Genomic DNA, 57671 nt, shown 5'->3' with positions numbered 1-57671 from the left:
AGTAACAAGTCGGACAAACGGCGCCATGACACTAAGTGATCATCGGATCGCATGTTTATGCCCTTCGACGCAACGGATTCCGAAGCAGTTCCGGCGTTGACGCGATCAATACGCCCAAGGTTCCATTGCGGCCCGGGAGCGACCGGATAAGACCCGAGCAACCAGCCAGCGGAGGCGATACCGCTCCCGTCCCAGGACCGCACAGAGCCGATCGGAATCCAGATGACCGACACGCTTCGCCCGCCACAGAACGTAGCCGCCACGGCGGACGGGGTCGCGCCCCAGCAGCTCAAGCGCTCGATCGGCGTCGTGGGCGGCACGCTGCTCACGCTGTCCTGCGTCACCCCTGCCTCGACGCTCTTCGTGATCGTCCCCCAGCTGTTCTCCAGCATCGGCAGCGCCACCGCCCTGGCCGTCGCCATCGGCTCGGTGCTCTGCATCGCGGTCGCCTTCTGCTACTCCGAGCTCGGCACCCTGATCCCCAGCGCCGGCGGCGAGTACGCGATGGTCGGCACCCTGGCCGGGCGGCTCGCGGGCTGGCTGGTCTTCATCCAGTCGCTCATCGTGGTGATGATCGTCCCCTCGGTCATCGCCCTCGGCACCGCCGACTACCTGGCGCCCGTCCTGCACATCGACAAGCCGATCGCCGGCGCCGCCGTGATGCTGGCCGCCACCCTGGCGGGCCTGCTCGACCTGCGCGCCAACGCCTGGATCACCGGAATCTTCCTGGTCCTGGAGGTCATCGCGGCCGGCGTGGTCTCGGTGCTCGGCTTCGCCCACACCAACGCCCACCACCCGAGCCTGCTGCACGGCCTGGTCTCCACCGACGGCGGCGCCGCCAGCCCGGTCGGCATCGGCGCCATCATCGGCGCGCTGGGCATCGCCCTGTTCGCCACCCAGGGCTTCTCCACGGCCGTCTACCTGTCGGAGGAGCTGGAGAACCCCCGCCGCACCGTGTCCCGCACCGTGCTGTGGACCCTCGGCCTCTCCAGCGCCATCATCCTGATCCCGGTCGCCGCCATCACCATGGGCGCCCCCGACCTGCAGAGCCTGACCTCCGGCGACATCTCCGGCATGGTCACCGCCTGGAGCAACTCCGCGGTCGGCACCTTCATCAGCCTCTGCATCGCGCTGGCCATCATCAACGCCGGCATCGTCATGGTCATCCAGAACTCCCGGGTGCTGTTCGCCTCCGCCCGTGACAAGGCCTGGCCCGAGCCGGTCAACAAGGCCTTCGGCACCCTCGGCCGCTTCGGCTCCCCGTGGATCGCCACCCTGGCCGTCGGCCTGCCCGGCGCCGCGCTCTGCTTCGTCAAGGGCGAGCTGCTCAGCAACATCACCGGCGTCGCCGTCACCGCGATGTACCTGCTGGTCGCCGTCGCCTCGCTGCTCTCCCGCCGCGGCCACCACAAGCACGCCGCCGCCTGGCGGATGCCGCTGTGGCCGGCCGTCCCCGTGCTGCTGATCGTCGTCCTGGTCTACGTCATGACCCAGCTGGACGCCGAACCGCTGCTGTGGACCGGCGGCATCACCGCCCTCGCCACCCTCTACTGGCTGTTCTACCTGCGCCCCCGGCAGGCCACCCGCTGGGTGATCAGCCTCCCCGAGGACCAGCGGGACTGACCCCCGATCCCCCACCCCACCCCCACACGGCGGTGCCCCGGGCCTCCCCCAAGGCCCGGGGCACCGCCACGTCCGTGAGCGCTACTTCTTGAGCTTCCACACCGGGGCGGCCGCGATCGCCTGCATCTGGTCGTCGGTCAGCACCGGCGCCTTGCGGGTCGCCGGGGTCTTCTGGGTGCCGCTGTTGAACGAGCTGATCACCACCCGCAGACCGTCCGGGTGCAGGGTGTCCACGGTCCACATGCCCGGGTTGCCGCCCTCCTTGCGGACCACCACCCTGGTGCCGTCCGGCAGCGTCCGGGCGTCGCCGAACAGCGCCCCCGAGTCCCGCCCGCCGCTCCAGTCCTGCACGTTGAGCTGCACCAGGGACTTGCCCTTGCCGTCGTCGAGCACGAAGTTGGCGTAGCCGGAGCCGTCGCCGCCGGTCTCCGTCTCGGTCAGCCCGCTCGGCAGCAGCCCGGCGGTGGTCTCCAGGATCTCCCGCGCGCTGTACTCCCTGCCGGTGTCCGGCAGCTTCACCGGCCGCGGCTCCGGGATCGCGGCGACGACCTGGTCCCACGACTTGTCGGTGACGATCGCCCTGAGCTGGTCCGGCGACAGCGGCGGGGCCGGCCGGCTGTCCGGCGCGTCCTTCTCGGCCGGGGAGTTCCACTCGGAGAGCTCGATCTGCCGGCCGTCCTTGCCGATCAGCTTGGCGTTCCACCACTTGGTGGAGACGTGCCTGTCCGGGTACTCGTAGCCCTGGAAGACGGTCAGCGAACCGCCGCCCGGCAGGCTGCTCACCGTGCAGGCGTCGTACGGCACCAGCTTCTTGTCCGGGCAGGTGTTCTGCGCCCGGCCGGGGGCGTTCGGCGCCAGGCGGCTGAGCGAGATGCCCATCGCGGCCTTGCCCTGGCCGTCGTCGAAGATCAGGGTGGCACCCGCGTTGCCCCCGCCGCCCGGCTTGCCGGGGGCGGGCTCGGTGCCGGTGCCCTGGCCGTCGGTGACCTGACCCTTGGGCAGCAGGGCCTGGAAGGCGGCCAGCACCTCGGGGCCGGTGACCGCCTTGGCGCTGGGCGTGGCGGCCGAGGCCGGGGTCACGGCCGGGCCGGAGGCCGTCGGGCCGGACGCCGCACCGCCGGAGGCCGCGGCCACCGTGGCCGTGCCGCCGGACGTCGCACCCTTGCCGGTCAGGTACACCGCACCGGTGCCCACCAGGGCCAGCGCGGCGGCACCGCCCACCACCGCGGCGGCCGAGCGGCGGCGCCAGCGGCGGCGGCCGCGCTGGTACCCGCCCGCGACCATCCCGGACCGGTCGGCCTGGTCGGGGCGGAAGCCCTCACCCGTGCGGGTGATGGCGTAGAGAAGATCGTCTTCGAACTTGTCCGGCTCGGACATGGCGGATCACCGTCTCCTTGCGTCGCGGAAGGGCCAGAGGAAGAAGGGCGGGCAGGGCGTTCCCGCCGCGCCGGACGTTTCAGCGGGCGGCGAGTTCGGCCAGCGAGTCGCCGAGCAGGGTGCGCAGCCGGGCCAGCGCCCGGGTGGTCCTGGTCCGGACCGCGCCGGAGGACAGCCGCAGCACCTCGGCGGTCTCCTCGACGCTGCGGTCCTCCCAGTAGCGCAGCACCAGCACCGCCCGGTCCTTCGCCGACATCCGCCCGAGCGCGTCGAGCAGGGTCAGCCGCAGACTGCTGTCCGCGTCGTCCCCCGCCCGCTCCGGCAGGGTCTCGGTCGGGCGCTCGCCGCTGGAACGGCGGCGCTGCTGGGCGATGAAGGTGCGCACCATCACCGTGTGGGTGTAGGCCGCCGGGTTCTCGATCCGGTTCCGGCCGCCGGTGAAGGCGCTGCGCCGCCAGAGCACGTACATCCGGCTGAGGGCCTCCTGCACGAGGTCCTCGGCGTAGTGGGTGTCGCCGCTGGTGAGCAGACAGGCCGAGCGGTAGAGATGGCCGGTGCGGCTGGAGACGAGTTCCAGGAACTCGGCGTCCTTGGCCTCGCGGCCACCCCTCATCCACCCCATCGCCCGCCGCTCCCCCGCGTCCGTGTGCCCCTGACACCTGATGGATGCGATGAACGGGCGCCGGTGTTACAGGCGTTCCGCGGGTTCTTCAGTCGGCGGACTTGCGGCGGTGGTCGCGCAGCACGACGCCCCCGCCGATCAGCAGGGCCACCAGCAGCGCGCCCGCGCCGACCACGTACGTGGCGGTGCGGCCGTCCCGGTCGGCCTGGGTCTCGCCGAGGCCGACCGGCGCCGGCACGATCGGGGCGGAGGCCAGCTGCACCGGGGCGTCCGGGACGGCCTCGGACGGCGGGTTCTCGGGCGCCTTGGTGACGGCCTTGACCGGGTCCACCACGCCCCAGCCGATGAACTCGTTGGGGCCGCGCTCGGTGCGCTGGGCGCTCTGCTCGATCCAGGCCCGCACCTGGGCCGGTGTCCAGCCCGGGTGCGCGCCGACCAGCAGGGCGGCCAGTCCGGAGACGTACGGGGCGGCGAAGCTGGTGCCGTTGTCCACGCACTGGCCGCCGCCGGGCACCGTGGAGAGCATCTCGACGCCGGGCGCGGCGACCTTCACGAAGGAGCCGTACTGGGAGAACGGCGCGCGCTCGTTGTTGCGGTCGGAGGCGCCCACGGACAGCACGGTCGGGAAGGCCCCCGGATAGGTGTCGCCCTCCTTGCCGTCGTTGCCGCTGGAGGCGACCACCACGATCCTGTTCTGCTCGGCCCGCTCGACGGCGGCCTTGAGGTCCGCGTAGCCGCCGAACCGGGCGTCGCCGGCGCCGCGCACGTCCTGCGAGATGTTGATGACCTGGACGTGGTTGTCGATCGCCTCGTTGATGGCCTTGGTGAGGGTGGAGACGTCGCCGTTGCCCTCGCTGTCGTTCTGCCGGATCGCGTAGATCCTGGCGTCCGGGGCCAGTCCGACGAAACCGGTCCGGTCGCTGCGGCTCGCGGCGATGATGCCGGCCACCTTGGTGCCGTGGCCGACCGTGTCGTTCTTGGAGGTGCCCTCGACCGGCTTGTTGTTCTGCTTGTCGAACAGCAGGCTGGTGCCCGCGTCCACCTTGCCGGCCAGCTGCGGGTTGCCGTCGTCCACCCCGGTGTCGATGACCGCGACCCGCACGCCGCTGCCGGTGGTCTTCCCGCCCTGCCACAACTCGTCCACCAGCAGCCGCTGGAGGGACCACGGCACGGTCTGCACATCGGGCGCGGGCCTGGGGCAGTCACCGGCGGAGGCCAGCCCGGGCCCGTCCGCGTACGCCGGGGCGGTCAGCGGGCCGCCCAGCACCACGAGCGCGGCCAGCGCCGCGGCCGTCCTACGGAACCCGCGTCCGGACACCCTGCCACCCCTCATGTTCTCCACCCCGTGCCGCACCACGCGCCGAAGGGCGGGTGCCCGGAAGCCCGGGTACCCGCCCCTGCCGTTCCCGTCCGGGAACGGTTGATCAGCCCTGCCAGAGACCGGCGTTCTTCTTCTCGGTCTGCTGGTAGCTCTGCGCGGCGCTCTCCAGCGAGCCCGAGATCTTGGCGCAGGTGTCCTTCAGGTCCTGGGCGGCGGAGTCCCACTTGGCCTGCTGGGCGTTGTAACCCTGCTGGGCCTGGCCCTGCCAGCCGTGGGAGATCTTGACGACCTCCTTGCGCAGGTCGGACAGCATGCTCTCGATCTTGTTGGCCGAGTTCTGCACGTCCTGCGACGCCTGGTGCAGGGTCTGGAAGTTGACGAGAATGTGGTCGGACACAATGTCTCCTTGACGAGGATGCGGAGCACCCGGCACTCAGCCGCGGGCGCCCCGGCGGGTGGACGGTCGGAACAGAGTGGTGATCAGCTCGACGATCAGCCCTGCGGGCCGAACAGCGCCTTCTGCTCCTCTTCGGCACTCGCGTAGTGCTTGGTGGTCAGCTCGATCGCGTGCTTGATCGCGGTCAGCGACTCCTTCAGCTTCTTGACGTCCTCGTTGACCTGCGTCTGCAGGGACTTGTAGGCGTCGGCCGCCTGGCCCTTCCATCCGCCGGTGATGTTGTCGACCGTCGTCTGGAGCGCCGAGCGCTCCGCCTCGATCTGACCGATCGCCGTCTCGATCTTTCCGGCGAAGTCCATCATCTCCTGTGCGGTCACCGTGAACTGGCCGTCACTCATGCTCCACCATCCCCCATGAGACAAACATTGTGTGTACGGAGAGCCCCCAGGGCCCTGCCGCCACATCACCCGTGTGATGTCGAGCAGCACTGTAGTCGGCACACGCAACTCACCCAACATCGAGCGCTGAGTAGTTACCAGACCATGACACTGGGACCAATTCCTTTGCAGGACCCGGCCGGTCAGGCGTTCTGCGGCTGCGCGGCGCTCTTCGCGGTCAGCGGCGGACCGGCCGGGACCAGGTTCGACCACTCCTTCGGTACCGGCAGCGGCTGGACGTTCTGGTAACCCAATCGTGCCTGGTTGCCGCCGGGTTGGTCGTCCGGGTTCTGGGTCGGCTGGCCTCCGGGGCCGGGGTTCGGGGTGCCCTGCTGCGGGGCCGGCGTCTTCGCGGCGCCGCTCGCACCCGGCGTCGGGCTGGGGCCGTGGCCGCCGTCGCTGTTCGCCGGGACGGAGTAGCGCAGGCCGGTCTCGGTGATCAGGAAGTCGGTGCCGGAGCCGTCGGGCGCAGGGGAGTTGGCACCGGCCCCGTTGGCACCGGGACCGTTGGCACCGGGACCGTTGGCACCGGGCTGGCCGCCGGGCTGGTTGCCGCCGCGCGCGTTGTCCACCGCCCGGTAGAACAGGCCGTGGCCGGGTGTCACGTACGCCGCGCCCGCGCCGTTGTTGTACGCCGCCGGGTAGGACGTCCCGGCCCAGACGCTGCGCTTGGGCGTGCGACCGTCCTCGGCCATGCCGTCGTAGGTGCTGCAGACGACCAGCCGGGGGTCCTGGCGGTCCTGCCAGTTGTTCACCGGCGCACCGGACTTCAGCGGCCAGTCGTCCGGGGTGTCGGGCAGCTTCACGTCGGTGTTGAACCTGGACTGGTCGTCCGGGGTCATGTCGTCGCTGCGCGGCCGCTTGTCCTGGTCGTACTTGTAGAGCACCTGGTAGGCCGGGTTCTGCCGGATCAGCTCCGCCTGGAACGGGGTGATCAGGAAGAGGCTGTCCTTGCCGACCACGTAGTTGCGGTCCTGGTAGTGCACCAGCCGGCCGATCCGGCGGTCCGCCGCGTTGCCCAGGTTCACACCGGAGTTGGCGCCCTGGGTGTCGGTCATCCCCTTGACGTCCGGGAAGGCGATCGGGCTGGCGTTCACCAGGGTGTCCAGCCACTCCCGCTTGACCCGCTGCGGCACCGCGTTGGGCCCGAAGACCGCGGTGATCAGCGCCTTGCGCTCCTTGTCGTCCGACTTCGGGCCGATCACGTGCTTGCGGCCCTGCGCGTCGACCAGGAACACCGGCGCGGCGCCCCCGGCGGACTGGCCCGAGGAGGTCGAGACCTGCTGCTCGTCCGCCTGCTGCACCAGCATCAGCTGGTCCGGGCCGAGCATCCGGTCCTTGGCGGACAGCGCCGCCGCGTCCGGGCCGGCCGCCACGAACACCGCCTGGTTGACGGTCTCCCGCTTGTCGTCCGAGCCCGGCCGGTCGCAGACCGCCCACTTCATCGCCTGGCTGGCGTTGTCCTTGCTCGGCAACTTGTCCGGGGCGTACGGGATGCCGATGGTCGGGCCGTGGTTGGGGTAGCGGTCCAGCACCCCGTCGTCCACCACGACGACCTTGGCGTCCGCCGGCAGCACCAGCCGCGCCGAGGACATGTTGAGCACCTGGTGCAGCCGCTTGGTCTTGCCGTCCGGATCCGTCAGCACCACGTAGCGGGTGGTCGACTGCTTGCCCTGGATGATGTTCTTGCCGTTGTCCCACTGCAGCGGCGCGGCGGGCTTGAACACCCCCCAGAGGCCGAACCCGGCCACCGCCACCGCCCCGACCAGCACGCTCGGCAGCACCGCCTTCACCGGGCGCGGCGCGTCCTCGTCGCTGCCCCCGCCGGAGGGCAGCAGGAAAGCCCCCACCGTGCGTTTGCGCGCGAAGGTGTACGCGTTCAGCTCGTCCCGGCGCGATGCCATCCTCGTCGTCCCCCTCTGTCAGACGTGTGCCAGACGTGGTCGGCCTCCCGTCGGCCCGACCGGCCCCGTGGTCCGCACCCGCCGGGCGGGATCCGGCCCGAACCCTCTACGATGCGGCAGCAGACGGTGAGTACGGTACGGGTACGGTCCGCGAACCAGCCAGCCGGGCCGCGACAACGGATCAGAGAGGGCCACCGGGGGATGCCAAGCCAGACCGCTCCAGAACGCCGCGGCACCGCGGGCGGCGGGAGGTCGCGCCGGTCCGGACGGGCCCGACGCGGCGGCCCGCCCGCCGAGGCCGCGGCCGTCCGCCCACCGACGGCGGGCGGCGCCCGCAGCGCCGGCGGCGCCGTCCAGGTGCGTGTGAACCCCCGACCCGGGCTGCTCGGCGGCCGGTTGAAGCTCCAGCAGATCGTCCTGGTCGAGGTCGCGGCCGCCCTGGTCGCGGTCGGCTGGACGATCAGCCGCCCGGTCGCGGCCGGCTTCGGCGCGGTCTCGCTGCTCCTGCTGGTGCTGGCGCTCGTCCCGCTGCGCGGCCGCACCATCCCGGAGCTGCTGCGGGTGCGATCCGCCCTCAAGTCCCGCCGCAAGCAGGCGAAGACGCTGCTTCCGCCGCCCGGCACCGACCCGGCCCTGGCGCCCGCACTGGAACTCGAACCCGGGCTGCGCACCTGCACCCACGCCACCGAGGCCGACTTCGGCGGCCGCCCCGTCCGCCGGGAGACCGGCATGGTCGGCGACGGCACCTTCCTCAGCTCGGTGCTGCTCGTCCAGGCCAAGGACCAGCCGCTGCGCCCGGTGCGCACCGCGCTGCCGCTGCCGCTGGACGTCATCTGCTCGGCGCTCACCGTGGACGACATCACCCTGGAGTCGGTGCAGCTGGTCCAGCACACCCAGCCCGCCCCGGCCCCGCACCTGCCCGAGCAGTCGCTGGCCGCCCGCGCCTACCGCGAGCTGCCGGACGGCACCTCCACCCCCGGACTGCGGCTGACCTGGGTCGCCCTCAAGCTCGACCCGGAGCGCGCGGCCACCGCCGTCCGGGCCCGCGGCGGCGGCGAGGAGGGCGCCCGCAAGGCGCTCCAGCGGGTCACCGACCAGCTGGCCGGGCGACTCAACAGCGCCGGGTTCAACGCCACCGTGCTGGACGAGCGCGAGCTGATCGCCGCCCTGGCCATCGCCACCTGCGCCAACCCGATCGCGGTGGCCGGGCGCCAGGGCACCGGCAGCGGCGGCGGCACCACCCGCCGCACCCAGGAGGGCAACCGCTTCTGGCGGATCGACGACCGCTGGCACAGCACGTACTGGATCTCCCGCTGGCCGCAGCTCAGCCGCCCCGGCGGCGCCCCCGGCCGGATCGGCGCACCGGACCTGGTCAACCTGATCACCGGCTCCCCCGCGCTGGCCAGCACCTTCAGCCTCACCGCCGGGCACGGCACCGGCGGCTCGGTGACCGTCAGCGGACACCTGCGGGTGACCGGGCGCAGCGAGAGCGAGGTCGGCCAGGTCGGCCGCCAGGTGGAGGCCCGGGCGCAGAGCACCGGCCTCGGCCTGGTCCGGCTCGACCTGGAACAGGCCCCCGGCATGCTCGCGACCCTGCCGCTGGGAGGAGCGTCCTGATGGCGTACCAGACCTATCCGGCCCCCGGCCCGCAGCCCGGCGCCGAGCAGCGGCGGACCAGGCCGCGGATCCTGCCCGGCTTCGGCCTGCGCGGACCGCGCCGGGAGAAGCACGTACTGGAGGCCGCCGACCTCGCCGCGCTGGCCTTCCCGGTCGGTGACGACGGCGTGGTGATCGGCGTCGACCCGCAGGGACTGCCCGCGGTGCTCGGCCTGTTCCGCCCCAGCTCGTACGACCTGGTGCTGGTCGGCGGCATCTGGACGGCGCAGGTCATCGCGCTGCGGGCGGCCGCGATCGGCGCCCGGGTCGCGGTGGAGACCGCCCGCGCGCAGCTCTGGGGCCCGATGGCGCAGGCCGCGGGCGGCGGTCAGCCGTGCGTGACGATCCACCAGGTCGGGCGGCTCGGACCGCAGGGCGCCTCGGTGGCCTCGCCGGTCCTGGTGGTGCGCGACCTCGGCGCCCGCCCACCGCGCAGCCGGCTCTCCGCCGCGCCCTGGCAGACCACCCTGACCCTGCTGCCCTACCTGGGGCCGAACGCCTCCCGGGTGCTCAACGCGGCCGACCTGGTCGGTGTGCAGCGGATCTCCCCGCAGGAGGCGGAGCTGACCGGCCGGGTGCTCTCCCTGCCGCCGGAGGACGTGGCCGCGCTGCCCACCCTCGGCGACGACCTGACCCTGTGGGCCACCCGGATGCGGCGTCAGTACGTCCGGGCGGTGGCCGGACAGGCCGAACAGCAGGTGCTCGGAGGCCCGCGCCGGATGGACTGAGGGGCGCGTCCGGGCCGGTCGATCCCGGTCCGGAACCGAAGCCGCCTTCAACAGGGGCAGCCGAACGGCCTAGTCTTTGTTGCGGCAACGGCACCGCTGAACAAGCGGCGGCGAACACGAGGGAGCCCTAGTGAGCAGCGATCGGGACGGCGTCTACGTCGGCGACAACGCGGCGGAGGACGACGACGACTGGTCCGACGCGCCCGATTACACTCCCCCGTCCTGGTACGTGCAGTCGGATCCGGCGGCGGCGCCGGCGGGCGAGCCGGCGGGTCCGGGGGACGTCCCGGCCGCGGCTCCTGTTCCGGCTCCGGCGGCGGAGCAGGCGCCCGCGCCCGCGGCCCAGCCGCAGGCCGGAGTGCCCGCACAGGGCTCGGCCCAGGTTCCCGCCCCGGCACCGGCTCCGGCTCCGGCTCCGGCTCCGGCGGCCGAGTCGGGCGCGGCGCCCGCACCGGTTCCGCCGGTCCCGCCCGTCCAGGCCGAAGCGCAGCACGTGCCGTTCCCGACGGCGGCCCCTGCCCCGGCTCCTGCCTCCGCCCCGGCCCCTGCTCCGGCCGTGACGCCGGAGCAGCCGCACGCCCCCGCCGCTGCGACCTGGCCGCCGGCCGCGGAGGCCCCGGCGCAGCCCTACCCGGCGCCCGCACCGGCACCCGCGCCGGCGCCGGCCGCCGCACCGCAGCCGGCACAGCCCGTGCCGCCGCAGAACTTCGCCCAGCCGCCGGCCCAGCAGCAGCCCGGCCGGCCGGCGCCGCAGGACCCGCAGCCCGGATGGGACCCGCAGGCCGCCTGGGCCGCCCAGCCGCAGCCGGGCCAGCCCGCGCAGCCCGTCCAGCCGCAGCCCGTCCAGCCGCAGCCCGCGCCGCCGGTGCAGCAGCAGTCCGGCCCGGTGGACCCGCGGCAGGGCGGCTGGCCGCAGCCCGGCGCGTACCCGCCGCCAGCCGCGCCCCAGCCCGGTCAGCCCCTCCAGCCCGGTCAGCCGGGTCAGCCCGTGCAGCCGGTCCAGCCCCAGCCGCCGGGCCCCGCACAGCCCTGGCCGCCGCAGGGCGCCGCCGCGCCGCAGCCCGCCGCGTTCCAGCAGGCCGCCGCCCCGCAGCAGACCGCGCACGGCGCCCCGCTCGGTTACACCGCCGCCGTCGAGCTGTCCTCGGACCGGCTGCTGCGCAGCCAGCCCAAGCAGCAGCGCCAGCAGCCGCGGTTCCAGTTCGGCGGCAAGGCCGCGGCGGCCGAGAAGGCCCGCAAGCTGGAGATCATCCGCACCCCGGTGCTGAGCTGCTACCGGATCGCCGTGATCAGCCTCAAGGGCGGGGTCGGCAAGACCACGACCACCACCGCGCTCGGCGCGACCCTGGCCAGCGAGCGCCAGGACAAGGTGATCGCGATCGACGCCAACCCGGACGCCGGGACCCTGGGCCGCCGGGTCAAGCGCCAGACCGGCGCGACCATCCGCGACCTGGTGACGGCGATCCCGCACCTGCGCAGCTACATGGACATCCGTCAGTTCACCTCGCAGGACCTGAACTCGGGTCTGGAGATCCTGGCGAACGACGTCGACCCGGCGGTCTCGACCACCTTCAACGACTCGGACTACCGCCAGGTCATCGAGGTGCTGGGCCGCCAGTACCCGATCATCCTGACCGACTCCGGCACCGGCCTGCTGTACAGCGCGATGCGCGGGGTGCTGGACCTCGCCGACCAGCTGATCATCGTCTCCACGCCCAGCGTGGACGGTGCCTCCAGCGCCTCGACCACTCTGGACTGGCTCTCCGCGCACGGCTACGCCGACCTGGTGCAGCGCAGCATCACGGTGGTCTCCGGGGTGCGCGAGACCAGCAAGATGATCAAGATCGAGGACATCGTCGCGCACTTCCAGACCCGCTGCCGCGGCGTCGTGGTGGTGCCCTTCGACGAGAGCCTGGCGGCCGGCGCCGAGGTCAACCTGGACATGATGCGGCCCAAGGTCCGCGAGGCGTACTTCGAGCTGGCCACCCTGGTCGGCGAGGACATCGTCCGGGCCCAGCAGGCGGCCGCCCAGCAGGCCGGCTGGCAGCAGCAGGCGCAGGCCGGCTACCAGCAGGGCCAGCCCCAGCCGTACGCCGACCCGCAGCAGCAGGCCCCCCAGCCGGCGCCCGGCGCACCGTGGGGGGCGCAGCCCGGCCAGCCCGCGCCCCCGCCCGGCTACGGCTGGCCGCAGCCGCAGCCCCAGCCGTACGCCGACCCGCAGCAGCAGGCCCCGCAGCCCCCGCCGCCGCCCGGCTACGGCTACCCGCCCCAGCAGACGCCGCCGGGCTACGGTTACCCGCCGCAGCAGCCGCCCCAGCAGTAGGACGACGGAGGGCCCGCCAGGAGTCGGCGGGCCCTCGGCGGTTCTGCGTCGGCCGTCAGCCGGCGTCGGTCAGCTCACGCGCGCGCTTGACGTCGTCGGCCATCCGGTCGAGCAGCGCCTCGATGGAGTCGAACTTCTCCATCCCGCGCAGGTAGGCCAGGAAGTCCACGGCCACGTGCAGGCCGTACAGGTCCAGGCCGACCCGGTCGATGGCGTACGCCTCGACGGTACGGGCGGTGCCGTCGAAGGTCGGGTTGGTGCCGACCGAGATCGCGGCCGGCATCCGCTCGCCCTGGGCGGTCAGCCAGCCCGCGTACACGCCGTCGGCCGGGACGGCGCTGTGCGGCACGGTCTCCACGTTGGCGGTCGGGTAGCCCAGCTCGCGGCCGCGCTGCGCGCCGCGCACCACCACGCCCTCGACCCGGTGCGGGCGGCCGAGCACCTCGTTGGCGCCGGTCATGTCCCCGGTCTCGACCAGGCGGCGGGTCAGGCTGGAGGAGAACGGCTCGCCGTCGCCGGCGGTGCCGCACACCTGCAGGTCCACCACCTCGACCTCGAAGTCGTCCGCCCGGCCCAGCTCGGTGAGCAGCGCGACGTCCCCCGCCGCCCTGTGCCCGAAGCGGAAGTTGGGGCCCTCGATGACGACCCGGGCGCGCAGCGCGTCCACCAGCACCTGCTGGACGAAGGTCTCCGGGGACTCCTTGGAGAACTCGGTGGTGAACGGCAGCACCAGCACCGCGTCCACGCCGAGTTCGGCGATCAGCTCGGCCCGGCGCGGGTGCGGCGCGAGCAGCGGCGGGTGGCTGCCCGGGCGGATCACCTCGCGCGGGTGCGGGTCGAAGGTCACCACGACCGACGGCAGGCCGAGTTCGCGGGCCCGCTCGACCGCCCGTCCGATGATCAACTGGTGCCCGCGGTGCACCCCGTCGAACGAACCGATGGTGACGACGCTGCGTCCCCAGTCAGCGGGGATCTCCTCCAGGCCACGCCAGCGCTGCACCCGACTGCTCCTCGTTCCGTACGGTGCGTACCCTCGGTACGCTCAAACGCTCAAAACCCGAACCCCTATAGCGTGCCATGCGCCTGCCCCGGCTCAGGCACCGGAATGGGGGTTGAGCGCACCGGTGTGCGCGGGGTCCGCGCCGGGGCGCTCCGCTCGGCCTCGGCGGCGGCGTACTGCGGGTCCCGTCCGGCGGTCACCAGGGCCCGCATCCGGGCCAGCCGGGGGCCCTCGGGCGCGGTCGGCGCGGCGTCGCCCGGCCACTGGGCGAGCAACTGGGCGAAGGCCGCGGAGCGTCCGGCGCAGCGCACCAGCAGGTCGTCGGCGTCGGCCAGCCCGGGGGTCGCCCGGGCCAGCACGGCGCGGGCCCGGGCGGGGTTCTCGGCCGCGCAGTGCTCGGCGAGGCCTTCCACGGCGGCGGTGAGCACCGCCCGGTCGGTCTCGGTGGCGAGCAGGGCGTCCAGCAGCTCGCAGCGCAGCGCGTCCGCCGCCGGGTCGGCCACCGGGGCGGACAGCACCTCGGCGAACGGCCGACGGGCCGCCGCCGTCCGGGCGGCCAGCGCGGCGCCCAGCAGCACCCGCAGCTCCAGCCGGGCGCTCGGCCCGTCGATCGCGGCCTGCCGCAGGCGCCGGCCGAGGTAGTCGACGGCGACCGGCCCGGCCAGCTCCGGCTGCTCGCGCAGCAGCCGGGCGGCCAGTTCGGCGCCCCGCCGGGTGGCGACCGGGGCGCGGGCGTCGGCGAGCACCCGCAGGGTCTCGGCGGGGGCCGCGCCGGGGGACGCCAGCCGGTCGGCGAGCGCGGCCAGGACGGGCTCCGGGTCGCTCTCCAGGGCGGGGGCGAGCGCGTACGGGGTGAGGAAGGCGTCGCCGCCCGACCGGTGCAGGGCGAGGGCGGCGTCCAGGTGCCCGGCCCGGGTCGCCGGGTCGGCGACCAGCAGGGCCAGGGCGGCGCCGTGCAGACCCGGTTCGTCCTCGCGGGCGAGCAGGGTCAGCGCGCTGAAGCGCAGCAGTTCGGCCCCGGCCCCGCCGGCGTACGGGGCGGTCCGCAACCCGTGCACGGCGGCCGCGACGTGCCGTTCGGGCCGCCGGTCGTGGCTCCAGCGGTCCACGGCGCGGCAGAGCGCGGACGGCTCCTCGGCGGCGAGCACGGTGAGCAGGGCGTCCGCCCTCGGGTGCGCGGCCTCGGCCAGTGCGTCGGCCAACTCGTCCAGGGCCAGCCACCGGTGGGCGTACAGCAGGTCCTGGGCGAGGTCGGCGACCGTGACGCCCGGGCGGCCGGGCAGTCCGCCCGGGTCGTCGAACCAGGCGCAGAGCAGCGGGAACACCGCGACCGGGTCGGCGCGCAGCCGCTGCGCGACCGCGCCCAGGAAGCGCTGCTCGGGGCCGTCGGCGGCCACCAGACGGCGCAGCAGGGCGAGTTCGGCCTCGACGGGCAGGCCGAGGCCGGTCCAGAACTCCGGACCGAAGCGGCCCGGCCCGTCGGGAGTCGGCCCGTCGAGCGCCGGACCGCCGGCCGCCCGTTCGGCGATCCGGCGGGCCAACTGGTCGAGCAGCGCCCGGTGTTCGACCGGATCGGGGCTGGCCGCGAGTCCGGCGGTGAGCAACCGGGCCGCCCACCAGGCGGGTTCGCTGCCCGGCGGGCGCAGGTCGAGCGCGCGCCAGATCCGGTGCAGCCACGGGTCGAGGGCGGGCGCGCCCCAGGTCTCGGCGACCCGGCGCAGCGCGGCGGCGACCGGGCCGATCCGGTGCCGGGGGACGGCCGGTCCGGAGCCCTCGGGCCCGGGCGGGGTGTCCTCGGCCTCGCCGAGCAGCATCCGCAGCGCCGCGTCCAGGTCCAGGTGCCGGCCCTGCAGCCAGTCGGCGAACTCCCCGTGGGCGAAGCGGAATCCGGGCCCGGCGGGGACGAACAGCCCTTCGGCGAGCACGGCCGTGGCCCAGCCGCCGTCGACCGGGAACAGCTCCTCGAAGGCCGCCCGGCCCAGCGCGCCCGGCTCCTCGCCGAGCATCCGCCGGGCCGCCTCGTGCACCCGCCCGGCCACCGCCGCCGCGAGCCGGCGCACCCGCAGCTGGCGCGCTCCGGCGGGCCGGGCGGTGCCCCGGCGGTGCGCGCCGGGGCGGCGCGGCCGGCCGTCCTCGGCGAGGCGCTGGGCCACCCGCAGGCAGCGCAGGTCCAGGTGGGCGCCGAACAGGTCGCCGCGCCGCGCCGGACCGTCGTGCAGACCCTGGGCCCACAGTTCCCCGGCCAGCCGTACGGCCAGCGGGTGCCGGGCGTCCTCGGCGGCGGCCGGGCGGCCCGGCGGCAGCCCGTAGCGGCGGCGCACCCTTTCGGCCGCCTCGGCGGGCAGCGGGCCCAGCCGCTGCCCGGCCAGGGTCGGTGCGCCGGGGCCCGCGCCGTCCATCCGGACGGTGGGGGCGCTGGCCAGTACGCCGTCCCGTCCCGGTTCCGCCGGGCGGGGGGTTCCAGGAGTGCCGCTGCCCCACGGCTCGGCCGCCAGCCGTTCCCAGGCCTCCTCGCCGCAGGCCGTCAGCAGGCGGGCCCCGCAGCCGGTCAGCCACTGCCCGGCGCCGCGCAGCCAGCGCGGGGCCAGGTCGGCCGGGGCCTCCTCGGGGCCGTCCAAAAGCACCAGCAGCGGCCTTCCGGCCGCCGCGCACAGGACCGCCACCTGTTCCGGCCCGGGCGCCGGGACGTCCAGTTCCGCCGCGGCGGCGGCCAGTGCCCGTTCGACCGGTTCGGCGAGCGAGCGGTCCTCGGCGCGCAGGTCCGCGCCGCGCAGCCACAGGGTGGGCAGCGGCCGGGCGCCACCGGAGCGGCGGACGGCGAGCGCGGCCAGTTCGGTGGAGCGCCCGCTGCCGGGGGCGCCGACCAGGACGGTGACGGTCGCCTCCGGCTCGTCGGTGGCGAGCCCGTCCGGCCGGTCCACCCGGTCGGCTGCCAGCCCGGCCACCCGGTCCGGCCCGGCCCCGGCGGCGGCGAGCTGGGAGGCGGCCAGCCGCAGCACCCCGGCCAGGTTCAGCGCGGGCCCGTACCCGGGCACCGCCGCCGCGTTGCGCGCCAGCAGCCCCGCCAGCGCCTCCGCGACCACCGCCCCGCCCCCGACCGTGGCCGCCGGCAACGCCCCGCCCCCGACAGTGGCCGCCGACAGCGCCCCGCCCCGCAGGGCCGGCGCGGCCAGCGCCACCACGGCCCCGCTGCGGACGTCCAGCACCGGCGAACCGGCCGGCACCACGGCCCCGCCCACCGCCGGGACGTCCAGCACCAGCACCCCGGCGAGCTGGTGCCCGCCGTACGCGGCGCCGCTGACGCCCAGCAGCCCGCAGCGCAGCACGACCGCCCGGCCGTCCTCCCCGGTGAGCGCGGGCAGCAGCACCTCGTGCCCGGCGCCCACCGCCGCGACCGGCAGCGGCGGCACCGGCAGCCCGCCGAGCCCGTCGGTGCGCAGCAGGGCGAGCCCGTGCTCGGGCAGCGGCAGCACCGCGTCCGGGCCGAGCACCCGGGTCTGCCCGCCGGGAGTGTGCAGCACCACCCGGTCCAGGCCCGCCACGGCCTCGTGCGCGGTGAGCACCCCGCCCTGCGGGTCGGCGAGGAACCCTAAGCCGTGCAGCCGCCCGTTGAGGTCGCGGATCCGCAGCAGGTACCGCCCCGGATCGGTCTCCGCAAACCCCGGCATGAACGCCCCCTCGACCTCGCCCGGGCCCGTCGCCCGCTCGCCGCCGGGAGCCTGCCCGCCGGGGCGGCGCCCCCACCGCCCCCGCGCCGCTCACCACGGTCGTTCACCTCGTGCGCTCCCCCGGGAGGGTGATGCCACCCGTTCGGGCGAAGGGCCCGCAAAGGTGAACCCCCGCCGGGTTCCCGACGGGGGTTCACACACGAACGACCGGCTCAGCCGACGAAGACCGCGACCGGCTTCGCCTGCCCGCCCGTCTCCTCGACCAGCGCGAGGAAGCGCCCGTCCGGTCCGAACACCGCGATCGGGCCGTCCACGCCGAGGCCGGGCGCCTTCAACCGGGCGCCGTGGGACAGCTTCTGCGCGGAGTCCTCGTCCAGGTCCCAGCGCGGGAAGGCGGCCGCCGCGGCCTGCGCGATCGGCAGCACCTCCAGCGGCGCGGCGGGCTCGCCGGTCACGGCGGCCTCCAGCTGTTCCAGGGTGCGCGCCGACTCCACCCCGTACGGGCCGACCTTGGTGCGCCGCAGCGCGGTCAGGTGCCCGCCGACGCCCAGCCCGGCGCCCAGGTCACGGGCCAGCGCCCGGATGTAGGTGCCGGAGGAGCACTCGACGGTGACGTCGAGGTCGATCACCGGTGTGCCGTCCTCGGCGACGGCCGCGCGCTGCTCGTGCACCGTGAAGGAGTGGATCGTGGTCGGCCGGGCCGCGAGCTCGAAGTCCTCGCCCTCGCGCACCCGGGCGTACGACCGCTTGCCGTCGATCTTGATCGCGCTGACCTTGGACGGCACCTGCATGATCTCACCGGTGAGCGCGGCGATCCCGGCGTCGATCGCCTCCCGGGTGACGCCCTGCGCCGGGGTCGAGGCGGTGACCTCGCCCTCGCGGTCGTCGGTCACGGTGGTCTGGCCGAGCCGGATGGTCGCCTCGTAGGTCTTGGCGGTCAGCATCAGGTGGCCGAGCAGCCGGGTGGCCCGCTCGACGCCGATCACCAGCACGCCGGTGGCCATCGGGTCCAGCGTGCCGGCGTGCCCGACCTTCCTGGTCCCGGCCAGCCACCGCATCTTGGCGACGACCCCGTGGGAGGTGATGCCCTCGGGCTTGTCGACGATCACCAGGCCGTCCGGGCCGGTGCCTTTGCGCTTCATCGAGTTCTTTCTCTGGGACGTGCGGGAGGTGCTCAGGACAGCATGGTCAATGGAGGGGCCGCAACGCACCCCGGAACCGCTCCACCACCGCGTCGACGTCCTCCCGGGCGCTGAACCCGGCCGCGAACACGTGCCCGCCGCCGCCCAGTTCGGCGCAGGCGGCGGCCACGTCGACCGCGCCCTTGGAACGGGAGGAGCCGCGCAGCGTGCCGTCCGGGTCCTGCTTGAGCACCAGCGCCACCTCGGCCTCGGCCGGCCGGCGCAGGATGTCGATCAGCCCCTCGATCTCCTCGACGGTGACGCTGAACAGCGCCAGGTCCTGGTACGGCACCCAGGTCCACACCAGGCCCAGCCCGCCGGCCGCGTCCGGCTCGTAGACGGCCCGGTCCAGCGCGGCCGCGAGCACCTTGAGGTAGCCGAAGGAGGAGGTGTCCCACAGCTGCCGGGAGATCAGGTCGTGCCGGATGCCGGTGGCCAGCAGCCGTCCGGCGAGTTCGTGGGTCGCGGGCGTGGTGGCCCGGTACTTGAAGGAGCCGGTGTCGGTGGCGACCCCGGTGTACAGGCAGGTGGCCAGGGCCTGGTCGAGCTCGACGCCGAGCCGGCGCAGCAGCTCGTCCACCAGCACCGCGGTGGCCGGCGCCGACGGGTCGATCAGCTGGTGGGTGCCGAAGCCCGGGTTGGAGGCGTGGTGGTCGAACACCACCAGGACGGGCGCGGCGAAGGCCTTGTCGTGCAGCAGGCCGAGCCGGCTCTGCGCGGCGACGTCGAAGCAGAGCACCAGCTCGGGCACGTCCGGCACCTCGGCGGCGGGGACGATCAGCTCCTGACCGGGCAGGAAGGCCAGCGACTCCGGCACGATCTGCGGGTCGTCGCCGAAGGACACCCGCACCTGCTTGCCCAGCGCGCGCAGCGCCAGGGCGGCCGCCAGCGAGGAGCCCAGCGCGTCGCCGTCCGGGCAGATGTGGCAGATCAGGTCGATCGAACGGGCCCGCCCGATCTCCGCCACCACCTGCTGCCAGACCAGCTCGAAGCCGCTCTCCTCGGCGCGCGGCCCCGGGAGCGCCGCGAGGGCACCCTCCACCGTGCTGGTGGAGGACGCCCCCGTGGTCGTTCCGGCTCGCGAGGCGGCCTGCGCCGGCTCACCCGCCATAACTACTCGTCCTCGTCGTCACGCTCGGACGCCGGCACCCGGTACGGGTCCGCGTCGCCGGCGTAGGCCGCCCCCGCGGCCTGGGTGCGCACGGCGGCGTCGGAGGTGCGGGCCCGGTCGAGCAGGTCGTCGATGTTCCGGGCGTTCTCCGGCAGCGCGTCCGCGACGAAGGTCAGCGACGGGGTGAAGCGCACCCCGGTCTGCTTGCCGACCTCGGAGCGGAGCACGCCCTTGGCGCTCTCCAGCGCGGCTGCGGTGGCCTCGCGCTCGGTCTCGTCGCCGAAGACGGTGTAGAAGACGGTGGCCTCGCGCAGGTCGCCGGTCACCCTGGTGTCGGTGATGGTCACGAACCCCAGTCGCGGGTCCTTGATCCGCCGTTCCAGGGTCTGGGCGACGACCACCTGGATGCGGTCGGCGAGCTTGCGCGCCCTTGCGGTGTCGGTCACGTTGCCTCCTCGTGCAGTGGGCCCGGTACCCGGGCGAGCTGCGCACCCGTGGGGCCCACGCCCCAAAGTACCGGCCCGCGCCCGGCCTTGCGGGCGCTCTCGGTCCTGATCTGTGTGAGAACGGCGACTTCCGCCGGCCGGCTCCACAGCCCTCATTCGTCGTCGTCGTTGTGGTAGCGCCTCCTCGCGGAGAGGAGCTGCACCTCGGGGCGGCCGGCGACCAACCGCTCACAGCTGTCCAGGACCTCGGTGACGTACCCGGCTTCGCCGGAGACGACCGCCAGGCCGATCTCGGCCCGGCGGTGGAGGTCCTGGTTCCCGGTCTCGGCAGCGCACACGCTGTACTTGCGCTGCAGTTCGGCCACGATGGGCCGCACGATCGAACGCTTCTCCTTGAGCGAGTGGACGTCGCCCAGCAGCAGGTCGAAGGTGAGTGTTCCCACGAACATGTGTGACAGGTCTCGCCGACCTGGAAGGCCTCGGGGAAGGCGCGGCCCGGACCGGGCCCGCGCCGGGGTGTTCGGAAGGTGACTTCCGAACACCCCGGACCCTACACAGCGAGACCGGGGCCGGTCGACGGAAATACCATCCGTCGACCGGCCCCGGCTGACACCGACTAGGCGCGCGGCTTCTCGCGCATCTCGTAGGTCTCGATGATGTCCTCGACCTTGATGTCGTTGAACGACCCCAGGGTGACACCGGCCTCGAAGCCCTCGCGGACCTCGGTCGCGTCGTCCTTGAAGCGGCGCAGACCCTCGATCGAGAGGTTCTCCGCCACGACCTTGCCGTCGCGCAGCAGGCGGGCCTTGGCGTTGCGGCGGATGACGCCGTCGCGGACCAGGACACCGGCGATGTTGCCGAACTTGGAGGAGCGGAAGACCTCGCGGATCTCCGCGGCGCCGAGGCGCACCTCCTCGTACTCCGGCTTGAGCATGCCCTTGAGGGCGTTCTCGATCTCCTCGATCGCCTGGTAGATGACCGAGTAGTACCGGACGTCCACGCCTTCCTTCTCGGCCGCCGCACGCGCACGGCCTTCGGCGCGCACGTTGAAGCCGATGATGATGGCGTCCGAGCCCATCGCCAGGTCCACGTCGGACTCGGTGATGGCACCCACACCGCGGTGCAGGACCCGGAGCTCGACCTCCTCGCCCACGTCCAGCTTGACGAGGGCGTCCTCAAGGGCCTCGACCGAACCGGAGACGTCACCCTTGATGATGAGGTTGAGCTGCTCGATGGAGCCGGCGGCGATGGCCTTGTCCAGGTCCTCCAGGGACACCCGGACCCGACGCTGCGCGAAGGCGGCGTTGCGGTCGCGGGCCGAGCGCTTCTCGGCGATCTGGCGGGCGGTGCGGTCCTCGTCGACGACGATGAAGCTGTCGCCGGCGCGGGGCACCGAGGTCAGACCGAGCAGCAGGACCGGACGGGACGGGCCGGCCTCGCTGAGGTTGTTGCCGTTCTCGTCCAGCATCGCGCGGACGCGGCCGTAGGCGTCGCCCACGACGATCGAGTCACCGACGCGGAGGGTACCGCGCTGGACCAGGACGGTCGCCATGGCGCCGCGGCCCTTGTCCAGGTGGGCTTCGATCGCAATACCCTGCGCGTCCTGGTCGGGGTTGGCCCGCAGGTCGAGCGAGGCGTCCGCGGTCAGGACCACGGCCTCCAGCAGCTGGTCGATGTGCAGACCCTGGCGCGCGGAGATGTCGACGAACATGGTGTCGCCGCCGTACTCCTCGGCCACCAGGCCGAACTCGGTCAGCTGGCCGCGGACCTTGGTCGGGTCGGCGCCCTCGACGTCGATCTTGTTGACGGCGACCACGATCGGCACACCGGCGGCCTTGGCGTGGTTCAGCGCCTCGACCGTCTGCGGCATGACACCGTCGTTGGCCGCGACCACCAGGATCGCGATGTCGGTGGACTTGGCACCACGGGCACGCATGGCGGAGAACGCCTCGTGACCCGGGGTGTCGAGGAAGGTGATCGGGCGCTGCTCGCCGTTCACCTCGGTGACGACCTGGTAGGCACCGATGTGCTGGGTGATGCCACCGGCCTCGCCGGCCACCACGTTGGACTTGCGGATCGCGTCCAGCAGTCGGGTCTTACCGTGGTCGACGTGACCCATGACGGTGACGACCGGCGGACGCGGGGCCAGCTGGTCCTCGTCGCCCTCGTTGGCACCGAAGTCGATGTCGAACGACTCCAGCAGCTCGCGGTCCTCGTCGTCCCGGCTGACGATCTCCAGCTGGAAGCCCATCTCGTCGGCCAGCAGCTGCAGCGTGGCGTCCGAGACCGACTGGGTCGCGGTGACCATCTCACCGAGGTTGAACATCACGGAGACGAGCGCGGCCGGGTTGGCGTTGATCTTCTCCGCGAAGTCCATCAGCGAGGCGCCGCTCGACAGGCGAACGGTCTGGCCGTTGCCGCGAGGCAGCATCACACCGCCGACGGACGGGGCCTGCATGGCCTCGTACTCCTGGCGCTTCGCCCGCTTCGACTTGCGACCGCGCGCCGGGCGACCGCCCGGGCCACGACCGAAGGCGCCCTGCGTGCCACCACGGGCACCCGGGCCGCCGGGACGACCGCCGAAGCCACCGGGACGCGGGCCGAAGCCGCCACCGCCACCGGGGGCACCGCCACCGGGCCGCGGGCCGCCGAAGCCACCGCCACCGGCCGGGCGCGAGCCCGGACCGGCCGGACGGCCCTGGAAGCCGGGACGGGCACCGCCGGCACCCGGACCACCCGGACGACCGCCGGGGCCACCCGGACCACGGCCACCCGGACCCGGACGCGGGCCGGCCGGACGCTGCGGCATCATGCCCGGGTTCGGACGCGGCATGCCGGACGGGGTCGGCCCGCCGGGACGCGGCGCGGCCGGACGCGGCATGCCGTCGGGACGGGGGGCACCACCGGGACGCGGGGCACCGGCACCCGGCGCACCGGCCGGACGCGGACGGTCGCCACCGGGACGCGCCGCACCGGCACCCGGCGCACCGGCCGGACGCGGACGGTCGCCGCCCGGACGCGCCGCACCGGCACCCGGCGCACCGGCCGGACGCGGACGGTCGCCACCGGGACGCGGACGGTCGCCCTGCGCACCCGGAGCACCCGGACGGGCACCCGGCGCGCCGGGACGGCGGTCGCCGGGGCGCGCCATACCGGTCGCGCTGCCCGAGGTGAACGGGTTGTTGCCCGGACGCGGGCCGGCCGGACGCGGGCCCGGACGGGCGCCGCCACCGGCCTGGCCGGCCGGGCGCGGGGCCTGGGCGGCCGGACGCGGGGCGTCACCGGCCGGAGCCGGCGAGGAGAACTCGGCCGCGGGAGCGGCCGGAGCCGCCGGGGCGGCGGGACGCGCGGCCGGGCGCGGGCCCGGGGTCGGCGCACCCGGACGGGCCGCGGCGGGAGCGGCCGGAGCCGCGGGGGCGGCCGGAGCGGCGGGAGCCGCGGCGGCCGGGGTCGGACGGGGACCAGGGGTCGCGCCAGGGCGCGGACCCGGGGTCGGGGCACCCGGCTTGGGTGCACCCGCGGCACCTGCCGCGGGCTGGGGCGCCGCGGTCTTCCGCGGGCCCGGCTTGGCAGCGCCACCACCGGTGGGGGCCACACCAAGCGCGTCAGTCAGCTTGCGCACGACCGGCGCCTCGATCGTCGAGGACGCCGAACGGACGAACTCACCGAGCTCGGTGAGCTTGGCCATGACGGCCTTGCTCTCCAAGCCAAGCTCCTTGGCGAGTTCATAAACCCGGACCTTAGCCACTTCACTCCTGTCTATGAGTCCGGGGGTCTCGTCCGCCGGACTGTCGCTACTTCATGGGCGTACCCATCGCGTACTCATCGCGTACTCATCGAGTGCTCATCGCAATCTCGACCTACTTCCACATCGCGAGGTACCTGACTGGTGGCACGGCGCGCGGCTGCCCGAGCGCTGTGCTTGTTGCGGTGGTTCTCTCCGCCGCGGTGAGCGGCGGCCGTCACGGGAGGCGGTCCGCCCCAGGGGCTCCGCCGACCCGCCCCTCGATGAACTCGCGGAGCCGCTCCGTGTCGAGCGCCCCCTGGAGCCGGAAGGCCCGGGGGAACGCCCGACGGCGGACCGCGAGGTCGAGGCAGGCCAGGTCGAGGTGCAGGTGAGCACCCCGGCCCGGCAGTGCACCACGGGGATCGGGGACGCAGACGCCCTCGACCGCCGTGACACGCAACAGCTGGTGCTTGGCCGCTCGCTTGCGGCAGCCCACGCAGGTGCGTTCCGGGCGTGCTCGGACATGCGTCCGGCCAGACGAAGGCAAGTCTACCCCTCCGAAGCGACATGGCGCCGCCCCGCTGATCCCGGAGGACCGGCGGGGACCGCCAGGAACAACACTGACTACCGCGCCGAGGCCCCGCCGTCCTCGTGCTGGGGCTCCGCCTGCCCCTCGGTGTCCGGCCGGATGTCGATCCGCCACCCGGTGAGACGTGCGGCCAGACGGGCGTTCTGCCCCTCCTTGCCGATCGCCAGGGACAGCTGGTAGTCCGGCACGATCACCCGCGCGGAGCGCTGGGCGGCGTCCACGATCTCCACACTGGTCACCCGGGCGGGGGACAGCGCGGCGGCGACCATCTCGCGCGGGTCCTCGGACCAGTCGACGATGTCGATCTTCTCGCCGTGCAGCTCGCCCATCACGGCGCGCACCCGCGAGCCCATCGGACCGATGCAGGCGCCCTTGGCGTTCAGCCCGGCCCGGCGCGACCAGACCGCGATCTTGGTGCGGTGGCCGGCCTCGCGGGCGATCGCCGCGATCTCCACGCTGCCGTCCGCGATCTCCGGGACCTCCAGCGCGAACAGCTTCTTCACCAGGCTCGGGTGGGTGCGCGACAACGTCACCGACGGCCCGCGGACACCGCGGCGCACCGCCACGACGTAGCACTTCAGCCGGGTGCCGTGCCGGTAGTCCTCGCCCGGGACCTGCTCCTGCGGCGGCAGGATGGCCTCCAGCTTGCCGATGTCGACCAGCACGTTCTTCGGGTCGTTGCCCTGCTGGACGACACCGGTGACGATGTCGCCCTCCTTGCCCGCGTACTCGCCGAAGGTCTGGTCGTCGGCGGCGTCGCGCAGGCGCTGCATCATCACCTGGATGCCGATGCTGGACGCGATCCGGCCGAAGCCGCTCGGGGTGTCGTCGAACTCCTTCGGCTCGACGCCCTCGTCCAGCTCCGCCGGGTCCTCGGTGGCCCACACGGTCACGTGGCCGCTCTTGCGGTCCAGGTGCACCCGGGCGCGGCGGCGCGAGCCCTCGGTGCGGTGGTACGCGGTGAGGAGGGCGGACTCGATGGACTCGACCAGCAGGTCGAAGGGGATGTTCTTCTCGTTGACCAGCGTGCGCAGGGCACTCATGTCGATGTCCACGGCTACGCCTCCTCGTCTTTCGTCACGTTCATGATGGTCGTACGGCGGCCGGCTCACTCGGCGCCGTCGTCCCCCTCGTCGAAGTCGGCGGCCTCGTCCAGGAGCTGCTCGTCGTCCTTGCGGTTGAACTCCACCTGGACCCGCGCCCGGGCCACCTCGGCGTACGCCAGACGGCGCTCCTTCGGACGGCCGCGCCCCTTCACCGGCTGCACCTCGATCAGCGCACCGTCCTCGTCCGCCTCCAGCACCCGGGCGACGATCTCCCCGCCGTCGACCAGGTGGATCTTGGCCAGCCGGCCCTCCGCGCGCTGCCAGTGCCGGGGCAGCACCAGCGGACGCTCCGCACCCGGCGAGCCGACCTCCAGCAGGTACGGCTCCTCGCCCATCACGTCCGAGGCGTCCAGGGCCTCGCCGACCACCCGGCTGAACTCGGCGATGGTGTCCATGTCCACGCCGCCGTCGGTGTCGACGTCGATCTGCACCTGCCGGCGGTTGCCCGCCTTGGTGACCTTGACGTCCTCCAGGTCCAGTCCGGCCTGCGCGGCCAGCGGCTCCAGCAACGCGCGCAGCCGGTCGGTGTGGGTGGTGCTCATCCGGGTGGACTCCTCGGCCGCGTCTGCTGTTGTCAGAGGTCGCCCCGCGCCCTCCGCGCCCCTCGGGCGCACTCCGGGTCACGGCAGCTCGGCCCAAAGCCTAGCCGGTGAAGCCGCGAACCACCGATTCCGGACCTCCCCCGACCAGCCGGACGCCACCCACTGCGAGCAAGCTCACACCGGCCCACCCACCGCACCGGACCCCCGCAATCGTGGGGATTCTGCGAAGATCGGGCCACCGAGGGCGGACAAGGGGAGGCCGTCCTCCCTACCCGCTCCGGAGTGACCCCGATGCAGCCGCCCAGCCGACGGACCTTCCTGGCCCTCGGGCTGATCACCCTCACCACCGCCTGCACCGCCACCGATGGAACGGACGCCGCCACCAAGGCCCCCAGCCCCGACCCGGACGCCCCCATCCGGCTCCGCGCCGTCGCCGCCACCGACACCCTGCTGGCCGCCTACGACACCCTCCTCGCCACCCCCGGCGCCCAGACCGCCCTCCTCCAACCCCTCCGCGCCGAAACCGCCCAGCACCGCGCCGCCCTCGCCCAGGGCCTACCACCCGCCACCGGCACCCCCACCCCGAGCACCAGCCCCACCCCCACGCCCGCTCCCACCTCCGCCACCCTGGCCGCCCTGGAACGCCAGACCGCCGAATCCCACCTGGCCGACCTCGACACCGCCCGGCCACCCCTCGCCCGCCTGCTCGCCTCGGTCGCCGCCGCCAACGCCCTCCACGCCACCACCCTCGGCGCCCCACCCGACCAGCCCGCCCCCACCCCCACCCCCGGTCCCCCGGCACCCGCCCTCCAGAAGGCCCTGAGCGCCGAACACGCCGCCGTCTACGGCTACGGCGTCGTCGGCGCCCACCTCCCCGACGACCAACAACGTGCTGACGCCCGCACCTACTACGCCGCCCACCAGGCCCAACGCGACACCTGGCAGCGCCTCCTCACCACCCCCGGCACCACCCCCACCCCCGCCGCCGGCGGCTACCGCCTCCCCTTCCCCGTCACCGACGCCCCCACCGCCACCAAACTCGCCGCCCACCTGGAAACCCGCCTCACCACCGTCTACGCCGACCTCGTGGCCGACCTCCCCACCCCCCACCGCCGAACCGCCGCCACCGCCCTCCGCGACTGCACCCTCCGAGCCCACCACTGGGCCGCCCCCACCACCCCCTTCCCCGGCATCCCCGGCACCCTCCCCACCCCCACCGGCCCCAACTGACCCCCACCCAGGCACCCCCTCCGCCCCCGCGCCACCACACCCCTGCGCGCGGGCACACCCTTCCCCCCACCGTGGGCGCGCGGGCAACCCCCCGCGCGCCCACACCCACCCCTCCCCCACCCACCCGACCAGGCGAGAGGGACGCGCTGCGGGAGGGGGCGGTGGAGGGGGTGGGTGCGGAAGGGGGCGTAACGGGTGATTTTCAGACTGCCAACGGCGACCAGCCCCCACGATGAGAGTCGGCAGTCCGAAAATCACCCAGCCCCCGGAGCACCCACCCCCGGAACCGCCCCCGGCGTCACCCACCCTCCCGAAAGCCCCACCCCCCAACAGCAACCCCCCCACAGCCCCCACATCACCCACAATGGACAAGCCACCCCCGCACCAACCGGAAGGCCGGCATGTCAGGACCCACCCCCCACCTCCCCGCCCCCACCTGGCTGACGACCACCGTCACCGCCGCCCACGGCGAAGAGGGCCGCCAGTGGCTGGCCACCCTCCCCACGAGGGTCGCCACCCACCTGACCCGCTGGAATCTCACCCTCGAACGCACCCTGGACCCGGGCGGCAGCCTCAGCCTCATCGCGTACGTCCACCGCGACGACCTCTCCCCCGCCGTCCTCAAGACCGGCCTGGTCACCCCCGAGACCGCCCACGAGCACACCGCCCTCACCCACTGGGCCGGACGGGGGGCCGTCCTCCTCCTGGCCGCCGACCCCGCCGAGGGCACCCTGCTGCTGGAACGCCTGCACGGCGAGATCCCGCTGCGTTCACTCGCCGAGCCCAAGGCCATGCTGGAGGCCACCAGCCTGCTGCACCGCCTCTGGGTCGAGCCGCCCACCGGGAGCGCCCTGCCCACCCCCGCCGACCGGGTCGCGGACACCGCCGCCCGCGTCGCCGAGCACCGTGCCGACCCCGCCGCGGCCGCCGCGAAGTCCCTGCTCGACGAGGCCCTGGCCACCGCCGAGGATCTGACCGGCTCCGCCGCCGAGACCTTCCTGCTGCACGGCGACTTCCACCACGGCAACGTCCTCGCCGCCGACCGCGCCCCCTGGCTGGCGATCGACCCCCGCCCGCTGGCCGGCGAGCGCGCCTACGACCTGGCCCGGCTCGTCCTGGACCGCGCGGACACCCTGCTCGGCTCCCCCGGTGCCCCCGCCGCCGTCCGCCGCCGGCTGAACCAGCTCGCGGAGGCCCTCGGCGTCGACCGCGAGCGGCTACGCGGCTGGACCCTCTTCCGCGCCGTCGACCTCGCCCTCCGGGACCTGACCACGGGCCGCCGCGAGGACGCCGAACTCCACCTCGAATTCGCCGGCAGCCTCTGACTCCTGAACACCCGGCCCCGGCCCCGGCCCCGGCCGACCGGACCGCCTAGACGACGCCCCCCACGCCGTCCACAGCCCCCGCCCCGGGCCCCGCCCCCCGCAACGGCAACCGCGCCCCCATCACCGCGTACAGCCGGTCCGTCGCCGGGAACCGCACCGCCCGCGCCAGGTCCTGGTACCCCAGCGACCGGTAGAGCCGCCGGGCCGGCGTCTCCGCGTCGATCGCCGACAGGATGCTCCGCTCCAGCCCCGACCCCTCGCACAGCAGCCGGATCAGCCGCGAGCCCACTCCCTGCCCCTGGAACTCCGGCAGCACGTGCAGCTCGGTGACGGCGAACACGTCGTCCAGCCAGTCCGCGTACCCCCGGGCGGTCAGGTACGGCTCGATGACCGTGCTCCACCAGTGCTCCCGCTGATTCGGCATCCCGTACCCGAAGCCGACCAGCCGACCCCCGCTCATCGCCCCGAACGCGATCACCCCGGGCTGCAGGGCGTGCCGTCCGACGATGTGCAGCCGTACCGCGACCTCTTCGGGGGTGAGGCCGAACGCCACCGCCTGGACCTCCAGCGCCTGCGGCGCCCAGGCCGCAAGGTCGATGGCCCCGATCGTCACCCCGGTCAGCTGATCCATGCTCCGGACGTTACTACCAGCCGCCCCGTGGCGCGGCCGAAGATCGGAACCCAGCGACCGGCGAAACCCCGGCCAACCGCGCCCCGCCGCCCCGGCGGAAGCGCATCTCGGAAGCGCACTTCGGAGCAGCGCCTCAGAAGAGCACGCTCATGAACGCCCCGACCTCCCGGAACCCCACCCGCCGATAAGCCGCCCGCGCCCGCAGGTTGAAGTCGTTGACGTACAGCGAGACCACCGGCGCCACCTCCCGCAGCGCGATCTCCAGCACCGCGGCCATCCCGGTCTCGGAGAGCCCCTGTCCCCGGTACTCGGGCGCCACCCAGACCCCCTGGATCTGGCAGGCGCCCTGGGTCACCGCCCCGATCTCGGCCTTGAACACCACCTGGCCGTCCTCGGTGAACCGCGCGAACGACCGTCCGGTGGTGACGAGTTCGGCCACCCGCGCCTGGTAGAGCAGGCCGCCGTCACCGGCCAGCGGGGACACCCCCACCTCCTCGGTGAACATCGCCACGCACGCGGGCATCAGCGCCTCCACCTCATCGCGCCGCACCCGCCGCACCAGCGGGTCGGGCGCGATCTCCGCGGACGGCGAGGAGGTCGCCAACAGCGGCTGGTGGCCCCGGACTTCACGCGCGGGCCCCCAACTGCGTTCCAGCAGGGCCCAGAAGGCGGCGGTCGAGCCGGCCGGTCCGACGATGGAGGAGCAGCGCCGGCCCTGCCGCCGGGCCCGCTCGGCGAAGGCGGCGACGGCCTGCGGCCCGGCGTTGACCAGGACGAGGTTCGCCCCGGCGTAGCACAGGGCCTCGAGCACGCCGTCCCCGTCGTACCAGCCCCACATCTCCCCGCCGAGCCGCCACGGGTCCAGCCCGACGGCCTCGACCCGGGTGGCGACGAAGGCGTTGGCGACCGGGTCGCGGTGGAGGATCTCCAGGGCGTCCGCGAGGTCGGGCGGCTCCAGCACGCGGGTGGTGGCCAGTGCCCGGGCGGCCTGGAAGGAGCTGGGGAGCATCACACCTCGATCGATCATCGAGACAGCACCTCACTGAGACGACTCTGGCCGCACCCTACTCCGTGGCCCCACCCGGCTACGGCCGCGGGGCCGTCCGCGAACGGACGGCCCCGCTTCCGGAAGACTTCGCCGCACCTGCGTTCGGACCGCCCGGCGGCCACCCCGCGACGTGACCGCCCCGCGGTCACTCCGCGGCGACGACGGTCGGCGAACCGGCCTCGACGCCCTCCTCCTGCATCTGCTCGGCGAGCTTGAGCGCCTCCTCGATCAGGGTCTCGACGATCTTCGACTCGGGGACGGTCTTGATCACCTGGCCCTTGACGAAGATCTGCCCCTTGCCGTTGCCGGAGGCGACCCCGAGGTCGGCCTCGCGCGCCTCGCCCGGGCCGTTCACGACGCAGCCCATGACGGCGACCCGCAGGGGCACCTCCATGCCCTCCAGCCCGGCGGTGACCTCCTCCGCGAGCTTGTAGACGTCGACCTGGGCGCGGCCGCAGGACGGGCAGGAGACGATCTCCAGCCCGCGCTGGCGCAGCCCGAGCGACTCCAGGATCTGGTTGCCGACCTTGATCTCCTCGGCCGGCGGGGCGGACAGCGAGACCCGGATGGTGTCGCCGATGCCCTCCGCGAGCAGCGCGCCGAAGGCGACCGCGGACTTGATGGTGCCCTGGAAGGCCGGGCCGGCCTCGGTGACGCCCAGGTGCAGCGGGTAGTCGCAGGCGGCGGCGAGCTGGCGGTAGGCCTGGATCATCACGACCGGGTCGTTGTGCTTGACCGAGATCTTGATGTCGCGGAAGTCGTGCTCCTCGAACAGCGAGCACTCCCACAGCGCGGACTCGACCAGCGCCTCCGGGGTGGCCTTGCCGTACTTCTCCAGCAGGCGCTTGTCGAGCGAGCCGGCGTTGACGCCGATCCGGATCGGCACCCCGGCGTCCTTGGCGGCCTTGGCGATCTCGCCGACCTTGTCGTCGAAGGCCTTGATGTTGCCCGGGTTGACGCGCACGGCCGCACAGCCGGCGTCGATCGCGGCGAAGACGTACTTCGGCTGGAAGTGGATGTCGGCGATGACCGGGATCTGCGACTTCTTGGCGATGATCGGCAGCGCGTCGGCGTCGTCCTGGGAGGGGACGGCGACCCGGACGATCTGGCAGCCGGACGCGGTGAGCTGGGCGATCTGCTGCAGCGTGGCGTTGATGTCCGAGGTGACCGTGGTGGTCATCGACTGCACCGAGACGGGGGCGTCGCCGCCGACCGGCACGTTGCCGACCATGATCTGCCGGGAGTAGCGGCGCTTGGCGAGCGGCTTGAGCGGCAGGGACGGAATACCGAGCGAGATCGCGGTCATGTGCGCAGGGTTCCCCGGGGTAGAGGTGTGGTCGACCGCCCGGCCGTTGGGACGGCCGGGGCCGGGCACGCGGACGATCGCGCACCCGGCCTCCACGGTACGGCACGGCCCGGGCGCCCAGCACACCCGCCGTACCCGGACGCCCTAACCGATCTTCACCGGGTTCACCAGGTCGGCCACCATCACCAGCAGGGTGAACCCGATGAAGATGCTGGCCACGACGTACGCCACCGGCATCAGCTTGGCGACGTCGAAGGGGCCCGGGTCGGGCCGCCGGAACAGCTGCGCGAACCGGCGCCGGACCGACTCCCAGACCGCGCCCGCGATGTGGCCGCCGTCCAGCGGCAGCAGCGGCAGCATGTTGAAGAGGAAGAGCGACAGGTTGATCCCGGCCAGCAGGTTCACGAAGATCGCGACCCGCTGGGCGGCCGACTCGTGGAGCGAGAACACCTCGCCGCTGACCCGGGCGGCGCCGACCATCCCGATCGGGGAGTCCGGGTCGCGCGGGGCGTTGCCCACGACGGCGTTCCACAGGCCGGGGATCTTGCCGGGCAGGGCGGCCAGCGACTTCACCCCGTTCTCGGCCATGTCGTACATCCGGTCGATCGACTGCCCGAAGCCGAGCTGGACGGTTTCGCTCGTGGGGGTGAACCCGAGGAACCCGGCCTGGACGGTCTGGCCCTTCACCGGCACGCCGTTGCCGTCGTACTTCTGCACGTCGTTGACGGCGATGGTGGGGGTGAAGGTGAGCCGCTGACCGCCGCGGTCCACCACGATCGCCACCTGCTTGCCGGCCGACCTGCGGATGTCCGCCTGCAGCTGGTCGTAGTCGCGGATCCGGTCGCCGTCGAAGGAGAGCACCTTGTCGCCCTGGCGCAGGCCCACCTCGTTGGCCGGGGTCTTGGGCGCGTCGGCGGGGCAGGAGTCGGTGGGCTGGCCGGCCTTGACGACGCACTGGGCGACCGAGCCGATGGTCGGCACCGCCATGGTGACGCCGAAGCCCATCATGACCGTCAGGAACAGCCCGAACGCCAGGACCAGGTTCATGAACGGCCCGGCGAACATGACGATGACCCGCTTCCAGGGCTTGCGGGTGTAGAACAGCCGGTCCTCGTCGCCCTCCTGGAGCTCCTCGTAGGAGGCCTCACGGGCGTCCTCGATCATGGTCCGCCAGGGCGAGCTGCTGCGTTTGGTGATCCGGCCGTCCTCCCCCGGCGGGAACATCCCGATCATCCGGATGTACCCGCCGAAGGGGATCGCCTTGATGCCGTACTCGGTCTCGCCCTTGCGGCGCGACCAGATGGTCGGGCCGAAGCCGACCATGTACTGCGGCACCCGGATGCCGAACAGCTTGGCCGTGGAGAGGTGGCCGAGCTCGTGCCAGGCGATCGAGACGAGCAGCCCGACCACGAAGACCAGGATGCCGACCACCGTCAAAACCGTTGCCACCGCTGGCCCTCCGTCATGCCGCTCCGCTCATCGTCTCGTCGTACCGCGATCCGTGCCGCGCCGGGCGCCACCGGTACCGGGGTACCGGCGGCCCGACGCCGCCTTCCGGAGTCGGGGCCCGTCAGCCCGCCGCCAGCTCGCGGGCCCGGGCGCGCGCCCAGTCCTCCGCGTGCAGGACGTCCTCGACGGTCAGGGAAGTTCCCGCCGCCGGCGTCCCGTGCTCGGCCACGACCTTCGCAACAGTGTCCACGATTCCGGTGAAGGCGAGGCGGCCCTTCAGAAAGGCCTCCACACATTCCTCGTTCGCGGCATTGAACACCGCCGGAGCCGTTCCGCCCAGGGTGCCCACCTCACGGGCCAGCTCGACGGCCGGGAAGGCCTCGTTGTCCAGCGGGAAGAACTCCCAGGTCGCGGCCTTGGTCCAGTCGCAGGCGGGGGCGGCGTCCGGCACCCGGTCCGGCCAGCCCATGCCCAGCGCGATCGGCATCCGCATGTCCGGCGGGCTGGCCTGCGCCAGCGTCGAACCGTCGGTGAACTCCACCATCGAGTGCACCACCGACTGCGGGTGGACCACGACCTCGATCCGGTCGAACGGCACGTCGTACAGCAGGTGCGCCTCGATCACCTCCAGACCCTTGTTGACCAGGGTCGCCGAGTTGATCGTGATGACCGGGCCCATCGCCCAGGTCGGGTGCGCCAGCGCGTCCGCCGCCGTCACCCCGGCCAGTTCCTCGCGGGTACGGCCCCGGAACGGCCCGCCGCTCGCCGTCACCACCAGCTTGCGGACCTCGGCCCGGGTACCGCCGGCCAGCGCCTGGAAGATCGCCGTGTGCTCCGAGTCCACCGGCACGATCTGCCCCGGCTTCGCCAGCGCCTTCACCAGCGGGCCGCCGACGATCAGCGACTCCTTGTTGGCCAGCACCAGCACCCGGCCCGCCCGCAGCGCGGCCAGCGTCGGCCGCAGCCCGATCGAACCGGTGATGCCGTTCAGCACCGAGTGGCACTCCATCGCGGCCAGCTCGGTCGCCGCGTCCGGCCCCGCCAGCACGGCCGGCAGCGCACGGCCCGCCGCCTTCGACGCCAGCGCCTCGCGCAGCGCCGGCTCCGCCGCGGGATCCGCCACCGCCACCGTGTGCACGCCCAGCTGCAGCGCCTGCTCGGCCAGCAGCTCCACCCGGCCGCCCGCCGCCGACAGGGCGACCACCCGGAACCGGTCCGGGTTGCGGAGCACGACGTCGATGGCCTGGGTGCCGATCGAACCGGTGGAACCGAGGATCACCAGCTCCCGGGGGCCGGAGGGGTCCGCCACGGTGGGCGTGAAACGCAGCTGCGGGTGGGCGAGCGAAGTCATGCGCCCATTGTGTCCTGTTCGCGGCGGTCCCCAGGACGATCCGCGCCCTCCGGGCTACCGTCGGACCCATGCGTACCGTCATCGCCGGGGGCCACGGACAGATCGCGCTGAAACTCGAACGGCTGCTCGCCGACCGCGGCGACCACCCCGCCGGGATCATCCGCCGCCCCGAACAGGCCCAGGACCTCGTCGACGCCGGCGCCGAGCCGCTGGTGCTCGACCTGGAGTCCGCCACCGCCCCGCAGCTCGCCGCCCTGCTCGCCGACACCGACGCTGTGGTCTTCGCCGCCGGCGCCGGCCCGGGCAGCGGCGCAGCCCGCAAGAACACCGTCGACCGCGACGCGGCCGTCCTGCTCGCCGACGCCGCCGAACTCGCCGGGGTCCGCCGCTACCTCATGGTCTCCTCGATGGGCGCCGACGCGGCCGCCCGCCACCCCGACGAGGTCTTCCAGACCTACCTGCGGGCCAAGGGCGCCGCCGACGACGCCGTCCGCTCCCGCACCACGCTGGACTGGACGGTGCTGCGCCCCGGCTCGCTCACCGACGGCCCCGGCAGCGGACTGGTCCGCCTCGCCCCCTCCGTCGACCGCGGCACGGTCGACCGGGCCGACGTGGCCGCCGTCCTGGCCGCCCTGCTGCACGAACCCGGCACCGCCGGACAGACCCTGGAACTGGTCGCCGGGAACGCGACCGTCGCCGAGGCGGTCGCCGCCGCGGCCGGGCACGACGGCTGATCCCGCGGCTGGGCACGGCAGCCGAGCACGGCGCGGGGCCCGGTCCGCACCGGACCGGGCCCCGCGTCGTTCGAACCCTCGGAGGGCGGACCCTCAGGCCCTCAGGGCCCTCAGAGGTCGAGGCCGGTGAGGACCATGACCTTCTCGACGGTGTAGTCGTCCATCGCGTACTTGACGCCCTCACGGCCGACTCCGGAGTCCTTGACGCCGCCGTACGGCATCTGGTCGGCCCGGTAGGACGGCGCGTCGCCGATGATCACACCGCCGACCTCCAGCTCCCGGTGCGCCCGGAAGGCGGTCTGCAGGTCGTGGGTGAACACGCCCGCCTGCAGGCCGAACGGCGAGTCGTTGACGGCCGCGAAGGCCTCCGCCACGCCCTCCACCCGGTGCAGCGACAGCACCGGGCCGAACACCTCGGCCTTGGCCAGGATCGCGTCCGCGGGCAGCTCGGCCAGCACGGTCGGGGCGTAGGTCGCACCCTCGCGGGTCCCACCGACGAGCACCTTGGCGCCCTTGGCGACCGCGTCGTCCACCCAGGACTCCACCCGCTTCGCGGCGTTCTCGTCGACCAGCGGGCCGACGTCCGTCGCGTCGTCGTTCGGGTCACCGGTGACCTGCGCGCCGACCTTGGCCACGACCTTCTCCACCAGCGCGTCGTACACCGACGCGTCGGCGATCACCCGCTGCACCGAGATGCAGGACTGGCCGCCCTGGTAGTTGGCGAACATCGCGATCCGGGTGGCCGCCCAGTCCAGGTCCGCCTCCGAGGACCAGTCCGCGAGGACCACGGCCGCGGCGTTGCCGCCCAGCTCCAGGGTGGTGTGCTTGCGCGGCACCGAGTCCATGATCTGGTAGCCGACCTTGTCCGAACCGGTGAAGGAGATCACCGGCAGGCGCTCGTCCTGCACCAGGGCCGGCATCCGGTCGTTCGGCACGGTCAGGATCGACCAGGAGCCGACCGGCAGGTCGGTCTCGGCCAGGATCTCGCCCAGCACCATCGCCGACAGCGGGGTCGCCGGGGCCGGCTTGAGGATGATCGGGGCGCCGACCGCGATCGCCGGGGCGACCTTGTGGGCGACCAGGTTCAGCGGGAAGTTGAACGGGGCGATACCCAGCACCACGCCGCGCGGGAAGCGGCGCACCAGCGCGAAACGGCCCACGCCGCCCGGGTCGGTGTCCAGCCGCATCGTCTCGCCGTTGGTCCGGCGCGCCTCCTCGGCGGCCCAGCGGAACACCGACACCGCGCGGCCCACCTCACCGCGGGCCCACTTGATCGGCTTGCCGTTCTCGGCCGTGATCAGCTGGGCGAGCTCCTCGGTGCGCTCGGCCAGCCGCTTGGCCACGTGGTCCAGGGCGGCGGCCCGCTGGTGCGCCGGGGTGGCGGCGAACACCGGCAGCGCGGCCACGGCGGCGTCCAGCGCCTCCTCGACCTGCGCCTCGGTCGGAATGCTGACCCTGCCGACCAGACGGCCGTCCCAGCTGTTGTGCACCTCGAAGTCGGCGTCACCGCTCGCCCGGCGGCCGGCGAGCCAGAAATCGTACGTGGTGGTCACCGTGGTACCGGCCCTCTCCTCGTCGTCGTACGGCCCACGGGAGTGGGACCGAACCCGAGGGTAGGTGCGAGGGCAGGCCGACCGGATTGGCCGACCAGGAGTGTTCGACTCCGGGGCCACTCCACCGCGTCCAGGCGGGTGTTCTATTCCTCCCCGGAGCGCAGCGCCAGCCACAGCTCCATCCGCACGTCGGTGTCGTCCAGCGAACGGCCCAACAGCTCCTCGACCCGGCGCATCCGGTAGCGCAGCGTGTGCCGGTGCACCCCCAGGTCGGCCGCCGCCGCGTCCCACTGCCCGTGCCGCGACAGCCACGCCCGCAACGAGGCCACCAGGTCACCGCGGGCCGTCCGGTCGTGCTCGCGCAGCGGCCGCAGCAGCCCCTCCGCGAAGGCCGTCACCGCGTCCTCCCCGAGCAGCGGCAGCAGCGAACCCGCGCCGACCTCCTCATGGTCCACCGACCTGCGGCCACCGCGCAGCGCCACCGCCAGCGCCCGCTCCGCCTGCGCGTGCGCCGTACCGGCCTCCTCCAGCGCGGCCGGCGCCGAGACGCCCAGCGACAGGCCCTCGTGCTCCTCCACCGCGCCCAGGCAGGCCCGGTGCACCGCGCCGTTGTCCAGCGCCAGCACCATCAGCCGCGGCCCGTGCGCGCCGTCCTCCCGCGCCACCAGCAGCTTCTCGCCCACCCGGGCACCCGCCTGCTCGGCCCGGTCGCCCAGCTCCGCCAGCGCGTCCGCGGCATCCGCGTTCGGCCCGGCCCCGGCCACCAGGACCCGTATCGTCCCCTCCGGCATCCCGCCGAACAGCCCCACCGCGACCTGCCGGGCCGTCGCCACCTCGCCCGCCAGCACCATCCGCAGCAGCGCCGCGCCCATCCGCTCCTCGGCCTGCCGCAGCTCCCGCGAACGCTCCAGGGTCAGTGTCAGCAGCGCCACCGCCGCGTTCAGCACGTACCGCTCGGTCGGCGTGATCCGGTCCTCGGTCCCCACCGCCAGGAAGCCCCGGGCCCGCCGGTCCGCCCCCAGCGACTGGACCACCACGTAGTCCTCGTCCGCCGTGTCTATCCCCGGCGAACGCCCCTGCAGCGCCGCACTCGACGGCGCCGGCCGCCGGCGCAGCCGGTCCACCTCCGCCGCCAGCCGCCCCGCCCGGCGCGCCGCCCAGTCCGGCGCCACCACCGACAGCGCGCCCGACCCGTCGTACAACGCCGCCCAGCCCCCCAGCCGGGCCGCCAGACGACGCACCACCGCCGTCGTGCCGTCCTTCCCGAGCGCCGCCCGGGTCAGCTCCTCCTGCGCCTCGAAACTGGTCGTCACCGCCTCGTACTGCTCCGCGGCCAGCGCCGCCGACACCACCTTGCTGATCGCGATGAACGGCGTCGGCTCCGGCACCCGCAGCAACGGCAGCCCCCGCTGCTGCGCCGCCTCCACCAGCGGCTGCGGCACCTCGGTGTGCGACAGCCCCACCCCCAGCCCGAGCCCCACCACCCCGGCATCGGCCAGCCGGTGCACGTACGCCTGCAGCTGCGCCGCCGTGCGGCCCAGCTTGATACCGGTGGTGAGCAGCAGCTCGCCACCCTCCAGGAACGGCGTCGGGTCGTCCAGCTCGCTGGTGTGCACCCAGCGGACCGGCCGCTCCAGGTGGTCCGCACCGGCGAGCACCGTCAGGTGGAGCGAACTGTTGCGGACGACGGAGGCGAGTGTGGGGGGCATGGCACCTTCGGAAGATCGACCTGACCGCGCCGTTGCGGCCGGGCGAGGAGAGGGCAGTGGGACTGGTGAGGGTCTCTCCCCTTCATTATGGACGCTCCGGACAACCGGCACTGCCGAATCCACCTCGAAGGCGACTTCCCTCCCCTGCCCTCCCGCCGCCACCGGTCACCCGCTTCACCCGCTTCACCCGCTTCACCCCCGCAGGTCGACCAGCAACGGCGGCACCTGCTCCCCCGACACCGCCGTCAACGACACCACCGCGTGCCCCGCCGGCAGCGCGTGCGCCAGATCCGACGGCGACCACCGCAGCCTCTCCACCTCCCGCGTCGTCACCGACTCCGTCTGCGCCGTCGTCCCCGACAACGCCTTCCGCCCGATCCGCCCGGCCCGCCGCATCACCCCACCGGAGGTGTCGGGGGTGTGGGTCACCGCGGTCTCCTGCACCAGGTGCGTCCCCCAGGCCTCGGAGAACAGCCGCCCGTCCCAGGGCGCGATCCCGGGGAAAGCCATCCGGCAGCCGACCGCGCCGAACAGCGGCGCCCGCAACGCCTCCGGCAGGTCCACCAGGGTGCGCAGCAGCAGCACCGCGCCCGCGTTCGCGCCGCGCATCCGCTGCAGGCCGCGGACGACGGTGGCGTCCACCGCCGCCGAGGCGTCGTCCACCACCAGGCCGGCGAACAGCGAGCGGTCCTCACGGGCCCCGGCCGCCTGCACGAACTGCCCCACCACCAGCCGGGACAGCATCCGGGCGGCCTCCGGGTGGCTGCGCTCGGGCAGCTTCACCCGCACCCGCAGCGGGTGGTCCAGCACGCGCATCGCGAACGGCGGGCGGCCCGTACCGTCGGTCGCGAAGGCACCCTCGAACGCCGGCCGCTCCAGCAGGCCCAGCCGGTCGGCCAGCAGCGCCCCCGGATCGTCCGCCCGGTCGCGCTGGCGCTCCCGGTACTCCAGGTCCCGCTCGTACGCGGCCAGCCGGCCGGCCACGCCGAGCGCCTTCACCAGCGCCGCCAGCGCATCCGGCTCACCGCCCAGCAGGGCCCGCAGCTCGCGCACCCCCGGGTAACGGCCGAGGGCCGCGTGGAACGGGCCCACCACCTGCTGCAGCGCCGTCCGGGCGTTCTCCGCGCGGGCGGTCAGCTCGTCCGGCAGCAGCGCGTCGGCCAGCCGGGCCGCCGCGTCGTCCGGGTCCTGCGCCGCGCCGTAGAGATCCAGTCCGTACGCCGAGGCCGGGTCGCCGGGAGCGATCACCACGTCGTACCAGGCGTCCGGACCGAGATCGGCGTCCGCCGCCCCGACCACCACCGCGCAGGCGGTGCCCGCCAGCGCATGCAGGCACAGCGCCTCGGCCACCGGCCGGGCCAGCCGCGCGGTCTTCCCCGTCCCGGCCGGGCCCACTGCGAGCAGCGAGGTGCCCAGTACCGCCGGGTCCAGCGCGAAGTCGGCGGCCCGATGGCTCAACGGGTTCTTCGGCACGTCCTGCGCAACCCCGAGACAGACCTGGCCCAGCAGCAGATCGTGCCGCCGGACGCGTCCGGGCAGCTCGCGCGCCTCGGAGGGGTGGGCGAAGGCCGCCGCGCCGCGGGTGGCCACCTGCTCGGCAAAGGCGGGCAGGAACACCGGATCCGCCTGCGCGGACTCCCAGGCGCGCCGGATCCGCACGTAGTCGACGTCGCCGACGGCCTCCCCGTCCAGCCTTGCCGCCGCCTCGACCGCCCCGCCCCGGCGCAGCCCGTCCCAGGGGTCCAGCCTGCGGGCCGCCTCCACGGCCGCCGGGCCGGGCTCCTCGGCGGGCTCCTCGTGCGTCACCGTCCGCGACAGCAGGGGAGCCGCGTAGCGGCGCCACACCTCCAGCCAGCGGCCCATGCGGCCGAAGACCTTGATGACCATGCCCAGGACCAGGATGTTGGCGACCAGCAAGGTGAACATGGCCTCGGACTCGGAGGGCGAGGCGAGCGGGCCGATACCCGTCTGCCCGCCGAACCACACGAGTACGTACATGAAGAGCTGCGTGCCGTAGAGGTACGCGAACCACCCCACCACCGCGTTGAGCGCCGCCCGCAGCAGCAGCGGCCAGGTCGGGACCTGGGCGGCCTCCGCGCGCTCCGGATCGATGGGGCGGTAGCCGAGCCGGTAGACGCCCGGTTCGGCTTCGGGGCGAGGGGCGGTGGCCCACGCGGCGAGGTCGAAGGCGGGGGCGCCGGGTCGTTGGTGGGGGACCGGGGTCGGAGGTCTGGTGGTGGTGTGTTCGACGTGGTGGTGTGACCCGTCCTGTGCCATGTACGGCCCCGCTCCCTCGCCCGCCCGGCCCGACCGCCGTCGGTGCCGCCATACCCATGCCGCCGTACCGGCGACACGCCCGCGCTCAGGGTAGTGGAGCGTGGCCTCCGGGTAGTCGTTCCGCTCGTGCTGGCCGTGCCGGACAAGTCGGACGGCGCACTGCTACCGAGTGGCGCATGCCCGGGCGGAGAGGGCGGCCGTAGCCTGCGAGCACCGAGCCGAGAAGTCTGGAGATACCCCATGAGCGCCGTAACGCCGCTCCCGCAGGAGCGCCGTCTGGTCACCGCGATCCCCGGTCCGAAGTCGCAGGAGCTGCAGGCCCGCAAGCTGGGTGCGGTGGCGGCCGGCGTCGGGACCACCCTGCCGGTGTACGTCACCCGTGCCAACGGTGGCGTGCTGGAGGACGTGGACGGCAACTCGCTGATCGACTTCGGCTCCGGCATCGCCGTGACCAACGTCGGCAACAGCGCCGAGGCCGTGGTGGCCAGGGCGAGCGAGCAGCTGGCCGCCTTCACCCACACCTGCTTCATGGTGACCCCGTACGAGGGTTACGTGGCCGTCGCCGAGCAGCTGAACGAGCTGACCCCGGGCGACCACGAGAAGCGCACGGCGCTGTTCAACTCGGGCGCCGAGGCGGTCGAGAACGCGGTGAAGATCGCCCGTGCGTACACCAAGCGCACCGCCGTCGTGGTGTTCGACCACGGCTACCACGGCCGCACCAACCTGACCATGGGCCTGACGGCGAAGAACATGCCGTACAAGCAGGGCTTCGGGCCGTTCGCCCCGGAGATCTACCGGGTGCCGGTGGCCTACCCGTACCGCTGGCTGACCGGTGCGGAGAACTGCGCCGCCGAGGCCGCCGCCCAGGCGATCGACATCATCAACAAGCAGATCGGCGCCGAGAACGTCGCCGCGATCATCATCGAGCCGATCCAGGGCGAGGGCGGCTTCATCGAGCCGGCCAAGGGCTTCATGCCGGCCATCGTGGAGTTCGCGAAGGCGAACGGCATCGTGTTCGTCGCCGACGAGATCCAGACCGGTTTCTGCCGCACCGGCCAGTGGTTCGCGTGTGAGGACGAGGGCATCGTCCCGGACCTGATCACCACCGCCAAGGGCATCGCCGGCGGTCTGCCGCTGGCCGCGGTGACCGGTCGCGCCGAGATCATGGACGCCGCGCACGCGGGCGGCCTGGGCGGCACCTACGGCGGCAACCCGGTGGCCTGTGCGGCCGCGCTGGGCTCCATCGAGACGATGAAGGAGCAGGACCTCGTCAGCAAGGCGCAGCGGATCGGTGAGGTCATGCTGGGCCGCCTGCGGGCGATGCAGGAGAAGTTCGACGTGATCGGTGACGTCCGCGGTCGCGGCGCGATGATCGCCGTCGAGCTGGTGAAGCCGGGCTCCAAGGAGCCGAACCCGGAGTTCACCGCCGCCGTGGCCAAGGCCTGCCACGCCGAGGGTCTGGTGGTGCTCACCGCCGGCACCTACGGCAACGTGCTGCGCTTCCTGCCGCCGCTGGTGATCCCGGAGCACCTGCTCACCGAGGGTCTGGACATCATCGAGGGCGCCTTCGCGCTCCAGGGTGTCACCGCCGCCTGACCCAGGCGCCACCTGCCCGCCGGAGGGATGTCCGGACAGCGCTGAACGGCCCGTGGGGACCTTGGTCCCCACGGGCCGTTCGGTTGACCGGGGGCGCCCGCGGGCGGCCCGGGCATGATCGACGGGACCGCCCGGGGGTTGCACGGAGCGGGGTGAAGATGATGTGCGGAATCGCTGAAGGCGCTCGGCGCGGAAGGGTTGTTGACGTAGTGTCATCACAGATGGACAGCAGGCCCCAGCCATCGGCGGAGCAGTCCGCGGAGCCGCCCCGAGGGGCGGGTCCGCGCGGGCACCGCGAGGACAACCAGGCCGTCCCGCGAGGGCCGGCACACACCGAAGGCCGATCGACCGACCGTCCGACCCACACCCCCCGGGGCGCGCGGAACGGCGATCATCAGAGCCGCCCCGGAGCTCTCCCCCCTGCTCCGGGGCGGCTGTCCGCTGTTCCGGGCCGGGTGGCGCGGACGGCCCGGTCGGTGACGGTGCCGGTGGTGGCGGCGGTGGTGCTGCTGGCGGTGTCCTGGCAGGTGGCCGTGGACGGGCCGCTGCTCGGGCTGGACCGTTCGGTCCGCACGGCCGTCCGGTCGTCCCACCGGGACCACCCGAGCGCCCTGCTCGACCACCTGGGCCACCTGCTGTCGGACCTGGGCAACGGTGCGCTCGCCGTTCCGGTGCTGCTGGCGGCCGGGGGGCTGGCCGCCCGGTGGTGGCGCCGGGCGGGGGCGGCGCGCTGGTGGCTGCCGCTGCCGGTGGCGGCGCTGACCGCGGTGCTGATCCCGCTGCTGGTGGTTCCGGCGAAGGCGGCGTTCGCCCGGCCGGGCCCGGTCGGGGATCCGCTGGTGCCGGGGCAGTGGGGCTGGTTCCCGTCCGGGCACACCGCGACGGCGACGTTCTCGTACGGCGTGGCGGCGCTGTTGCTGGCCCGGGCGGCGGGGGCGCGGACGGCCCGGTGGCTGACCGCGGGCGCGGCGGCCCTGGCGGTCGGGGTGGGCGCCGGCTGGTGTGGAGCAGCTTCCACTGGCTGCTGGACGTGGTGGCCAGCTGGTGCCTGGCGGCCCTGGTGCTGTGGGCGCTCGACCGGTGGCTGCCCCGGCGGCGCGCCTGACGGGGTCAGGCCTCGGGGGTGTCCTCGTCGTTGCGGTGGACGAGGCCGGGCTCGCCGTTGTCGCGCTGCCATTCGACGACGAGTTCGTCACGGGCGCCGAAGCGGACGAGGTGGCGGCCGACGACGTCCTCCAGCTCGGGCAGCTTGTCGCGCTCGCCCTCGACGGTGAGCAGCAGCGCGTCCGGCTGGGCCTCCAGGGTGGCGGTGCCGGCGCGGAAGACCAGGGTGCCGCGGCCGGTCCCCGGGGAGAAGGAGGTCTCGATCCGGCGGCTCATGTGGGCGGCGAGCTGCTTGGCGTAGCGGGCGGGGCGGTCGGTGGCGACGCGGGCGGTGGAAACGGGCATGGATGCTCCCAGGACAGGGGGAACTTAGGGTCCCCTCACTTAGGAGCACCTTAGCGCAGATGCTGAGCTAAGCTCAACATATTTCTCCGACCACCTTCCACCGTCGGCCGCACGCCCAGGACCGGCCGATACGCTTGGCCCGACGCCAGCCGAGGAGACCGCCGATGACCACCACGCCACCCGCCGGTCCGGCGGACCCCTCCCCCGGTCCCCGGCCCGGCGCCCCCGGCGGCGCCGCCGAACTCGCGGACACCATGACCAGGGCGATCAAGCGGATCCGCCGCCAGACCGGCTGGCGACTGGAGCCCTACGGCATCACCCCGGGCCAGGCCCGGGCGCTGCGCACGCTCGCCCACGCCCCCGGCTGCGAGACCCCGGACAGCGCGATGCGCCTGAGCGACCTCGCCGAGAAGCTGCACATCGCCCCGCGCTCAGCCACCACGGTGGTCGACGCACTGGAGGAGGCCGGACTGGTCGAGCGCCGCCCCGACCCGGCCGACCGGCGGGCGGTCCGGATCCTGCTGACCGAGGCGGGGCGCGCGGCGCTGGAGCGGATCGGGCAGGTCCGGGACGAGGTGGCGCAGGAGTACTTCGGCGAGGTCAGCCCCGAGGACGAGGAGGTGCTGCTGCGAGTGCTGCGCGCCGCCGAGGCCCGCTTCCTCGCAGCCGGGCCGCCGCCGCGGACGGCGCCCCCGGGCGCAGCGCGGTGATGCCGATCCCGGCGATCACCAGCACGGCGGCCGCGGCGGCCGTCGGGCTGACCCGCTCGCCGAGCAGCAGCCAGGCCGAGGACATCCCGAACACCGGCACCAGCAGCGAGTAGGGCGCGACGGCGGTCGCGTCGTAGCGGCGCAGCAGGTAGCTCCAGGCCACGAAGCCGAACAGGGTGGAGAGCAGCCCCACGTAGCCGATCGCGCCGAGCCCGCCGAGAGTCATCCCGCGCAGCGCGCGCAGGTCCGCGTCCGGGCCCTCGACCAGCAGGGACAGCGCCAGCAGCGGCAACGGCGGGACGGCGCTCACCCAGACCATCCAGCGCAGCGCGTCCGGCGGCGAGGCCCTGCGGGTCAGCACGTTGGCCAGGCCCCAGGCGACGGCCGCCAGCACGACCAGCACGAAGGCGCCGAACGGGCCGCCGAGGCCCTGGTCCAGCGCGCTCAGGCCGATGCCCGCGAACGCGACCGCCAGACCGAGCAGTCGCCGCCGGCCGGGGCGCTCGCGCAGCAGCACCGCGGCGAACAGCGCGGTGAAGCCGGCCTGGCCCTGGAGCACCAGGGAGGAGAGGCCGGCCGGCATCCCGGCGTGCATGCCGAGGAAGAGCAGCCCGAACTTGACCACCCCGAGGACCACGCCGACCGCCAGCACCCAGCGCCAGGCCACCCTGGGCGGGCCGACGAAGAAGACGGCCGGGACGGCGACCACGGCGAACCGCAGGGCGCAGAAGAGCAACGGCGGGAAGCTGTCCAGACCGACGTGGATCAGGACGAAGTTGAGGCCCCAGACGGCGGCCACCAGGACGGCCAGGGCGATGTGACGGGGACTCATGCTCGCGCCGACCGGAGCGGCGGGTGTTGCGGTCATGGGTCGAGCATGGCGGCGCCGGAACGTGTAGCACCAGCGATGAATACTGAAGGAAACACTTTAGGATCGCTGCATGATGGATCTCGGGCGCCTGCGGGCGCTGCACGCCGTGGCGGTGCACGGTTCGGTCGGCGGGGCGGCGGCCGCGCTCGGGTTCACGCCCTCGGCGGTCTCCCAGCAGATCGCCAAGCTGGAGCGGGAGACCCGCACGGTGCTGCTGGAGCGGCAGGGCCGGGGCGTGGTGCTGACCGATGCGGCCCGCGAGCTGGCCGCCACCGCCCGGACCGTCCTCGGGCTGGTGGAGCAGGCCGAGGTACGGCTGGAGGAGCAGCGCGGGCAGGCGGTCGGACGACTGCTGGTGGCCGCCTTCGCGACCGGGGCGCGCGGGCTGATGCCCGGGGTACTGGCCGAGCTACGACGGCGCTGTCCGGAGCTGGACGTCCGGCTGCTGGAGAGCGACCCGTACCCGGCGGCGGAGCTGGTGGCGCGGGGCGAGGTGGACCTCGCGCTGGTGCAGGACTGGCCGAGCGTGCCGCTGCCGGTGCAGGAGGGGCTCTCCCGGCTGCACCTCGGGACGGATCCGGTGGACCTGGTGCTGCCCGCCGGGGACGAGCTGGCGGCACTGGACGCGGTGCCGGTGGAACGGCTGCGCGGGCAGCGCTGGATCAGCGTGCCGCCGGGCAACATCTGCCACGACTGGCTGGTCCGCACCCTGCGCGAGGCCGGCGAGGAACCGGACGTGCTCTACCAGGTCGGCGACTTCGAGACCCAGATCGCGCTGGTGGCGGCCGGGCTGGGGATGGCCGTGGTGCCCCGGCTCGGCCGGGGGCCGCTGCCGGCCGGCGTGGCGGCCCGGCCGGTCGCCTCGCAGCCGAGCCGGCGGGTGTTCGCGCTCTGGCGGGCCCAGGCCTCCCGGCGGCCGGCGATCACCGAGGCGCTGGCGGCGATGCGGGACTGCTGGGCGGCGATCGAGGGGGCCGCGGTCGAGGAAGCGGCGGTGGTCGAGGAAGCGGCGAAGGGCGAGGCGGCGGTCGGGGAGGCGCAGCGGCGGTGGCGGCGGGACCGGACCGGCGGGGTCAGCCGGCGAGACCGATGACCAGCCACATGAAGCCGACCCCGGCCACCGTGCACAGCAGGGTGCTGCGCGAGGGGTGCGGGCTGTGCGCCTCGGGGAGGATGTCGGAGGTCGCCAGGTAGAGCAGGAAGCCGGAGAAGAAGCCCAGGTAGAGGCCGAGCAGGTGCTCCGGGATGGTGAAGGCCAGGGTGATCGCGGCGCCGGAGACCGGGGCCAGCGCGTCGGCCGCGAGCAGGGTCAGCGCCCGGCGCCGGTTGTTCCCGTACAGCCGGGTGATCGTGTACGTGTTGAAGCCGTCGGCGAAGTCGTGGGCGACCACCGCGATGGCCACCACGGTGCCGACCGTGGTGCCGGCCTGGAAGGCGGCGCCGATCGCGAAGCCGTCCATCACGCTGTGCCCGACCAGGGCCAGCGCGGCGGTCATGCCGATGCCCTGGTGCCCGGAGCGGTGGGCGTGGCCGTGGTGGTGACCGCCGTGGGTGTGCTCGGCGTACTCGCCCTCGTGGCCGCGGTGGATGGCGACGGCGCGCTCGATCACGTGGATGGTCAGGAAGCCACCCGCGAACATCAGCAGCGCCTGGGGCACGCCGTGCACCTCGTCCGGCGCCTGGTGGATGGCCTCGGGCAGCAGGTCGAAGGCCACCACGCCGAGCATCAGGCCGGCGGCGAAACCGAGCACCAGGTGGCGGCGGTCGCCGGTGCGCTGGGCGACGAAGCCGCCGATCAGCGTCATCAGGAACGCTCCGGCGGCGACCAGGACGGCGGTCATCGGGCCGCCTCCGCCTGGGCGGGCGGTGGTGCCGGGTGCGCCGGCGTGGCCGGGTGCCCAGGAGTGGCGGGGTGCTCCGGGATCGCGGGGCCCGCCGGATGGCCGGTGCTGTCGTGTGGGCCGGTGCCGTCGTGTGGGCCGGTGCCGTCGTGTGGTCTGCCGAGCGTTCTGCCCATTCCTCTTCCCCTGGGGTCCGCCCGTGGCCGGGCCGACCGACGACCGTACCGGACAGCCGTTCGACGGTGATCGCCCGGGGGGGGTGCCGGGGGCTCGACCGGCTGCTCCGCACGGTCCCGCCGGCCCGGCCCCCTCAGCCTTGGTCCGGGCCCGGAGGGACGCCCGCCGGGTGGGCCGTCGGAGTGAAGTCCCGGTCGCACCGCGCCGCCCCGGTTTCGCGGGCATGCCGGTTACGGGGGCGATCCAGCTGCGTGGGCGATCAGGTGGCGTGGGCATCCCGGTGGCGGGGGGGACACGTTGTTGCGGGGACAGGGTGCCGCGGGCCCGGTCAGTGACCGGCGGCGAGCGGCAGGCCGAGGTGGGTGCGGGCGAGTTCGCGGACGCCGTCGCCGTCGATCAGGTGGATGTGCCGGTGGCCCTCCTCCGCGGTGAGGTCGAGGGCCTCCTCGGTGAAGCGGCCGCTGGTCAGGCGCAGGCCGCGTTCGGCGGACTCCTCGCGGACCGCCTCGGCCAGCGTCTCGATCTGCTCCACGCCGACCGACGCGGTGTCCCTGGAGGCCCAGACCACCCAGCGGCCGGGCAGCGCACTGCCGGGGGCGCCCTCACCGGTGGCGACCAGCCCGGCCGGGCCGCGCAGCCGTACGCTCCACTCGGCGAGCCCGCCCCGGGTGAGCAGGTCGCGCACCAGCTCGGCGAACTCGTTGGCGGACAGATCGGGCGCGGCGGGAACGGTGGCACCGGCCTGGGCGGCCGGCTGGACGACCGTCCGGGCGTACGGGTCCGGGGTGACGGCGGCGCCGAGCTGGCGCAGCCGGACCAGGGCCTCGTCCTGCTCGGCGTCGGCGTAGACCCCCTCGTCGTCGCGGTCCTCGTACGGGGTCTCCGGCGGCAGCAGCCGGGTCCGGGCCAGCGCGTCCCGGTCGGCGTCCACGCTGAGCAGGCAGAGCGGCTCGGCCGCACCCGGCTCGCGCAGCCAGCCGTTGAGGACGACCCCGGCGAGTATCTCGTCGGTGTCCACGGCGTCGGCGGCCTGCAGCGAGCGCAGGGCGAGCCGGGCGACCAGCCGCAGGTAGTCGGTGGCCCGGTCCGCGGGCGGACGGGGCACCGGGACGATGTCGCCGTCGGGGGCGAGCCGGTACCCGGTGAGCGAGGGCACCAGGTCCAGCGAGGGCAGGTCGAGGTCCAGCACGGCGGTGCGGGTGAGCGGCCGGAAGACCGCCCGGCAGGGGGCCGACAGGTCCTGGGTGGCGGTCTCGGCGGCGGCCAGCGCGCGCTCCAGCAGCGATTCCACAGCGGCCGGTTCGGCCAGCCGGTAGGCGCGCCGGCACTCCTCCAGGCTCTCGTTGTACTCGCGCACCGCCCGGGCCCGGGCCTCCTCGGCCGCCTCGTGGGCGCGCCGGGACTCGTCGGCGGCCGGGCTGCCCGCCTCGGCCCGGCGGGTGCGCCACTCGCGCAGCGCACGCTGGTGGGTGAGCCGGGCCTGGGCCAGTTCGCGCTGGTAGCCGGAGTCCAGCAACCGGCGGGAGGGGCCGCTCTCCGGGTCGGCGGCAGCCGGCTCGGCGGGGGCGAAGTCCTCCCAGCGGGGCTCGGACCCCTCCTCGACCCCCGGGCCGTCGGCCGGGTAGGGGCGGGGCTCGTAGTGGCGCAGCTGACTCTCGAAGTCCATGGCCGAGACCGGCAGCGCGGCCCGCCGCAGCAGGTCGGCCAGCCGGTCGTGCTCGGCCTGGACGGTGAGCGTGCGGTGGTGGGTGAGGGCGGCGGCCCGGGCGTGCGCCGCGATGGCCTCACCGGGGTCGGTGGAGTTCGGGTCGGCAGGGCTCGGGTCGACGGGGTTCGGCTGGTCGGGGTGCGGGTCGACGGGGTGCGGGTGCTCGGGGCGCGGGTCCGTGGCGTTCGAGTCGGGGCGGCCGGGCGTGGCCCGGCCGGCGGCGTCGTCCGGCTCCGGGCCCTGGTCGGCGCCGAGGTCGCGGAAGACCGAGGCGAGGAAGCCCGGTTGGGGGAACTGGACGGTGGCGGTGCCGTCGGACTGGCCGTCTGCTGAGTACTGCATCGGTCGTCGTTCCCCCATGCTCGTCCGGCGCCTGCCAGGGGCGGCCGGCCGGCCCGCGGCCCCGCCCCTGCCGGACATTGTCCACCGAACGGGCGCGGCGGTCAGCCAAGCCGGTCAGTTGGTCCGGGTGTTGGTGAGGTGCAGGCCGATGTAGCCGACATAGATCCGGCCACTGCCGGAGCAGTCGTCCAGATAGTGCAGCCGGGGTGCGGTCCGGCCGCCGCCGATCCGCAGGTGCGCGCCCATGAACGCGCGCCGGGAGGCGTCCACGCATTCCGGTACCGGCAGCATCCGTTCGCGTTTCCACTTGGTGTGGCTGAACACCGTCCGGGACTCGCCGCGCACCGCCTTGCGGGGCGGGAAGCGGTGGCAGCCGTCCGGGGTGTGCTCGCACCACTGCTTGAAGTCGCCGCCGGCCGTGCCGCGCACGGCCGCCTCCGCGTACTCCTGCAGGGCCGTCAGGCCGTCCCAGGCGAGCCGGGCCCAGCCGGCGCCGGCGCACTGGAGACCGTCCAGGGCGAGTGCGCTCTTCTGGTCGCCGGTGAAGGTCAGCAGCGGGAACTCGCCGATCCTGGCGAGGAGTTCGGTGAAGGTCTCGGGCTTGGCCGGGCACCCGGCGGACTGGGCGGCGCCGCGACGGCCGGTGGCGCCCGGACCGGTGCAGTGACGACTGGTCAGGGAGCCCCGGGCGCCGGTGCGGACGCGGACCTCGCGGGTCTCCCTGGTCTGTCCGCGGTCGCGGCGCTCCAGGCGGAGGGTGTGCCGGACCCGCTCCAGTTCGTCGGCCCTGGCCTGCTGCTCGGCACGGTCCTGCTGTTCCTCGCGGGCGAGCGCGGCCAGTTCGACGGCTGGATCGACGGCCGGGTCGACGGCCGGGTCGACGGCCGGGTCGAAGGGCCGGTTCCCGGTCGCCGCCGTGCCCGTGCCCGTTCCCGTGAGCGCGGTCCCGGCCCCGGTCGTCCGGTAGGCGGTCGGGCGCAGCTGCGGGGGCGGTACGCGCAGCACAGGGACGGCGGCCAGCGCCGGGGGCAGCGGCTGGTCGGCTGCGAGGCGGCGCGGCTCCCGGGCGAGCAGCCCGGCGGCGCGGCGGAGGTCCTGCTCTATTCGGCCCCGGGCGAGCACCGGGTGCCGGGCGCCGTCCTGCCGGGAGGCCGGGTCGACTTCGGGCAGGTAGGTGCGCACCGCGCCGCCGTACACGGTGTGGTACTCCAGCGCGACGTTGAACCCGGTGCGGGCCCCCGGGTCCAGCACGTAGGCGGTGGCGAGGCCGGGGAGCTGTCGGCAGAGCGGGCGGACCACCTCCCGGACCCACTGGTCCAGCGGGAGGTTCACCGGGACGCTGGCGACCACGGTGGGCAGCCGGCGCTCCGGGTCGCACAGCTCGTCGATCAGGTCGTCGACCTCGTCGGCCGTGACCACCCGGGGGGCGGGATGGACGGCGGCCGGGCCGTCGGCGGCGTCCAGCAGCGGAAGCAGCGTGCGGGCCAGCTCGGGGACCGGCACCCGGCAGGGGGTGCGCACACCGCTGCCGGTGTGGTGGGTCTCGGCCTCCAGCCGGAACCAGGTGGGGCCTCCGGCTCCGGTGGCCACGGTGAGGGTGAGCTGTCGGGTGCCGTGGGGGGCCGGGGTGCGCAGGCGGCGGCGGTCGTAGCGGCCGGCACCCGGGCCGCCGCGCAGCGGCCCGCGGTCGCGGTCCAGCAGGACGCGCTCGCCCAGGCGCAGTCGCTCGGCGGCGGGGAGCGCTCCCGCTGCGGCGTCGGGGGTGGGCGGGGGCTCCTCGCAGCCCTCCTGCTTCAGCCAGGAGGCGAGCTGCTCATCGGCCAGGGCGACGGCCTCGGCGTGCGGGAGGGCGGTGGTGACGGTCATCCGGTAGGGCGTCGCGGGGCCGCGGGCGCCGGGTAGGTCGGCACCGGCGGACGACGGCGAGCGGTCTGAGGTCATGCGCATACCTCCGTGGTGCGGGGTGGGGTCTGGTGTCCTCCATCGATGGTTTCGTCCGGTTCTGCCGGATCCTTGCCCAGGAAACGCCACGGCCCGGAGCGGAAGTTCCAACTCCGGGCCACGACACTACGTTCGGGTGAATCTGTTCAAGCCGTCGTCCGCGTGGCGCTACGACTCGGCTACGGGAGGCGACCCGGCGGACCGGGCCTCAGACCGGCACCTCGACATAGGTGCGCCCGGCCGGCACCGCCACCGCCGTGCCGCCGGTCGCCTCCGCCAGCCAGGTGTGGAACCCGGCCACCTCCGGCTCCGGCACGCCCACCTCGATCCGCACCCCGGCCGCCTCGTAGGCGAGGTCGCTCACCGCGTACCCGGCGGCCCGCAGGTCGTTCTCCACCCGCCCGGCGCGCACGTGGTCCGCCGTCACCGCGAGCAGCGCGACCGGTCGCCGCTCCAGCAGGCCGACCTCGTCGACCGCCTCCGACACCGCGTTCCCGTAGGCCCGCACCAGACCGCCGGCACCGAGCTTGATCCCGCCGAAGTACCTGGTCACCACGGCGACGGTGTCGGTCAGGCCGCGTCGGCGCAGCACCTCCAGCATCGGCACCCCGGCCGTGCCGCCGGGCTCGCCGTCGTCGCTGGAGCGCTCGCGGCGCTGGTCGTCGCCGACCACGAAGGCGGTGCAGTTGTGCCGGGCGTCCCAGTACTGCTTGCGGATGCCGGCGATGAAGGCCTGCGCCTCGTCCTCGTCGGAGACCCGGGCCAGGTGGCAGATGAAGCGGGACTTCTTGATCTCGGTCTCGTGGCTGCCGGCCCGCCGGATGGTGAGGTACGGCCTGGCGGTCGGTTCCGGCGTGGCGGACATGGCGCGGTGGTTCTCCCGGGAACGGCGACGGCTGGCGGCGCGCGCCCCGGGATCCGGGGCGGCACCGCCAGCCTAGTTGGCGCACGGCCGTGGGCCGCTGGGGGCCGCGGCCGCCGGATCGGGCCGGAACGGGACGGGCGGGGGTCGGGGCCCGTGGCCGGGGTCGGCGGTGGGGGTCCGCGGCCGGAGATCAGCGGCCGGCGAGCACGTCCAGTCGGGCGCGGTCCAGGCCCGTCAGCGCGGTGACCTCGGCCGGGTCGACGGCGTCGCAGTCCAGGCCGCGCAGCAGGTAGCCGCTGAGCGCCCGGGCGGTGGCCGGCTCGTCCATGACGTCGCCGCCCGCCTTGGCGACGTATGCGGCCAGCCGGGCGGCGGCCGCCGCCAGGCCCTCGCGGTAGAAGGAGTACACCGCGACGTAGCGGGTCGGCAGGTGCGCCGGGTGCATGTCCCAGCCCTGGTAGTAGGCGCGGGCCAGGGAGCGGCGGACCAGGTCGTGGTGGAGCTTCCAGGCGGCGTGCACCTGCTCGGTGGAGCCGGTGGGGATCACGTTGGTCGAACCGTCGGAGAGCCGGACCCCGGTGCCGGCCGCGGCCACCTGCATGACCGCCTTGGCATGGTCGGCGACCGGGTGGTCCATGCTCTGGTGGGCCGCGCTGACGCCGCAGGAGGCGCTGTAGTCGAAGGTGCCGTAGTGCAGGCCGGTGGCGCGGCCCTCGGCGGCCTCGATCATGAGGGCGACGGTGGCCCGGCCGTCCGGGCCGAGGATCGCCTGGGTGGTCTCGATCTGGATCTCGAAGCCGATCCGCCCGGCGGGCAGCCCGGCCCGGCGCTCGAAGTCCTCCAGCAGCCGGACCAGCGCGGTGACCTGCTCGGCGTAGGTGACCTTGGGGAGGGTCAGTACCAGGCCCTCGGGCAGGCCGCCGTTCGCCAGCAGGGTGGCGAGGAACAGCTCCAGGGTGCGGATGCCGCGGGCGCGGACGGGCGCCTCCATGCACTTGATCCGGATGCCGACGTAGGGCGGCGCACTGCCCTCGGCCACCGCGGCGGCGACCAGTTCGGCGGCGCGGACGGCGGCGGCGTCCTCCTCGGCGTCGGGGCGGGGGCCGTAGCCGTCCTCGAAGTCGATCCGCAGGTCCTCGATCGGCTCGCGCTCCAGCTTGGCGCGTACCCGGGCGTGCACGTCGGCGAGCAGTTCGTCCTCGGCGACGCCGAGTGCGCGGGCCAGCTCGGCGGGGGTGCCGGCGTGGGTGTCGAAGGCCTCCAGGGCCTGGCGGCCCCATTCCCGTACGGTGTCGGCACCGAAGGCGTCGGCGGGGACGTAGACGGTGTGCACCGGCTGCCGGGTGCCGGAGTCGCCCGGGTAGCGGCGCGCCAGGTCGGCGTCCACCGGGGCGAGCAGCGCCTCCACGGCGTCGCGGGCGGCGGCGGAGAAGGAGGCCCCGCCCGTCGGTCCGGTTCCGTCGACCTCGACCTGCGACATCCGCACTCCTCCATGCCGAACCAGCACTTCAACAATTTGTTGAGGCGAAGGTAGCTTCGGTGGGGTCGGGCGTCAATGGCCGACCGAGCGGTGGACGCGGGTGTCGGACGCGGGGGGGGCGGGGCGGGCTCAGTCCCTTCCGGCGGCGGCGTACCGGTCGCGCAGCTGCGGGTAGAGCTCGGCGACCTCCTTGGGGTGGACCGAGCCGTCCGCCCCCTTGCCGGTGATGCCGTACTCGGCGGTCAGCCAGGCCGCGAGGCGCGGCGGGTCGGGCTGGTGGCCGTGGTTATCGATGTAGGAGACCAGGGCGTCGTAGGCGATGTCCTGGTCGAGCGGCACCGCCTCCGGGTGCGGTTCGGACTGCGCGGCTTGGGCGGGCTCCTCGGCCGGAGCGGGCTGCTCGGGCTGGGCGTGGTGCTCGCCCTGGGGGGCCGACTGACGGTGCTGCGGCTCCACGGTCGACTCGGCCTGCGGCTGCGGGGCGGCCGGGTGCTGGGACTGCGGCCGCGGCGCGGGGGCCGGATGGGCGGAGGCGGACGTCGGGGCCGGGTGAGCGGGCACGGGGGCGGACGCGGCTGCAGGGGCGGGCTCATCGGCGGCCGGGCGCGGCGGCTTGAACCACGGCGAGGCCTGGCCGGGCACCCGACCGCCCGGGGCGGGGTCGGCCGAGTGGCCGGTGGTGCGGACCGGGCGTTCGGTCCAGACGTTCAGCTCCTCGCCACGCGGCTGCGGGGCGCTGTCCGTCGCCTCTTCCGGCTCATGGGCGACGCGCAGCCGGACGGCGTGCAGCTTCGCCAGCATCGGCGCGGCGACCTCGGGCGACAGCGGCGCGGCGGCCGCGGGAGCGGGGGCCTGGGACTGGTCCTGGCCTGGCTGTACGGCCTGGGCCGACTCGGGCTGGGGCTGAGGCTGGGGCTGAGGAATCTGCAGGATCTGCTGGACCTGCGGCTGGTGAGGCTGTCCGGGCTGAGGCTGTCCGGGCTGGAGCCGCTGGGCCGCCTGCGGCCGGGTTCCGGTGGGAGCCGCGGCCTGGTCGCCGACGGCCGGCACCACCGGGGCGATGGCAGCTGCGGCCCGGTGCTGCTCCACCGGGGTTTCCAGCTCCTGGGGCACCTGCTCCGCCAGGGCCTCCTTGGCCTCGCGCTCGCGGGTCTCCTCGTCCAGCCGGTCGAGCAGCGACGGGTCCAGGGGAACGCCGAACTTGGCGAGCTTGAGCGGCAGCAGCGCCTGGATGGGAGCCGAGCGACGCCAGCCCCGGCCGTAGCGGAACCGCAGCTGGGCCCGGTAGACCAACCGGTTCTGCTCCAGCCGGATGACCTCGTCGTAGGAGCGGAGCTCCCAGAGCTTCATCCGCCGCCAGAGCCGGAAGGTCGGCACCGGGGAGAGCAGCCAACGCATCACCCGGACCGATTCCATGTGGCGATCCGCGGTGATCGCCGCGATCCGGCCGACCGCGTGCCGGGACGCCTCGACCACGACGACGAACAGCACCGGGATGACGGCGTGCATCCCCATGCCGAGCGGATCGCCCCAGGAGGCAGCCGCGTTGAAGGCGATGGTGGCGACGGTCAGCAGCCACGCGGTCTGACGCAGCATCGGGAAGGGGATCCGCAGCCAGGTCAGCACCAGGTCGAGGGCGAGGAGCACGACGATGCCCGCGTCGACGCCGATCGGGAAGGCGTAGGAGAAGGCACCGAAACCTTTCTCCATGGCCAGCTCGCGCACCGCGTTGTACGAGCCCGCGAAGCCGATGCCCGAGATGATGCAGGCGCCGGCCGCGACCAGGCCGAGCAGGCCGCGATGAGCCTTGGTGAGCGTTGGGCGTGCCATTACGTCTATCAACCCCTGGATGTCGGCTGCTGCCGTACGGGCCTCGGCTGCCGGTTCCCGTCAGTCGGGCCGCCGGACGGCTGAGCAACCTCCGGGCTCGGCCCACCGGAGTTTACTCGTACGCCCGTTCCGGCTTTCCCGCAGCCTGGAGGGTCGCCGTTCGGGCCACCCTCGCGCGTCCGGGCCGGTCGGGCCGTCAGCCGCTCTGTCCCGCCGTTCCGTTGAGGTAGGCCAGGACGGCCATCACCCGACGGTTGGCGTCCTCGTCGGGGGCGAGTTCGAGCTTGCTGAAGATGTTGGCGATGTGTTTGGCCACGGCGCCGTCGCTCACGGACAGGCGGGCGGCGATCGCCGAGTTGGAACAGCCCTCGGCCATCAGCTCCAGCACCTCGCGCTCGCGCGGGGACAGCCCGAGCAGCGGGCCGGGCCGGCGCGAGGTGGTCTGCATCAACTGGGCGATCACGTCCGGGTCCATCGCCGTCCCGCCCGCGGCCACCCGACGGACCGCGTCGATGAACTGCCCCGCGTTGAACACCCGGTCCTTCAGCAGGTAGCCGACCCCGCCCGTGCCGTCGGCCAGCAACTCCCGTGCGTACAGCTGCTGGACGTGCTGGGAGAGCACCAGCACCGGCAGGCCCCGGATCTCCCGGCGCGCCTTGAGCGCGGCCTGGAGACCCTCGTCGGTGAGCGTCGGGGGCAGCCGGACGTCCACCACCGCCACGTCCGGGCGATGGGTCAGCAGCGCCTCCAACAGCTCGGGGCCGGTCTCCACCGCGGCGGCGATGGTGAAGCCGTGCGCTTCCAGCAGACGGATCAGACCTTCGCGGAGGAGGTAGAGGTCCTCGGCGAGGACAACTCGCACGGCAACTCCAAGGTGATGGTGGTGGGACCGCCCGACGTGCTGTCGATGGCGAGGACACCGTCGAAGGTACCCAATCGGCGCTCGATCCCGCGCAGGCCCGTGCCCCGCGACGGATCCGCCACGCCTACACCGTCGTCCGTCACCGTGATCCGCAGGAACCCCGCCCGGTACAGGATGTCCACCCACACCTGCTCCGCCCCCGAGTGCTTGGCCGCGTTGGCCAGCAGCTCGCTGATGCTGAAGTAGGCGGCCGCCTCGACCGGGGCCGGCAGCCGGTCGGGCAGGCTCACGAAGACCTCGGTCGGCAGCGCGCTGTCCAGCGCCAACGCCCGCACGGCGTCGCCGAGTCCGCGCTCGGCGAGCACCGGCGGGTGGATGCCGCGGACCAGGTCCCGCAGCTCCTGCAGCGCCCGGGCGGAGGACTGCCGCGCCTCGGAGAGCAGTTCCCGCGCCGCCTCCTGGTCGGTCTCCATCAGGTGCTCGATGGTGCCCAGGGTCATCCCGATCGCCACCAGCCGCGCCTGGGCGCCGTCGTGGAGATCGCGCTCGATCCGCCGCAGTTCGGCCGCCTGGCTGCCCACCGCGTCCGCCCGGGTCTCGGTCAGCTCGGCCACCCGCCTGGTCAGCTGGGCGTGCGTCGCCCGGCCGTCCTGGTCCAGCACCCTGCGGGCGACCTCCGCGTACCCGCGCACCGCGTACGGGGCGAGGAGCATCCCGGCGAGGACCATGCCGATTCCGACCAGCAGGCTCAGCGCCATGGACGTCATGCGAGGACTCATCGGGCCGAACGCGCTCGTCGGCACCGGGCCCGACAGGGCGAGGGCCGTCCCCAGCACGAGCAGCACACCCACGGCGCCGCCCAGGGCCACGACCAGGACGGGATTCACCGCCAGCCAGAGCAGTTCCGCGCGGGTGGTCCGGTCCCGCAGGCCCCAGTGCACCAGCTGCGCGTACCTCGCGACCGTCCGCGAGCGGTGGTAGGAGTACCCCGTCCACCAGTGCCCTCGCTCGTCCGACTCCAGCTTCGGCAGCGGACTGTAGACCGCCGGTAGGCGTATGCCGTACCAGCGCTGCAGGAACCCGCGGGTACGGTCCGCAGTACGGCGGACGCACAGGGCGGCCACCGTGGAACCCACGACCGCCGCGACCGCGAGGGCCACCAAGGACGACGCGTAGTAGTACTCCAGGAACTGGGACGTCACCGCCCCCGAGAAGATCGCGGCCGCCACCGGCAGCACGAACCCCGGTACCGCGCCCAGCACCGCCTGCGCCAGCCGGGCCAACCCCTGACCGCCGGCCTGGAGGGCCTCCCGCATCTGCGCACGCACGGACGTGCCGCTCGTACGAGTCTCTGTGGTCACGCAAGCTCCCGATGCCGGTACCGATCGTCCTTCATCAGTGTTCACGAGCGACCCGCTCCGGACACTGGCCATGGCACCCCAATTACGGGGTGGACCTAGCACCACCTGTCGGTGGCAGGAGCAACACCTGGCCGTTCGGACGGTCCGGAAATGCGAAAAGCCCCTGATCCGATGGATCAGGGGCTTTTCTGAATGATTGTTCGGCGGCGTCCTACTCTCCCACAGGGTCCCCCCTGCAGTACCATCGGCGCTGTGAGGCTTAGCTTC

General features: G+C 74.2%; 44 protein-coding genes, 1 rRNA gene and 1 pseudogene. 11 read left to right on the top strand and 35 right to left on the bottom strand.

Going from position 1 to position 57671, the window contains the following annotated elements; genetic code table 11:
* Positions 1–222 precede the first annotated feature (222 nt).
* Positions 223–1623 (top strand): APC family permease, encoded by a 1401-nt coding sequence (locus tag ACZ6Z8_RS36085; RefSeq protein ID WP_465614229.1) that lies wholly within the window; start codon positions 223–225, stop codon positions 1621–1623.
* Positions 1624–1704: 81 nt separating this feature from the next.
* Here the strand turns inward: ACZ6Z8_RS36085 and ACZ6Z8_RS36080 are convergent, their stop codons facing one another.
* From ACZ6Z8_RS36080 to ACZ6Z8_RS36055, 6 genes are all read right to left on the bottom strand, one after another.
* Positions 1705–3000, bottom strand: coding sequence for a hypothetical protein (locus ACZ6Z8_RS36080; RefSeq protein ID WP_465614228.1), 1296 nt, complete (start codon positions 2998–3000; stop codon positions 1705–1707).
* A 79-nt stretch (positions 3001–3079) separates the two neighbouring features.
* Positions 3080–3613, bottom strand: a complete 534-nt coding sequence (locus tag ACZ6Z8_RS36075; protein WP_465614240.1) for a SigE family RNA polymerase sigma factor — start codon at positions 3611–3613, stop codon at positions 3080–3082.
* A 97-nt stretch (positions 3614–3710) separates the two neighbouring features.
* On the bottom strand, positions 3711–4940 hold the full coding sequence (gene mycP, locus ACZ6Z8_RS36070) for a type VII secretion-associated serine protease mycosin (RefSeq protein ID WP_465614227.1): 1230 nt from the start codon (positions 4938–4940) through the stop codon (positions 3711–3713).
* A 106-nt stretch (positions 4941–5046) separates the two neighbouring features.
* Positions 5047–5340 carry a WXG100 family type VII secretion target gene (locus ACZ6Z8_RS36065; RefSeq protein ID WP_465614226.1) on the bottom strand — a complete coding sequence of 98 codons (294 nt, stop codon included), beginning with the start codon at positions 5338–5340 and terminating at the stop codon, positions 5047–5049.
* Between the two features lie 95 nt (positions 5341–5435).
* Positions 5436–5738 carry a WXG100 family type VII secretion target gene (locus ACZ6Z8_RS36060; RefSeq protein WP_465614225.1) on the bottom strand — a complete coding sequence of 101 codons (303 nt, stop codon included), beginning with the start codon at positions 5736–5738 and terminating at the stop codon, positions 5436–5438.
* 182 nt (positions 5739–5920) lie between these two features.
* Entirely contained in the window at positions 5921–7681 is a 1761-nt protein-coding gene (locus ACZ6Z8_RS36055; protein WP_465614224.1) for a type VII secretion protein EccB, read from the bottom strand.
* Between the two features lie 363 nt (positions 7682–8044).
* On the opposite strand from ACZ6Z8_RS36055, the gene eccE reads away from it, so the two are divergent.
* The 3 genes from eccE to ACZ6Z8_RS36040 all read left to right on the top strand — a co-directional run bounded on the left by eccE (position 8045) and on the right by ACZ6Z8_RS36040 (position 12388).
* The gene (eccE, locus tag ACZ6Z8_RS36050) at positions 8045–9298 is read left to right on the top strand and encodes a type VII secretion protein EccE (RefSeq protein WP_465614223.1); all 1254 of its coding nucleotides are present in this window, start codon (positions 8045–8047) and stop codon (positions 9296–9298) included.
* Positions 9298–10065, top strand: a complete 768-nt coding sequence (locus tag ACZ6Z8_RS36045; protein WP_465614222.1) for a hypothetical protein — start codon at positions 9298–9300, stop codon at positions 10063–10065. Before eccE ends, ACZ6Z8_RS36045 begins: the two co-directional genes overlap by 1 nt.
* Positions 10066–10195: 130 nt before the next feature.
* A complete protein-coding gene (locus ACZ6Z8_RS36040; RefSeq protein WP_465614221.1) occupies positions 10196–12388 on the top strand; it encodes a MinD/ParA family ATP-binding protein in 2193 nt (730 codons plus the stop codon).
* A gap of 55 nt (positions 12389–12443) precedes the next feature.
* Here ACZ6Z8_RS36040 and ACZ6Z8_RS36035 read toward each other — a convergent pair whose 3' ends face one another.
* The 10 genes from ACZ6Z8_RS36035 to rimP form a co-directional block, all read right to left on the bottom strand.
* On the bottom strand, positions 12444–13388 hold the full coding sequence (locus tag ACZ6Z8_RS36035; protein ID WP_465614220.1) for a bifunctional riboflavin kinase/FAD synthetase: 945 nt from the start codon (positions 13386–13388) through the stop codon (positions 12444–12446).
* 65 nt (positions 13389–13453) lie between these two features.
* The gene (locus ACZ6Z8_RS36030; protein ID WP_465614219.1) at positions 13454–17056 is read right to left on the bottom strand and encodes a serine protease; all 3603 of its coding nucleotides are present in this window, start codon (positions 17054–17056) and stop codon (positions 13454–13456) included.
* A gap of 212 nt (positions 17057–17268) precedes the next feature.
* On the bottom strand, positions 17269–18198 hold the full coding sequence (gene truB / locus ACZ6Z8_RS36025; protein WP_465614218.1) for a tRNA pseudouridine(55) synthase TruB: 930 nt from the start codon (positions 18196–18198) through the stop codon (positions 17269–17271).
* Between the two features lie 46 nt (positions 18199–18244).
* Positions 18245–19348 carry a DHH family phosphoesterase gene (locus tag ACZ6Z8_RS36020; protein ID WP_465614217.1) on the bottom strand — a complete coding sequence of 368 codons (1104 nt, stop codon included), beginning with the start codon at positions 19346–19348 and terminating at the stop codon, positions 18245–18247.
* Positions 19349–19350: 2 nt separating this feature from the next.
* Positions 19351–19794: a 30S ribosome-binding factor RbfA gene (gene rbfA / locus ACZ6Z8_RS36015; RefSeq protein WP_465614216.1), complete on the bottom strand. Its 444-nt coding sequence runs from the start codon at positions 19792–19794 to the stop codon at positions 19351–19353.
* A gap of 152 nt (positions 19795–19946) precedes the next feature.
* The gene (locus ACZ6Z8_RS36010; protein ID WP_030289887.1) at positions 19947–20243 is read right to left on the bottom strand and encodes a DUF503 domain-containing protein; all 297 of its coding nucleotides are present in this window, start codon (positions 20241–20243) and stop codon (positions 19947–19949) included.
* Between the two features lie 167 nt (positions 20244–20410).
* Entirely contained in the window at positions 20411–23542 is a 3132-nt protein-coding gene (gene infB, locus ACZ6Z8_RS36005; protein ID WP_465614215.1) for a translation initiation factor IF-2, read from the bottom strand.
* Between the two features lie 214 nt (positions 23543–23756).
* On the bottom strand, positions 23757–24068 hold the full coding sequence (locus ACZ6Z8_RS36000; protein ID WP_465614214.1) for a YlxR family protein: 312 nt from the start codon (positions 24066–24068) through the stop codon (positions 23757–23759).
* A gap of 77 nt (positions 24069–24145) precedes the next feature.
* Positions 24146–25165 carry a transcription termination factor NusA gene (nusA, locus tag ACZ6Z8_RS35995; protein ID WP_465614213.1) on the bottom strand — a complete coding sequence of 340 codons (1020 nt, stop codon included), beginning with the start codon at positions 25163–25165 and terminating at the stop codon, positions 24146–24148.
* 53 nt (positions 25166–25218) lie between these two features.
* Positions 25219–25758, bottom strand: coding sequence for a ribosome maturation factor RimP (gene rimP, locus ACZ6Z8_RS35990; protein WP_465614212.1), 540 nt, complete (start codon positions 25756–25758; stop codon positions 25219–25221).
* A 291-nt stretch (positions 25759–26049) separates the two neighbouring features.
* Between rimP and ACZ6Z8_RS35985 the strand changes: the two genes are divergently transcribed.
* Both ACZ6Z8_RS35985 and ACZ6Z8_RS35980 read left to right on the top strand, forming a co-directional pair.
* Positions 26050–26988 carry a ferritin-like domain-containing protein gene (locus ACZ6Z8_RS35985; protein WP_465614239.1) on the top strand — a complete coding sequence of 313 codons (939 nt, stop codon included), beginning with the start codon at positions 26050–26052 and terminating at the stop codon, positions 26986–26988.
* A gap of 401 nt (positions 26989–27389) precedes the next feature.
* On the top strand, positions 27390–28313 hold the full coding sequence (locus ACZ6Z8_RS35980) for an aminoglycoside phosphotransferase family protein (RefSeq protein WP_465614211.1): 924 nt from the start codon (positions 27390–27392) through the stop codon (positions 28311–28313).
* Positions 28314–28359: 46 nt separating this feature from the next.
* Here ACZ6Z8_RS35980 and ACZ6Z8_RS35975 read toward each other — a convergent pair whose 3' ends face one another.
* From ACZ6Z8_RS35975 to dxr, 5 genes are all read right to left on the bottom strand, one after another.
* Positions 28360–28944, bottom strand: coding sequence for a GNAT family N-acetyltransferase (locus tag ACZ6Z8_RS35975; RefSeq protein WP_465614210.1), 585 nt, complete (start codon positions 28942–28944; stop codon positions 28360–28362).
* 133 nt (positions 28945–29077) lie between these two features.
* A complete protein-coding gene (locus ACZ6Z8_RS35970; RefSeq protein WP_465614238.1) occupies positions 29078–29953 on the bottom strand; it encodes a GNAT family N-acetyltransferase in 876 nt (291 codons plus the stop codon).
* Between the two features lie 184 nt (positions 29954–30137).
* Positions 30138–31298 carry a flavodoxin-dependent (E)-4-hydroxy-3-methylbut-2-enyl-diphosphate synthase gene (gene ispG / locus ACZ6Z8_RS35965; RefSeq protein ID WP_030290407.1) on the bottom strand — a complete coding sequence of 387 codons (1161 nt, stop codon included), beginning with the start codon at positions 31296–31298 and terminating at the stop codon, positions 30138–30140.
* Positions 31299–31442: 144 nt separating this feature from the next.
* Positions 31443–32747, bottom strand: coding sequence for a M50 family metallopeptidase (locus ACZ6Z8_RS35960; RefSeq protein WP_465614209.1), 1305 nt, complete (start codon positions 32745–32747; stop codon positions 31443–31445).
* A gap of 121 nt (positions 32748–32868) precedes the next feature.
* Positions 32869–34098 (bottom strand): 1-deoxy-D-xylulose-5-phosphate reductoisomerase, encoded by a 1230-nt coding sequence (gene dxr, locus ACZ6Z8_RS35955; RefSeq protein WP_465614208.1) that lies wholly within the window; start codon positions 34096–34098, stop codon positions 32869–32871.
* A gap of 68 nt (positions 34099–34166) precedes the next feature.
* Here dxr and ACZ6Z8_RS35950 point away from each other — a divergent pair, with 68 nt between their 5' ends.
* The gene (locus ACZ6Z8_RS35950) at positions 34167–34832 is read left to right on the top strand and encodes an NAD(P)-binding oxidoreductase (RefSeq protein ID WP_465614207.1); all 666 of its coding nucleotides are present in this window, start codon (positions 34167–34169) and stop codon (positions 34830–34832) included.
* Positions 34833–34942: 110 nt separating this feature from the next.
* Here ACZ6Z8_RS35950 and ACZ6Z8_RS35945 read toward each other — a convergent pair whose 3' ends face one another.
* The 3 genes from ACZ6Z8_RS35945 to ACZ6Z8_RS35935 all read right to left on the bottom strand — a co-directional run bounded on the left by ACZ6Z8_RS35945 (position 34943) and on the right by ACZ6Z8_RS35935 (position 40371).
* Positions 34943–36385 (bottom strand): aldehyde dehydrogenase family protein, encoded by a 1443-nt coding sequence (locus ACZ6Z8_RS35945; protein ID WP_465614206.1) that lies wholly within the window; start codon positions 36383–36385, stop codon positions 34943–34945.
* 143 nt (positions 36386–36528) lie between these two features.
* Positions 36529–38094, bottom strand: coding sequence for a PucR family transcriptional regulator (locus ACZ6Z8_RS35940; RefSeq protein WP_465614205.1), 1566 nt, complete (start codon positions 38092–38094; stop codon positions 36529–36531).
* 192 nt (positions 38095–38286) lie between these two features.
* A complete protein-coding gene (locus ACZ6Z8_RS35935; protein WP_465614204.1) occupies positions 38287–40371 on the bottom strand; it encodes a type IV secretory system conjugative DNA transfer family protein in 2085 nt (694 codons plus the stop codon).
* 240 nt (positions 40372–40611) lie between these two features.
* Between ACZ6Z8_RS35935 and gabT the strand changes: the two genes are divergently transcribed.
* Both gabT and ACZ6Z8_RS35925 read left to right on the top strand, forming a co-directional pair.
* On the top strand, positions 40612–41967 hold the full coding sequence (gabT, locus tag ACZ6Z8_RS35930; RefSeq protein WP_465614203.1) for a 4-aminobutyrate--2-oxoglutarate transaminase: 1356 nt from the start codon (positions 40612–40614) through the stop codon (positions 41965–41967).
* A 158-nt stretch (positions 41968–42125) separates the two neighbouring features.
* A pseudogene (locus tag ACZ6Z8_RS35925) lies at positions 42126–42902 on the top strand (phosphatase PAP2 family protein); the annotation flags it as partial.
* A gap of 175 nt (positions 42903–43077) precedes the next feature.
* Here ACZ6Z8_RS35925 and ACZ6Z8_RS35920 read toward each other — a convergent pair.
* Complete coding sequence (locus tag ACZ6Z8_RS35920) at positions 43078–43416, bottom strand: DUF2218 domain-containing protein (RefSeq protein ID WP_465614202.1); 339 nt, start codon at positions 43414–43416, stop codon at positions 43078–43080.
* 164 nt (positions 43417–43580) lie between these two features.
* Between ACZ6Z8_RS35920 and ACZ6Z8_RS35915 the strand changes: the two genes are divergently transcribed.
* On the top strand, positions 43581–44126 hold the full coding sequence (locus ACZ6Z8_RS35915) for a MarR family winged helix-turn-helix transcriptional regulator (protein WP_465614201.1): 546 nt from the start codon (positions 43581–43583) through the stop codon (positions 44124–44126).
* Here the strand turns inward: ACZ6Z8_RS35915 and ACZ6Z8_RS35910 are convergent.
* Positions 44017–44958 carry an EamA family transporter gene (locus ACZ6Z8_RS35910; RefSeq protein ID WP_465614237.1) on the bottom strand — a complete coding sequence of 314 codons (942 nt, stop codon included), beginning with the start codon at positions 44956–44958 and terminating at the stop codon, positions 44017–44019. The genes ACZ6Z8_RS35915 and ACZ6Z8_RS35910 overlap by 110 nt on opposite strands.
* A gap of 109 nt (positions 44959–45067) precedes the next feature.
* On the opposite strand from ACZ6Z8_RS35910, the gene ACZ6Z8_RS35905 reads away from it, so the two are divergent.
* A complete protein-coding gene (locus ACZ6Z8_RS35905) occupies positions 45068–46090 on the top strand; it encodes a LysR family transcriptional regulator (RefSeq protein ID WP_465614200.1) in 1023 nt (340 codons plus the stop codon).
* On the opposite strand, the gene ACZ6Z8_RS35900 is transcribed toward ACZ6Z8_RS35905, so the two are convergent.
* The 9 genes from ACZ6Z8_RS35900 to rrf form a co-directional block, all read right to left on the bottom strand.
* Positions 46071–46838: a ZIP family metal transporter gene (locus ACZ6Z8_RS35900; protein WP_465614199.1), complete on the bottom strand. Its 768-nt coding sequence runs from the start codon at positions 46836–46838 to the stop codon at positions 46071–46073. The genes ACZ6Z8_RS35905 and ACZ6Z8_RS35900 overlap by 20 nt on opposite strands.
* A 505-nt stretch (positions 46839–47343) precedes the next feature.
* Positions 47344–49065 carry a restriction endonuclease gene (locus tag ACZ6Z8_RS35895; protein ID WP_465614198.1) on the bottom strand — a complete coding sequence of 574 codons (1722 nt, stop codon included), beginning with the start codon at positions 49063–49065 and terminating at the stop codon, positions 47344–47346.
* 114 nt (positions 49066–49179) lie between these two features.
* Positions 49180–51006 carry a hypothetical protein gene (locus tag ACZ6Z8_RS35890; protein ID WP_465614197.1) on the bottom strand — a complete coding sequence of 609 codons (1827 nt, stop codon included), beginning with the start codon at positions 51004–51006 and terminating at the stop codon, positions 49180–49182.
* Positions 51007–51214: 208 nt separating this feature from the next.
* Positions 51215–51871 (bottom strand): YigZ family protein, encoded by a 657-nt coding sequence (locus ACZ6Z8_RS35885; protein WP_465614196.1) that lies wholly within the window; start codon positions 51869–51871, stop codon positions 51215–51217.
* Between the two features lie 190 nt (positions 51872–52061).
* Positions 52062–53351 carry a DUF6986 family protein gene (locus ACZ6Z8_RS35880; RefSeq protein ID WP_465614195.1) on the bottom strand — a complete coding sequence of 430 codons (1290 nt, stop codon included), beginning with the start codon at positions 53349–53351 and terminating at the stop codon, positions 52062–52064.
* Between the two features lie 129 nt (positions 53352–53480).
* Entirely contained in the window at positions 53481–55181 is a 1701-nt protein-coding gene (locus tag ACZ6Z8_RS35875; protein WP_465614194.1) for a DUF2637 domain-containing protein, read from the bottom strand.
* Positions 55182–55377: 196 nt separating this feature from the next.
* The gene (locus ACZ6Z8_RS35870) at positions 55378–56043 is read right to left on the bottom strand and encodes a response regulator transcription factor (protein WP_465614193.1); all 666 of its coding nucleotides are present in this window, start codon (positions 56041–56043) and stop codon (positions 55378–55380) included.
* Positions 55995–57404, bottom strand: coding sequence for a sensor histidine kinase (locus ACZ6Z8_RS35865; RefSeq protein WP_465614192.1), 1410 nt, complete (start codon positions 57402–57404; stop codon positions 55995–55997). Before ACZ6Z8_RS35865 ends, ACZ6Z8_RS35870 begins: the two co-directional genes overlap by 49 nt.
* A 198-nt stretch (positions 57405–57602) precedes the next feature.
* Positions 57603–57671 (bottom strand): 5S ribosomal RNA (gene rrf / locus ACZ6Z8_RS35860); the annotation flags it as partial.

This window comes from Kitasatospora sp. NPDC101108, from assembly GCF_055584725.1.
The sequence above is the reverse complement of the archived record's forward strand: the minus strand, read 5'-3'. Positions and strand labels throughout refer to the sequence as shown.

Excerpts from the sequence above, each read along its gene's own strand:
- ACZ6Z8_RS35975 (WP_465614210.1), bottom strand. The coding sequence starts at position 28,944 with ATGGATCAGCTGACCGGGGTGACGATCGGGGCCATCGACCTTGCGGCC.
- ACZ6Z8_RS36080 (WP_465614228.1), bottom strand. The coding sequence starts at position 3,000 with ATGTCCGAGCCGGACAAGTTCGAAGACGATCTTCTCTACGCCATCACC.
- gabT (WP_465614203.1), top strand. The coding sequence starts at position 40,612 with ATGAGCGCCGTAACGCCGCTCCCGCAGGAGCGCCGTCTGGTCACCGCG.
- ACZ6Z8_RS36045 (WP_465614222.1), top strand. The coding sequence starts at position 9,298 with ATGGCGTACCAGACCTATCCGGCCCCCGGCCCGCAGCCCGGCGCCGAG.
- ACZ6Z8_RS35885 (WP_465614196.1), bottom strand. The coding sequence starts at position 51,871 with ATGTCCGCCACGCCGGAACCGACCGCCAGGCCGTACCTCACCATCCGG.
- dxr (WP_465614208.1), bottom strand. The coding sequence starts at position 34,098 with ATGACTTCGCTCGCCCACCCGCAGCTGCGTTTCACGCCCACCGTGGCG.
- ACZ6Z8_RS35940 (WP_465614205.1), bottom strand. The coding sequence starts at position 38,094 with ATGCCCCCCACACTCGCCTCCGTCGTCCGCAACAGTTCGCTCCACCTG.
- ACZ6Z8_RS35895 (WP_465614198.1), bottom strand. The coding sequence starts at position 49,065 with ATGCAGTACTCAGCAGACGGCCAGTCCGACGGCACCGCCACCGTCCAG.
- ACZ6Z8_RS36020 (WP_465614217.1), bottom strand. The coding sequence starts at position 19,348 with ATGGCGGGTGAGCCGGCGCAGGCCGCCTCGCGAGCCGGAACGACCACG.
- ACZ6Z8_RS35920 (WP_465614202.1), bottom strand. The coding sequence starts at position 43,416 with ATGCCCGTTTCCACCGCCCGCGTCGCCACCGACCGCCCCGCCCGCTAC.
- ACZ6Z8_RS35950 (WP_465614207.1), top strand. The coding sequence starts at position 34,167 with ATGCGTACCGTCATCGCCGGGGGCCACGGACAGATCGCGCTGAAACTC.
- ACZ6Z8_RS35880 (WP_465614195.1), bottom strand. The coding sequence starts at position 53,351 with ATGTCGCAGGTCGAGGTCGACGGAACCGGACCGACGGGCGGGGCCTCC.
- ACZ6Z8_RS35905 (WP_465614200.1), top strand. The coding sequence starts at position 45,068 with ATGATGGATCTCGGGCGCCTGCGGGCGCTGCACGCCGTGGCGGTGCAC.
- ACZ6Z8_RS36085 (WP_465614229.1), top strand. The coding sequence starts at position 223 with ATGACCGACACGCTTCGCCCGCCACAGAACGTAGCCGCCACGGCGGAC.
- ACZ6Z8_RS36010 (WP_030289887.1), bottom strand. The coding sequence starts at position 20,243 with ATGTTCGTGGGAACACTCACCTTCGACCTGCTGCTGGGCGACGTCCAC.
- truB (WP_465614218.1), bottom strand. The coding sequence starts at position 18,198 with ATGAAGCGCAAAGGCACCGGCCCGGACGGCCTGGTGATCGTCGACAAG.
- ACZ6Z8_RS35915 (WP_465614201.1), top strand. The coding sequence starts at position 43,581 with ATGACCACCACGCCACCCGCCGGTCCGGCGGACCCCTCCCCCGGTCCC.
- ACZ6Z8_RS35970 (WP_465614238.1), bottom strand. The coding sequence starts at position 29,953 with ATGCTCCCCAGCTCCTTCCAGGCCGCCCGGGCACTGGCCACCACCCGC.
- ACZ6Z8_RS35890 (WP_465614197.1), bottom strand. The coding sequence starts at position 51,006 with ATGACCTCAGACCGCTCGCCGTCGTCCGCCGGTGCCGACCTACCCGGC.
- ACZ6Z8_RS36075 (WP_465614240.1), bottom strand. The coding sequence starts at position 3,613 with ATGAGGGGTGGCCGCGAGGCCAAGGACGCCGAGTTCCTGGAACTCGTC.
- ACZ6Z8_RS35935 (WP_465614204.1), bottom strand. The coding sequence starts at position 40,371 with ATGGCACAGGACGGGTCACACCACCACGTCGAACACACCACCACCAGA.
- ACZ6Z8_RS35900 (WP_465614199.1), bottom strand. The coding sequence starts at position 46,838 with ATGACCGCCGTCCTGGTCGCCGCCGGAGCGTTCCTGATGACGCTGATC.
- ACZ6Z8_RS35985 (WP_465614239.1), top strand. The coding sequence starts at position 26,050 with ATGCAGCCGCCCAGCCGACGGACCTTCCTGGCCCTCGGGCTGATCACC.
- ACZ6Z8_RS35910 (WP_465614237.1), bottom strand. The coding sequence starts at position 44,958 with ATGAGTCCCCGTCACATCGCCCTGGCCGTCCTGGTGGCCGCCGTCTGG.
- ACZ6Z8_RS35980 (WP_465614211.1), top strand. The coding sequence starts at position 27,390 with ATGTCAGGACCCACCCCCCACCTCCCCGCCCCCACCTGGCTGACGACC.
- ACZ6Z8_RS36030 (WP_465614219.1), bottom strand. The coding sequence starts at position 17,056 with ATGCCGGGGTTTGCGGAGACCGATCCGGGGCGGTACCTGCTGCGGATC.
- ACZ6Z8_RS35875 (WP_465614194.1), bottom strand. The coding sequence starts at position 55,181 with ATGGCACGCCCAACGCTCACCAAGGCTCATCGCGGCCTGCTCGGCCTG.
- ispG (WP_030290407.1), bottom strand. The coding sequence starts at position 31,298 with ATGACCGCGATCTCGCTCGGTATTCCGTCCCTGCCGCTCAAGCCGCTC.
- ACZ6Z8_RS36055 (WP_465614224.1), bottom strand. The coding sequence starts at position 7,681 with ATGGCATCGCGCCGGGACGAGCTGAACGCGTACACCTTCGCGCGCAAA.
- ACZ6Z8_RS36060 (WP_465614225.1), bottom strand. The coding sequence starts at position 5,738 with ATGAGTGACGGCCAGTTCACGGTGACCGCACAGGAGATGATGGACTTC.
- rimP (WP_465614212.1), bottom strand. The coding sequence starts at position 25,758 with ATGAGCACCACCCACACCGACCGGCTGCGCGCGTTGCTGGAGCCGCTG.